This window comes from Sphingobium sp. MP9-4 (assembly GCF_005281675.1).
In the GTDB taxonomy this organism is placed as follows: Bacteria; Pseudomonadota; Alphaproteobacteria; order Sphingomonadales; family Sphingomonadaceae; genus Sphingobium; species Sphingobium yanoikuyae.
Window position 1 is genome coordinate 1 of the sequence record NZ_LUFI01000060.1, and the last position, 55,620, is coordinate 55,620.

The window sequence follows — 55,620 nt, forward strand, 5'->3', positions numbered from 1 at the left end:
CGGCCCCATGCCATCGGGCGGGGGGCCAGGCGGCGGACCGAAGCCGTCCGGCCCGCCAAAGCCGCCGGGCGGCCCCATCGGCGTCGCATCATCGGGCCGATGGCCATCGACCAGGATCGCATCCTGCTCGGCATCGGGACCACCGCCGGGCGCGCCCTCTGCGGGCTGCCCGTCGCCACCCTCCGCCTTTGGCGCCGCCATCTGCGCCTCATCGCCCTGCACCGCCGTCCGCCGCCATGGCGGCACGAAGCCGGCCGGCGGCTCGGGCCGCTTGGGCTTGCGCAATAGCTGCGTGAAATTGAGGCCCCAGCGCAGCTGCTTCACCTCCTCGCGCGCGACATTGACGGAGCGTGTGTCGATCCGCGTCAGCATCCCTTCCTCGTCGCGGCTGTAGCGATCGGGGAAGGCCGCCTCCAATGCGGAAGACACGCCGGTCAGGCTGATGATCGCGTCGCGCGTCTCGCTGCTCACATAATTGGCCGACAGGGTCAGGTTGACCTTGGTGAGCGGCTTCACCGTCGCGCCCAGCTTGAACTGGTGGCGATTGTCGGCGGTCAGCGCCGGATTGCCGCCGCTCACCTGCGTCACCGTCACGCTCTGCCCGCGCACATAGTCATAGACGCGTACATTGCTGGTCGTGATGGTCGGGCTGTTGCGCTGGTCCAGCGTCGGCGCGGTCCGGTCATTATTGACCGCCGTGATGATGGTGATGCCGGTGCGCGGCGTCCAGCTGAGGCCATAGCCCAGCGTGCCGAGCGTGCCATAGTCGGAAACCTGCGTCACCGACGCGTTCATATTGGCGGTCAGCGTCCCCAGCACCGGCAGGAAGCCATTGCGCCGGCTGGCGATCGGCAGGTCGAAACTGATCTGCGCGCCGCCATTGGTGCGGCTCGCGGTCCGCTGCGACATCACCCCATCCAGCATACTGGACGATCGCAGGCTGCTCGTGTCGCCGCTCAGGCGCAGGTTCATGCCGACATTGCCGGCCGGCAGCTTGAACAGCTTGCCATTGACCAGCAGGCTGGCGCTGCCCGTGTCCTGCAACGCGCGCGCCTTCTGCGTGCCCATGCCCCCCAGCAGGCTCGCGGGCAGCACGCCATCGGTCGCTACATCGCCCGCGTCCAGCGCCGCCTGCACATCGTCCAGATCATAGCCGCGATCGCTGTCGGTGCGGCTGTCGCTATGGCTGTAGCTGCCGATCACCGACATGCGCCAGGTCTTGGACAGGTCGACATTCAGGCTGATGCCGCTGCTCAGCGTCAGCGCGCGCGTATCCTGATGCAGCGGATCGAGCGACAGGATGCGGTCGACCGTCTCGTCGCCATCGGTCAGGCTGCCGGTGGGCAGGCCATTCAGCGCCTTGCTGGTCTTGTAGTCCGCCCGCCCGTTCCAGGACAGGTTCGCCGTCTCGCTCAACTGATGCGCGACCGTGGCGTTCAGCATATAGCTGCGGGTGGCAGGCGACAGGGTGCGATAGGCGCGGTCGTCACTGACCCGCCCGGTCGGATCGCCCGCCGCCTCCGGATCGACGATCACATCGCGCTCGCTTTCCAGCAGCGAGGCGGAGGACTTGGCCCGCGCCGTCACACTCACCCGGTCATTGTCGCGAATGCGGGTATAGCCGACGTCGCCGGCCAGATTTTCGCCCTGCCCCGCCGTCGCCATCCCGCCGCCCGCATTGGCGACCTGCGATCGGAAGCGGCGGTGCAGGATGATGTTCACCACCTTGCGCTGCGCATCATAGCCATATTTGAGCGCGACCTCCTCGGGCAGGATGTCGAGCCGCAAGATCGCCTCGGTCGGCAGATCGATGACCTCGTTGACGCCCGAAATCCGCTTGCCATTGACCAGCACCACCGGGCCGTCATCGCTGCGCCCCTGGTTGCTGCTGGTCTGCGACGCGATCTCGTCCAGCAATTCGCTGACCGTGCCGACGCCATAGGCATCGATGTCGGCACGGCCGAGCTGGTTCTGCGCGGGAATGTCGCCGATCACCGCGCCCGGCGGCGCCTGCCCGGTGACGACGATATCGTCGCTCGCCACGCTCTGCGCCGCAGCGGGCGTCGATAGGGCGAACAGGCTGCATCCGGCGAGCAGCAGGGCGCTGCCCGCCCGACGGCAGGACAAGGATAGGCAAGGCATCGGCATCAATCCCGTCAGTTGCGCGGCGGCGGTCCGCCCGCGCCGCCCGGTCCACCCGGACCGCCGGGGCCTCCCCACGGACCACGCCGCGGCATCAGGCTGCGCATCTCCTCGGCCGACAGCACGCCGTCATGATCGGCGTCCGCCGCGTCGAAGCGGGCATGTTCGAACGCCAGCACTTCCTCCAGCGATGCGCCGGCATCATAATTGCTGTTGGCCTGCGCGATCGCGCTGGCATTGAGCGGTTCGATCAGCCGGCCCAGTATCGCATCCTCGGGGTCGTCGCCCAGCTTGGGCATGATCGCCTCGGCCACCGGCCCGCCCTGATCGCCCATCGCGCCCGTTTCCGACAGCGCGACCGATCCCATGCTGCTCTGCCACGCCTGGAACTCGGCCAGGCTCAGCGTGCCGTCATGATTGCTGTCGATCGCGTCGAAACGCGTGCGGATGATCGCTTCGCGCCGCGCCTGCACCACCAGCCGCAATTCGTCGATCGTCACGATGCCGTCGCGATTGCTGTCGGCTTCGGCAAACATGGCGGTCACGATCCTGTCGATCTGGCTACGCTTGATCGGCTTCATCTCGCGCGGCTTTTGCGGCCGGCCTTCGCCGCCACCGGGAGGGCCGCCGCCGCCGGGCGGGCCACCGCCCATGCCACCCATGCCCCCCTGGGCCAGCAACGGCGCCGAACAGAGCAACAGCGCCGCCCCGATCATCATCTTGCGCATCGCGCATCGTCCTTCTTCATGAAAACAGGAACGGGGCGGCGCCGTCCCCCGGCGCCGCCCCGTGTCGATCGCGATCAGAGCGTGCAGCGCACCCGCTTGCCGCGATAGAGATAGCTGTCCAGCCTGGCGTCATAGCTCTTGTAGCGATTGCGGCAGGCCTTCTGGTGCGCCGCGCCGGTCGAACGGCCCTGGGCCTTGGCCGGCTGGGCCTTTGCCGGAGCAGGCTTCTTGGCCGGCGCCTTGCTGCTCACCGGCTGGCTCGCGCCATGATGCGGCGCCTGCGCCATGGCCGGCGCGCCCAGCGTCGCCATCAGCGCGGCGGCGCCCAGGGTCAGGAGCGAGGGATAAGTCATGTCATGGCCTTTCATCTGGGTGGAAAATCTCCGCCCCGTCTGTGGCCACCCGATTTTGCCCCGTCATTTCACGAATATTTCAGAAGCCCGCGCCTTATTGCCCTCCTCTGTCAAAGACTTGGCCCGGCAAGCACGCGCCGCGCCGCGATCACAGCCGCCTTGCCAAATTCCCGATATGCGGTATCCAATCCCGCAAATTGAACTTGAACTGGGAGGATGGGATGCGGTTGAGGCAGGCAATGATCGGGCTGGCCCTTCCCCTGCTCGTCGCAGCGCAAGCACCCGCGCCCGCCAGCTGGACCGACCCGACCACCGGCCACCGCATCGTCCGCGTCGATGACCGGCCCGGCAATTACGGCCTCTATTTCAACTATAATCCCTTCACCCCCGACGGGAAGCGCATGGTCTATCTGACGCCGGAGGGTATCCGGGTCGCCGACACGAGCGACTGGACCACCCGGCTGGTGCTGAAGGAAAAGGTCGACCGGCTGCTGTTCGTCGGCCACCGCGCCAATGTCGCTTATTATACCACCAACCCGACCGGCAGCAGCGAGGGCGAGCCGTCCTTCATCGTCTGGTCGGTCGATCTCGACAGCGGCAAGCGGCGCCGCATTGCCGAAATGCCGGGTGGCCGCATCGAATCCATCAATGCTAACGACACGCTACTCGCCGGCCATCGCGAACTCGCCCCGCCGCCGCCTGCCATCGCCGCCCAGGGCAAGCGCGATCCGAAAACCGGCTCGCCCAGCTATAGCGGCACCGACGATCAGGGCCGCCCCCTCTCCTTCGCCGCCGCCAAGGAAAAATGGATGGAGGCCCGGCTCGCCGCCGGCGTGCCGATGGAAATCTTCGCGATCGACATCGCCACCGGCCAGCAGCGCCGCATCACCGCGTCGAAGGACTGGCTCAACCATGTCCAATTCTCGCCGACCGATCCCGATCTGCTCATGTATTGCCATGAAGGCCCCTGGCAGCAGGTCGATCGTATCTGGACCATCCGCACCGATGGCAGCGCCAGGACCAAGGTGCATCAGCGCATCCTGCAGGGCGAGATTGCCGGCCATGAATATTGGGCGCCCGACGGCCGCACCATCTGGTATGACCTCATCATGCCGCAGGGGATGCGCTGGCTCGCCGGCCATGACGTCGCCAATGGCGCGCGCCGCTGGTATGCGATCCGTCCGGGCCAGGGCTCCTATCATTTCGCCTCATCGCCCGACGGCCGCAGCTTCTCCGGCGACGGCGCCAATGACGGCAAATATATCAGCCTCTTCCACCCCCGCCCCGACGACAATCCCCGCGCCCGCAACACGCTGGACGGCGACACGCTGATCGCCACCGGCACGCTGGAGACGGAACGGCTCGTCGATCTGACAAGCCATGACTATACGCTCGAACCCAACCAGCATTTCACCCCCGACGGCAAATGGCTGGTCTATCGCAGCAATGTCGCCGGCAGCCCCGCCATCTACGCCGTCGAAATCGCGAAACCCCGCTAGACCGCGCGCGCACAAGTCCGACGCCCGCCGAATGGCGAGGATGGGTAGGGTGCGCAATGCCCCTTATCCCGTCACCCCAGCGAAGGCTGGCATCTCAGGCAGGCGACCGCGCGGACAACGGATAGCGCAAGACGGCTGACCTCCTTCTGCCACCGCCTCAAACCCCAGCCTTCGCTTGGGTGACAGAGTTGGGTGGGAACAAGACATAGCCCCTCCCTTCCAGGGAGGGGTTGGGGTGGGTGGCGAGCGTAGCGAGCTTCTGCCCTATCGACCGTAGACCGCCGCTACGCGGCGCACCCACCCCCGGCCCCTCCCTGGAAGGGAGGGGAGTAGGAAACGTCCGCTTCTGGTCGCTTCCAGACCGCCCGAATTTGTCTACATGGCCCAGAACCAAAGAATAGCGCCTGTTTCACGCCATCGGCGAATGCGCGTGACGCTTCCGTCTCGGGCGATCTGGCCCAACAGGGTAAACACTCCCTTCATCCCATCCCCTCATATTCCGGTAACAGCTTCCCCGTCAGGCTGCCGCCGCGGCGCGCCCGCATTCCTTCCTGCCGGATCCTTGCCATGCGCCGCCTCACGACCAGCTTCATCGACAGCGCCTTTGGCCATGGCGCGGACGGCCGCCCGTTGTTCATGCCCTTCGGCCTGATCGGCGGCCAATATGCCATCCCCGACATGGCCACCGCGCAGCGCCTGCGTCGTGGCGTCGCGCGCCTGCTGCCGCTCGCCCTGCTGCCGATGCTCTGCCTGCTCGCGCTGTTCCTGCCGCCACTGCGCCACGCCTACGCCCTGCCGCTGCTCGGCGCCATGGCGGCCAGCTTCGCGCTGTTCAGCATCACCTTTTTCCTCTGGGTCCGCCACGCCACGCGCGGCCTGCACCGCGTCGATCGCGCGCGACAGGGCATGCCCGCCCTGCTCGATCCGGACGAAGCGCTCGCCCGCCGCCTGCTCGACCGGGTCCGTCCGCCGCGCACCCGTTCGGCCGAAGAGACGCTTGGCGCCCTGGCCGGTTTCGCCTGCCAGATGCTGCTGCGCCATCGCGCCGAGCAGGAGGGCACCGCCGCCCCGTTGATCGAGGTCGCGACCCATGACGGGCGGCTGCGCTATTTCGGCGATGCCCTGAATGGCCTGCTCGCCGAATATCCCGGCTCGCTCTGGGCGGGCCTGGGCGATGGCAAGCCGGCGCTGCTACTTGGCCCGATCTTCCGCGAGATGACCGATGCCTGTGTCGGCGACTCCCGCGACTATGCCGACATGATCGGCCTGCTCCAGCGCCACTGGAGCGCCACCGCGCTGATCCTGCGCGGCCAGGGCGTGGATATCGAACGCTGGCCCGACCTGTTCGTCCGCGCGCTGCGGGAACTGGTGCAGGAAAGCGGCGACACATCGCTGCGCCCCGCCCTCCTCTTCATGCGCGCCGCCATCGCCATGTCGAAAATGGACCCGGCGGAAATATTGGTGCCCGACCAGCCCGCCGGCGATCCGCTCAGGCGCTCGCGGCCGACGTCTCGCACAGCGCCTTGAACTGGGCCATCATTTCGTCCCAGCCGGGATGGAATCCCATTTCCTCATGCCGCGCCTTCGCCTCCGCGTCCCAATGGCGCGCTGTCGCGGTGAAGCGGGTGCCATCGCTCTCCGCCGCGAATTCCCAGATCGCGGTCATGAACGGGCTCTGCGGTATCCAGCCGGCGGCATAGGCGTCGGTGGTGACGATCCGCGCACCGGGCACCACCTCCAGGAAAATGCCCTCCATCGGCCCGGTTTCCTCGCCATTCGGCCCGAACATCTGCACCGCGCTGCGGCCGCCGGGGCGCATATCCTCCTCGATCACCTCGGCCCGCCAGGGTCTGGGACAGAACCATTCGTCCTTGAGGTCGGTCCACACCTTCCAGCAAATCTCGCGCGGCGCCTCGATCAGGCAGGTGACCGACAATTCATGCTCCGCCCCGCTCATGCCGCCTCTCCCAGGAACGCCGCGTGCATCGCGCCGCTGTCCAGCTTCTGCATCGTCATCATCGCCTGCATCATGCGGGCAATGCCGGCGCGGTCGCCGCTATGATAATTGTCCATGATCTGGCGCGTCACCAACTGCCAGGAGAGGCCATATTTGTCGGTTACCCAGCCGCACGGCCCGGCCGTGCCGCCATCGCCGGTCAGTCGATCGAAATAGCCGTCCAGCTCGGCCTGGTCCGCGCATGCCACCGACAGCGATATCGCCTCGTCGAAGCTGAATTGCGGCCCGCCGTTCAACGCCTGATAGCTTTGCCCGAACAGGCTGAACTCGACCAGCAGCACGCTCCCGCCCGGCAGCGGCGAAGGCGAGGGATTGACCTCGGGATAATAGCTCACATGGTCGACCGACCCGCCGAACACCGACGCATAATAATGCGCCGCCTCCTCGGCCTGGCCGTCGAACCACAGGCAAGGGGAAATCTTGTCCATCACCCCTCTCCCTTGCTGCCGACCAGCGCGAACATCGCGCCCTGCGGATCGGTCGCCTGGATGATCCAGGCGCCACCCGGCACCTCCATCGGCCCCTGCAGCACCGTGCCGCCACCGGCCGTCACCCGCTCGACCGCCGCATCGATGTCGCCGACGGTGAAGTAGAACAGCCATAGCGGCACCGGCATCATCGGCGGCACCAGCATGATGCCGCCGGTCATGCCGTCAAAGTCCGTCGAGCCGGTCTGCGAGACAAGCTGGTAACTGCCCATCTCGCCCATATCCATGGCCTCGCCTTTCGACCAGCCGAGCTGCCCGGTATAGAAGGCCAGATCCTTGTCGAAATCGCCGGCATATAGCTCGTGCCAGCCGACATGGCCCGGCGCCATGGGCGGCGGCGCATCCATCCCCTCGGGGCTTGATCCCTTGAGCAGCATGAACACCGCGCCGCCCGGATCGGCCATCACCGCAAAGCGGCCGACGCCCGGAATATCCTCGGGCGGACGCTTCACGCTGCCCCCGGCCGCGCTCAGCCGTTCGGCATCGGCATCGACATCGGCAGACCCGACATAGCCGCCCCACCAGGGCGTCATGCCACAATCCTTCGCCTCGGCCGGGATCGCCATCACACCGCCCAACGGCCCGGCGCTGCCGGAAATCACCTGATAAGGGCCGTCGGGCAGATCGCCGCCAAACGGCTCTGCCGTCCAGCCGACGACATCGCCATAAAAGGCCAGCGCCGCCGCGGGATCGCTGGTCATCAGTTCATACCAGAAGAATTTGCCATTGAAGTCGGTCATCGTCCGTCTCCCGAAAACACGAGTTCCAGGATTGATCGTCATTGCGGTCAGGTGGAGCCGAAAAGCGTGATTTTCGAGTAACGGAGCGCAGCGTACTTAAAGTACGTGAGCACCGGAACGCAGAAAAGCGCGCTTTGCAGGCCCGCCTGGGCGGAATGGCGGTCAATCTTACTTGTGGTCGACCAGCACCTCGAACCCGCCATATATCAGCCGCGCGCCGATGAAGGGCATGTCCTCGCCCTCCTTGGGCTGCATCCGCTCATCCTTCATCACCTTCTCGGCGCCGGCATCGCGGGTCGCCTTGTCGGGCCATTCGATCCAGGAGAAGACGACTTCCTCATCCTCTTCGGCGATGACGGCAGTGCGGAAATCATTGACCTTGCCGGGCTTGATGTCGTTGGCCCAGCATTCGACCACGCGCAGCGCGCCATGTTCGATGAAGATCGGCGCGGCGAATGCCGCGACCTCCTTGTAGCGTTCCTTGTTGCCCTTGGGCACCGGGATCACGAACCCGTCCATATAGCTCATCGTCTCTCTCCTTCTGCAAGGTCGTCGACATCAGGTGTCGGCAGTTTCTCCCTGGTTCGCGGCCATTGCGGCGGCGACATCCATCCACATCACTTCCCAGATATGGCCGTCCAGATCGGCAAAATTGCGGCCATACATGAAGCCATGATCCTGCTTGGGGTTCGGCTCGGTCCCGCCCGCCGCCAGCGCCCTGTCCACCGTCACGTCCACCGCGTCCCGGCTCATCTCGCTCAAACACAGCAGTACCTGCGCGGTTTCATGGGCATTGGGGATCTTGCGCGGGGTAAAGCCGGCGAACCGTTCATGGGTTAGCAGCATCGCATGGATCGTCTCGGAAAAACTGATCATCTGCGCGCTGTCATCGGCGAAATCATTGTTCCGCACGGCGCCGACCGCTTCATAGAAGGCGATCGCGGCGGGCAGATCGGTGACGGGCAGGTTGACGAAGATCATCTTCGGCGCGGGCGCATCGGCCATCGTCTCTCTCCTCATGCTTTCCCGGCGGCTCGCACCTTGTCGTGAGTCGCCGACTTGAACTTTGTGCGCCTGAAGATTATATTATGCAACAGACAAGTTAGAAAAGATAACCAATGAGTCCCAACCCGCGCAAACGCGCCTATCAGGATGGCTGTGCCACCGCCCATGCGCTCGATCTGATCGGCGATCGCTGGGCGATGCCGATCATGCGGGAATTGCTGCTCGGCCCCAAGCGCTTCACCGACCTGCGCGCCAGCCTGCCCGGAATCAGCGCCAATGTGCTGACCCAGCGGCTGGAGGAACTGGAAGCGGCCAGCATCCTTGTCCGTCGCCGGCTGCCCCCGCCCGCCGCCAGCCAGATTTACGAGCTGACCGAATGGGGCCGCGAGTCGGAAATATTGTTCATGGTGCTGGGCCGCTGGGCCTGCCGATCGCCGACGATGCAGCCGGGCATGCCGATGAGCCAGGTGTCGGTGGTGATGTCGATGCGCACCATGATCGATCGCGCCGCGATCGGCGATCTGGATGCGACGATCGGCTTCCGCTTCGGTGAGGAGGAATTTCGCGCCACGCTCCATGACGGCGATTTCAGCATCGATCGGGGCGAAGCGGCCGGCGCCGACCTGATCTTCACCGGCGACCAGAATGCACTCGCCGCCATCGTCTATGGCGGCCAGTCCTTCGCCGCGATGGCGCCGGCCCTGCAAATGGAGGGCGACCGGGCGCTGGCGGAACGCTTCGTCCGCCTCTTCCCCCTACCGCCCAAGGCGCCCTCAACCGTCAGCCCGGCGACGCCAGCTTCATCATGACAAGACCGGAGAGGATCAGCGCCGCCGCCGCCAGCCGCGCCGGGCTGATCGCTTCGCCCAGGAAGGCGACGCCGACGGCAAAGGCCCCCAGCGCCCCGATCCCGGTCCAGATCATATAGGCGGTGCCCAGCGGCAGGCTGCGCATCGCCAGCGACAACAGGCCGAAACTGGCAATCATCGCGCCAAGGGTGATGAGGCTCGGCACCAGCCGGGTGAAACCATGCGACTGCTTCATCGCAAAGGCCCAGACGATTTCCAGCAATCCGGCAAAAAACAGGGCAATCCAGGCCATGATGGCGCTCCTTCAAGAGGGGCGCCGGGCCGTCCCGGACTTGAAACCCGCATGGCGGGGGAGGACGTGGCCTCGCTTGACGAAGCCCAGATAGTCCTCCCCCCGGCAGGAGACAAGGGTCAGGGTCTCAATGCGCCCCGTTCAGCATCCCGAACACCTGGTCGAATTCGCCGCGCCGGGTCGCCTCGCTCAGGAACTTGACCCGCTCGACATGGATTTCGGCCGGGGTCGGCTCCTGCCGCAAAAGGCCCATCGTCTCGCTGATGAAATCGGCGAGCGGCATCATCTGCGGATTTTCGGCATGGCCGGGCATCAGGTCGGTCTGCACGCCCGGTGGCACGATCTCCACCACATCGACGCTCGTGTCCTTGAGCTGCTCGCGCATCGAGATCGACCAGCCATGGATCGCCGCCTTGGTCGCGCAATAGGTCGGCGTCGCCGCCAGCGGCACGAAGGCCAGGCCCGACGACACGGTCAGGATGGTCGCGCTCTTCTGCGCCAGCAGATGCGGCAGCAGCGCATGGGTCAGGCGGATCGGGCCGAGCAGATTGGTCGCCACCGTCGCCTCGGCAATGGCGAGGTCGATCTGGTCCTCTGCCACCATGATGCCGGCATTCAGCAGCACCGCGTCGAGTGCCGGGAAGTCGGCGACCAGCTTGTCCGCGAAGGCGGCGATCGCCGCCGGATCTTCCATGTCGATCACCATCGACGCCATGCCGGGGTGCGCCGCGACCACCTCGTCGAGTGCCGCCTGCCGCCGCCCGGCGATGATGACCTGGTTGCCCGCTGCGTGGAATTCATGCGCCAGCGCCGCGCCGATGCCCGAACCGCCGCCGGTGATGAGGATGGTGTTGCCGGAATTTTTCATGGGAAAGCTCCTTAGTTTGGTGGCTTGCCCATCAATTTAGGCCTATACTCTCTTTTGGAAAGAAGGCACCGAAAAGTGCCATAGGCACCCAAAGGTAAGAAATGGCAAATCCTCTAGAATCCCGCTTCGCCACCGCCGAAATAGCGGCCGCAGAGCAGTATCTCGACCATGATCCGCCGACCGATCTCGATCCGCGGGTAGAGCGACTCGTCAACGAACTGATCGGCCGGGTGGCCGACAAATGGACGATGCTGATCCTGGAATTGCTGGAGGAGCGCGGCACGCTGCGCTTTACCGAGGTCGGCCGCGCGGTCGAGGGGATCAGCCAGAAGATGCTGACCCAGACGCTGCGCCAGATGGAGCGCGATGGCCTGCTCACCCGCACCGTCCATCCGGTCGTGCCGCCGCGCGTCGACTATGCCCTCACCCCACTCGGCAACAGCCTCAGCGCCGCCTTCTGCGGCGTATGGGTCTGGGCCGAACGCAATCTCGCCACGGTCGAGGACGCCCGCGCCCGCTTCGACGCGCGCGACGCCTGACCGGCGATCAGCTTTCGGGCGGCGCGGGAACCGGCTGCAACGGCAATTTGGGCGCCTGCACCTGCGGCTGGGTCGGCACCACCGGCGGCGGCGCGCTCGGCGTTGCAGGAACAGACGGGGCCGGCGCAGCCGGAGCCGGAGCAGCAGGCGCGGAAGCCGGTGCATCGGGCAGGATCATGTCCGATGGCCGCTGCATCGGCGTGGCCGGCACCTGCCCCATCGGCGCGGGCGCGGTCGGCGCCGGCGGCTCATGGTCGTTCAGATCATCGCCGCCGACCGGGCCGACCAGCTTCACCGTCGCGCCGAAGCGCTTGCGCCATTCCTCCAGCCGCCGCAGATAATCCTCATATTCCGCCCAGAAATCGCGGAAGGGCTGCTCCAGTTCGTCCAGCGCCTTGGGCGCATAGGCGGCCAGCGCGTCGGGCGTCAGCCCGTTGATGATCGTCATCGTCGCCACCGCCTTCTGGCAGAAGGCCTTCTGCGCCGGCGGCAGGGCGAAGAAATTATAGACCAGCGTGTTCAGCACTTCGCGCATGCGGATCGCGCTGCTGCCGTAACGCTGCTGATAGCTGACCTCCAGCGTATCGTTGGCGCGCTTCAGCGACGCGCCATGCACGGTCAGCATCTGGTTGTACAATATGCGCGTCTGGCCATTGGTCTCGGGACAGCCCAGCGCCGCGACGTTCAGCCCCATGCGCACATGCCACAGCGCCTGGTCCCCCTCGGAATCGCGATTGGGGGTGATGAACTTCCCGGCCTCGTCCTTGTCGGGCGGCACCATGTCGGGCGCGGAATAGCGCGGCGGGGTCGGCATCACCGTCGGCACCACCGCCGGCGGCGGCGTGGGCGGCACTTGCTTCACCGGCGTCGCACAGGCCGCCAGCGCCGTCAGGGCAAGCAGCGACAGACGGGAAGACAGGGAACGTGGCAGGAACATCAACTACTCCGACGATCTGGCCCGGCCAACATGCCGGGCATTTCCACCGGAGGAAATATGCTTAACGCGCAGCCAGGGACGGCCCCGCCTGTGGTTCACCGCTGAACCCCCGCCCGGTTGCTGTTAAAAGCCCGCTATCCCAATTGGTTGCAATGCGGCAAGCCGAGCATCGCGAAAAAGGCCGGAAATAACCGATTTTTCTCAGTCGGCGCGCGCCAGCAGGCGCGGCATCGCTCCCTTCGGCACCGTCACGCCATCATCCGCGATCAGGTCCGCCCGGCTCAGCCGGACCTCCAGCACCACCGGCGCCGCCGCCAGCGTCCGCCCCGAACGCCATGCCGCCAGGTCGGTCTGATAGCGGGCATAGGCATCGAAGAAGTCGGTGAAGGGCTTTTCCAGCGCGGCGAGGCCGGTCGGCGCATAGGCCAGCAACTGGTCCGTCGGCAGACTGTTGACGGCCGCCCCCACCCGCACCGCCTCCGCGCAGAAACCCGCCTGCGCCGGCGGCAGGGCAAAGAAATTATAGACGATAGTATTCAGCCGCTCGCGCTGCGCGATCGCGCCGCCGCCGAACTCCGCCTTATATTCCCCCTCGACCTGCGCATTGGCCCGCGTCAGCGCCGCCCTGTGCCGGGCCAACAGCGCATTATATTGCAGCCGCGCCGCGTCGCCGCTCCCCTGGCAGGACAGGGCGGCCACGTTCAGCGCCATGCGCATATGCCATAGCGTTGCCGCCCCGCTCAGGTCGCGGTTGGGCGTGACGCGCAGGCCATCGGCGCCGATCGGCGGTATCTGCATATTGGCCGTCGCGCCCATCGGCGGCAGCGGCTGGGGCACGGGCTGCGTCCGCACCGGCACAGGCGGCGGCGCAACCGCCACCTCCCGCTGCCCCGCGCAGCCCGACAGCAGCGCAATCCCGCCCAGCGGGCACAATAGCAGGTGACGGATCGAGGCACGCATGGACGGTCTCCGACAAATCTGATGCCGGAAACCATGCCCGATATTGGTTAAAAGCCGATAAAGCCTGTTTTTTAGGCAGCGGGGATCAGGCCGCGCGGCGTTCCAGCGCCGTTGCGGCCTGCGCCATCAGTTCGGCGATGATGTCGGCAACCGGCTCTTCCTTGGTCACCATGCCGACCGACTGGCCCGCCATCAGCGACCCGCCCTCGACATCGCCGTCGATCACCGCCTTGCGCAGCGCGCCGGCCCAATAATGCTCAATCTGCAACTGCGCCTCGCCCATGTCGACCGCGCCGCTGTCCAGCAGGTTGGCGACTTCGCGCTGCTTCGCGGTGAAGGCTTCGGTGCCGGCATTCTTGAGCGCGCGCACCGGGATCACCGGCAGGCGCGGGTCGATCTGCACGCTGGCGATGGCATCGCGCGCCGACGCGCGGAAGAAGGCCTTCTTGAACGCGGGATGGGCGATGCTCTCGCTCGCGCAGGCAAAGCGCGTGCCCAGCTGCACGCCGGCGGCGCCCATTTCCAGATAGGCGGCGATCGCCTCGCCCCGGCCGATGCCGCCGGCCACGAACACCGGAACCTGCTGCGCCATTTCGGGCAGGATTTCCTGCGCCAGCACGCTGGTCGCGACCGGGCCGATATGGCCGCCCGCTTCCATGCCCTCGACCACCAGCGCGTCGACGCCCGATCGCACCAGCTTCTTCGCCAGCGCCAGCGCGGGCGCAAAGCAGATCAGCTTGGCGCCATTGGCCTTGATCGCCTCGATGCTGCCCTTGGGCGGCAGGCCACCGGCCAGCACGACATGGCTCACCTCATGCTTGGCGCACACCGCGATCAGGTCGAACAGCTGCGGATGCATGGTGATCAGGTTCACGCCGAACGGCTTGTCGGTCAGCGCCCTGGTCGCCGCAATTTCCGCGTCCAGCAATTCGGGCGACATCGCGCCACAGGCAATCACACCGAAACCGCCGGCGTTCGAGATCGCCGACACCAGATGCCGCTCACTGACCCAGCTCATCGCCCCGCACAGGATCGCGCTCTCGCAGCCGAGAAATTCGGTGCCGCGGGCCATCAGGGAAGCGAGTTTGGCAGTGGTCATCGTCGGAAAAACTCCAAAGGCAACCAACCCTTCGCATTGCGCTTAGGAGGTTCGATACCTTTTTCTTCAAGTCGTTTCAGGATAATAGGTTCAGGGAATGGTCCCCAACCATCTTCGTTAGCCGAGCAGCATATCGTACACGCCATGATGCCGTAGCCTTGCAGCTTTCGCAAATCGTAGACGTGCGGTCCATAGTCTTTTGGACGACCGCAGACCTCACAGTTGATTTTGATCGCTTCAGACATGAATTGCCTCAAATGGTGATTGCACCATCCGAGGCATAGCCGATATTTGGCTCAGGCCGAGCCGAAAATGGTGCCTTTCGAGACCCTCGGGCCGAGTCACGCGCCTCGGCCCGACGCAGCGGGCTTAAAGCACGTGAGCACCGGAAGCGGAGAAAGGTGCCATTTGCAGGCCGGCCTCAGCCAAATAGCGATTAAGCCGCCGGGGCGTCGAGGCCATAGGCGGTATGCAGCACGCGCACCGCCAGTTCGGTCTCGTCCTCGTCGATCAGCACCGAAACCTTGATCTCGCTGGTGGAGATCGCCTCGATGTTGATGCCGCGCTCGGCCAGCGTCTTGAACATGGTGGCGGCGACGCCGGCATGGCTGCGCATGCCCACGCCCACGACGCTGATCTTGGCGACTTCGGTGTCGGTGATGATGCGGCGGAAGCCGATCGCGTCCTTGTTGGCTTCCAGGATGTCGACGCTGCGGGCGAGGTCCGCGCGCGGGACAGTGAAGGTGACGTCGGTCTCCTCATTGTCCTTGCTGTCATTCTGGATGATCATGTCGACGTTGATCGCCGCATCGGCCAGCGGGGTGAAGATGCTGGCCACCGCGCCCGGCTTGTCGGGCACGCGGGTGACGATGATCTTCGCCTCATTCTTGTCATGGGCGATGCCGGTGATGAGCTGACGTTCCATCTTGGTTTCCTTGAGCTTGGCTTCCAGTTCCTCGTCGCTCACGATCAGCGTGCCGGGGAGGTCGTCCTGGGTGGGATCATCGAAGGAGGAAAGCACCTGCACGACCACGCCTTCCTTCATGGCGAGGCCGACCGAGCGGGTCTGCAGCACCTTGGCGCCGACCGAAGCCAGCTCCAGCATTTCCTCATAGGTGACGAGGTCCAGCTTGCGGGCACGCGCCACGATGCGCGGGTCTGTGGTGTAGACGCCGTCGACGTCGGTGTAGATGTCGCAACGATCGGCCTTGACCGCCGCGGCCACCGCGACCGCCGATGTGTCCGAACCGCCACGGCCCAGCGTCGACACCCGGCCATCGTCCATCATGCCCTGGAAACCGGGGATGACGGCGACCTGGCCGGACTGCATCGCCGCGATCAGCGCATCGGTCTCGATCGTGCTGATGCGCGCCTTGGCATGGGCCTCGATCGTGCGGATCGGCAATTGCCAGCCCAGCCAGCTGCGCGCGTCCACGCCGATCGCCTTCAGCGTCATCGCCAGCAGGCCGCTGGTGACCTGTTCGCCTGCCGCCACGACGACATCATATTCGGCCGGGTCGTAAAGGGCGGAGGCTTCCTTGCAGAAGCCGACCAGGCGATCGGTCTCGCCGGCCATGGCCGACACCACGACCGCCACTTCATGGCCTTGGTCGACGACATGTTTGACGCGCGCGGCCACGTTGCGAATTCGCTCCATCCCCGCCATGGAGGTGCCGCCGAATTTCATCACGATGCGCGCCATTTGCTTGTCGAACCTGTCCTTTAAGCGTTTTCGAAGCAGGTGGAACACCTGCTGACTTCAGAAAACGCGACCAACAAAAGATATGGAGCAGCCGAGCCGATGCAATCGGATCGGACATTGCTCCAATTGTGAAACAAAATGTCCCAAAGGGGCAAAACGGCTGCCCTATTAGCAGCCGCGACGGATATGGCAAGCAATCCCGCCATCCGCTCGCCCTCCTTGCCGCCACCCGCGCTCCTACATGCCCCGCCTTCAAAGACATAGCTATGACAGCATGGCACATTGGCCTTCCCGCCGCCCGCTGCTAGAACGGCGGCACGAGTGCTTCGCCACCCAGCAAGACCCAAGGTGCATGATGACTGAGACGACCGCGACGATCGACCCGAAGGAAGCCGCCCATTTCGGCACCATGGCCGCTGACTGGTGGGATCCCAAGGGGTCGAGCGCGATGCTGCACAAGCTGAACCCGGTCCGCCTCGCCTATATCCGCGCCGCGATCGACCGGCATTGGGACAGCGACGATCATGGCTTCCGTCCGCTCAGCGGCAAGCGCGCGCTCGATGTCGGCTGCGGCGCCGGCCTGCTGGCCGAACCGCTTGCCCGCCTCGGCGCCAGCGTCACCGGCCTCGACGCCGCGCCCGAAAATATCGCCGTCGCTGTCGCCCATGCACAGGGCCAGGGCCTCGCCATCGACTATCGCGCCACCCCGGTCGAGCAGGTCGGCGACAGCGGCTATGATCTCGTCACCTCGATGGAAGTGATCGAACATGTCGCCGATCCCGCCGCCTTCGTTCGCGCCCTCGCGGCCAAGCTCGCGCCGGACGGGCTGATGATCCTCTCCACCCCCAACCGCACGCCGATGTCGCGCCTCGCCATGATCACCATCGGCGAAAGCATCGGCGGCATTCCCAAGGGCACGCATGACTGGGCCAAGTTCATCACCCCCGAAGAACTGACCGCCCTGCTCGAAGACGCGGGCCTGGAAGTCACCGACAGCAGCGGCCTCGCCTTCGATCCGGCACGCGGCTTCACCCTGTCGGCCAACACAGCGATCAACTATCTGCTGACGGCGCGGCACAAGGGCTGACGAAGACTCGGGCGCGCCAGCCTCAAGTCGACCGTCCCGCCATGGTCGAACGCGCCCCCGCCGCTTTGCGCCATGCCGGTCCGCGCACCGGAATAGCGCGCGGTTTTCCGGGACTTCCTCCCTTCCCCTGCCATCCAGCGCCAGAGAGGCCGCCCAAGAAACGCTGTTCTCACGAAAAGCATTTGCAACTAAATTTTAATTTCCAAACATCTTAAGCATCTAAATGGCAAATTCATTTGTGAAATTGTCATTTCATCTTTCGCCTGATAAAAATGCGGGTGCAGACATTGCCGGGTCGCCGTCTGCACCTTCGACCGCATGCGGGCCGACCAACGACGTCCTTCCCGCCCCCGGCCGATCATCCGCTCTCAGGAGATCGAAACATGAAACTGCTTTTTTGCCTCTGCCTTGCCGTGCCGCTGCTGCTGCCGGCCGCATCCCGCGCCCAATCATCCGCCCCCTCGATCGACGTGACGGCGCCCACCACCGCCCCGCCCACGCTCGACCGCTGGGTCGAACGCACCGGCAACATCCTCTCCAACCGGCTGCGCTATCCCACCATCCTGTCCGGGCCGGAGGAAGGCATCGTCCAGGTCAAGTTCGCCTGCAGCGACAGCGGTGCGCCGGCCGGCATCGCCCTGCTCAACTCGTCCGGCTCGCGCCAACTCGACAAGGCGGCGATGCGCGCCATCCAGAGCATCCCGACCCTGCATCCGCTGCCCGCCGGCATCGGCGCCGGGCAGAATTATGTCGCCACCATCCTCTTCGCCACGACCCAGGCCAGCTACAATCGGCAGATCCGCGATCTCCAGCGGCAGGCGCTCGACAATAATGCCCGCTTCGCCCGTCGCGCGGGTGGCCCCGCCATGGCCATCGCCCTGCTCGACACGCCGGACACCCCGCGCGCTGTCAACTGAGCCAGGCTCTGCGGGCGCGTGAAAGGGGCGCGCCCGCAGTCCCTCTCGCTGCGCCCCGTGCGTTGCACTATCCATCGGCTGATGGCATCACCGGCCGATCGGGACAGCCGCTTGAGCCCGCGGCACAGCGAGGGGGATCATCCTATGGCCATGGATCCGCGGATCGACGCCTATATCGCCGCCCAGGCGGACTTCGCCCGCCCCATTCTCGACCATATCCGCGCGCTGATGCACGCCGCGTCGCCGGACATGGGCGAAGCGGTCAAATGGGGCATGCCCTTCTTCACCTACAAGGACCAGAATCTCGCCAACATGGCCGCCTTCAAGGGCCATGCCGCCTTCGGCTTCTGGCATGACAAGGTTGGCAGGGAAGATGCCAGCGACGACGCCATGGGCCAGTTCGGCCGCCTCACCGTCCTTTCCGACCTCCCGTCCGATGCCGCCATCGCCGGCCTGATCGCCCAGGCCATGGCCCTGATCGACGCCGGCGATCGCCCACGCACCGGCCCCAAGCCGCCCAAAGCGCCTTTGCCCGTCCACCCCGCCTTCGCCGACGCCATCGCCGCCAACTCGGTGGCGGCGGCCATCTGGGCCGCCTTCCCGCCCGGCAAGATCCGCGACTATTGCGAGTGGATCAATGAGGCGAAGACCGACGCCACCCGCGACAAGCGCATCGCCCAGGCCGTCGACTGGATTGGCGAGGGCAAGGGCCGCAACTGGAAATATGAGAAGAAATAGGGACTTACTTCCGTCCCTCCCGCGGCTCTGCGGGCCAGCAATTGGTGCAGCGCCGCCAGCAACTGACGCCCGGCATCGCTGCCGCCGGCTTCAGCCCCGGTTCGGGATGCAGCCCTGCCAATATCTCCGGTGAGACGCCCTCTGGCGCGGCGCGACTGTGGCACATCAGGCATCGGGCGCGATAGGCTGCGCGCGTCAGGCCGGAATGATCCTCCTGCGCGCGCGGCCGCTCCGGCATGGCGAGCAGCATGCCCGCCACTCCGATGAAAATGGCCATGCCCCGCGCGCATATCGTGCGGGGCATGGCCATCCTGTTCGGCGACCTGTTTAGAATTTTTGGCCGAACCTTATGCCGAAGAATTGCGGCTTGATCGTGAAGGTGCGCGAGCTGTTGGCGCAGAAGTCGATCGAGCAGAAGGTGTTGCGCGTCAGCTGCCCACGCTTGTCGAAGGCGTTCTGCAGGAACAGAGTGACGCTCCAATTATCCTTCTTGATCCCGCCCGAAAAATCGAAGCTGACAAAGCCCTTGGTATTGCCCAGCAGCTCGTTGCTCTCGACGTTCAGATCCTGCGTCGCGCCGGTCTGGTAGAGCGCCGCGCCCTGGATATAGGCGGCATAGTCGCCCAGGTCGGTGTCATAGCGGATCGATGTCGTCCCCTTGAAGCGCGGCTGGCGCGGCAGGCGGGTGCCGTTGGCGGCCGCGACCTGCGGCGTCGGCGGGCTCGATCCTTCGACGAAATCGCCCAGCGTACAGCTGCTCAGCTGGGCGATCGACTCGGTCTCGGTATTGAGCGCGAAGTTGCAGAAATCGCCCTTCAGCTTGGCATCGTTGAACGCGCCGGAGGTGGAGATCGTCACCTTGCCCAGCCGCAGGTCCGCATCATATTCGATGCCCTTGACCTCGGCCTTGCCGGCATTGCCGGTCATGCCCGCGCCCTGTGCGCCCGACACGACCACGCCATATTGGATATTGTTCCACTTCTCATAATAGACGGCGGCGTTGAAGCGGAAGATATTGTTCCAGGTGGTCTTTACGCCGACTTCGAAATTGGTCAGCGTTTCCGACTTGAACGGCGCGACATTGACGATCTTACCCAGGCTGCGGATGCGCAGCGGCCGGTTGAACCCGCCGGGGCGGAAGCCGGTCGAATAGTTGAAATAGACCATCTTGTCGGGCTGGAACTGCCAGTCGAGCGCGACCTTGTGGGTCTCGCCATCCTCCTTGTAGCGGCCGGTGCCGTCCGCCGCATTGGGGTTGGTGTTGACGCAGGTCAGCCGCTCGTCATCGGGCAGCGGCGTGGTGCAACCCACGCCTGCGGCCGATCCGGCCACGCCGGCAAAGCCCCGAACCTTGTAGTCGGTCCAGAAATAGCGGATGCCGCCGGTCAGCTTCAGCGTCGGCGTGATGTTGTAATGGCCTTCGGCAAAGATCGCCTTGTCATGATAGAGCTGGTCCTGCTCGACATAATAGAAGGCGTCGCCCTTCACCGCCTGGGTGCCCAGGATCATCGTGCCCAGCGGATTGCCGTTGGCGTTGATGACGTCGCTGGTATCGAAATAGGGATTGCCGTCCTCGTCATAGGCGATGCCATACATGGCCGGCACGCCGATCAGCCCGCCCGCCACATCGCCGCCGCCGGTCGCGGTATAGCCGGTGATCGTATCCAGTCCGCGGATCGCATAGCTGGTGTTCAGCTCATTCTTCTGCCGCTGGTAGAAGCCACCGACGGTCACGTCGAACGGCCAGTCCTTGGGCGTCGAGATCCGCAATTCCTGGGTGAATTTGTTGCGGTGCGTGTCGGCATGATAATATTGGGTCGGATTGATCATCTGGCACTGCTGGCTGGCGCCTGAGCCCGTGCAATTGTCGAAGAATTGCAGATAGCTTTCATAGCCCGGCCCGAAGCCGTCATAGGTGACCGTGTAATAGGTATAGTCGTTCAGCGTGCGGGTGCGGCGCTTGAAATAGCCGGTAGCCGAGACGATGTCCCAATCGCCGATATGGCCATGGATCGACAGCGCCGCCTGATACCAGCGATCGTCATTCTTGGTCTGGTCATAGTCATGGACTTCCAGGTCGCCGACCCGCGGATCATAGCCGAAATAGCCGCGCGCCACCTGCTTCTGGGCCGTGATCTCGGGCGTGATGTCCCAGCCCTCGGTCGGCTGCCACAGCAGCTGGAAGCGGCCGCCAAATTCGCGGATGGTGTTGTAATCATCCTTGGCGATGTCGCTATTGTCGAGCGTGTAGGATGTGTTGGGGTTGTTGTCGCCCAGCGTCAGCGTCGACGAACTGCCATCGTTGAACGTGCCATTGTTGGGCGTATTGTCGATATAGCCGCCGTCGCGCCGATAATAGCCCATGGCCCGCACCGCCAGCGTCGGCGCCAGCGGCACGTTGATGTAGGATTCCAGCTGGCCGCCGAAATCGCCCTTGCCATATTTATTGGCTTCCACGTCATAGCCGAACTCGAACGTGTCGAGCTTGGGCTTGTTGGTGATCAGGCGGATGGTGCCGGCCAGCGAGCCCGCGCCATAGAGCGTGCCCTGAGGCCCCGACAGCGCCTCAACCCGCTCCAGGTCATAGGCATGGATATCGGGCACTTCGGTGCCGGTGATCGGCATGTCGTCCAGATAATAGCCGACCGAGGCATAGGCACCGCCGGCGGGCACGATGCCGCGGAAGAAGGCGGTGTTGCGGCCGGGGCCAATGCCCTCGAACGAAACCGACGGCAGCAGGGCGGCGAAATCGCTCAGGCCCTTCACCTGTCGTTCCTGCAATTTCTCCGCGCCCAGCGCCTGCATCGAAATCGGCACCTTCTGGATGCTCTGCGCGCTGCGCGTCGCGGTGACGACGATCTCGCCCAGCCCCTGCTCGGCCTCGGCGGCGGCCGCATCGGCGGCGGCGGCATCGGCTGCCGGGGCCTGCGCCAGTGCCGGCGCGGACAGGATCATCGGTGTGAGGAACGTGCTCGTGCCAAGCGCGCAGAACGTGCGCACTCTTCGCGAGCGGAGACGAATGGCCATACGAATACCCCCTGATACGCGTTGCGACTCGTCCTCTCCTGCGAAATTCGCCCGGTGCTCCGGGTCTCCTTCCCTGACGCGTTCGCATGGCCTCGCGCACCGGCGGCCGACAGGGCGAAGGATGCCCCGCCCGAAAGAGAGACTCTTTCAGGATCGCCGCCAGACGCTGGCCACGCTGTTTATCTGTTCCATAATCCCCGGACTGTTCGCTTTTGCAGCAATCAGAACAACTGTCCTAAATTCGATACTGCCGATCGGACACGCCCTGTCAAGCAGCTGTTCGGCGACTTTTTGAAACTTTTACGACAAGCTGACTCGACGCCTGCCTGCGGCCGACATAAGATTTTGAGCAGTCGCACAAATATGAGGGGCTATGGGGAACGCGTCCGCCGTATCGGCAACCGACAGCATCCAGACGGCGCTGGCAGACGCTGCCGCCCTGCTCGACGCCCGCCCCGATGCGGCCTTGGCGCAGGCCGAGGCTATCCTGCGCCGGGCCGGGCGCCTGCCCCCCGCCGAACTGCTGATCGGACAGGCGCTGCGCCGCCTCGGCAAGCCCAAGGCCGCACTGGCCCGGCTCGCCCCCCTCGCCCGCCAGCATCCCAGCGTCCCGGCGATATTGTGGGAACTGGCCCAGGCCGCGCAGGAAGCCGGCGACCAGCGTCAGGCGATCGGCGCGCTCGAAAGCCTGACCCGCCAGCAACCCGGCGTCCCCGGCGGCTGGTTCATGCTGGCCGGGCTGCTACGCACGATTGGGCGCGATGGCGATGCCTGGCGTGCCGACCTGTCGGGCGTCCACGCCGCCTCGCGCGATCGCGACCTGCTGGCAGCGGCAATGGCGATGAACGAGGGGCGACTGGACGACGCGGCCACGCTGCTGTCGGCGCGCGCCGATCGCCTGCCCGACGATCCCGCCGGCATCCGCCTGATGGGTGAGGTGCAATGGCGGCGCGGCGACATGAATGCCGCCCTCGCTCATGTCGAGCGCGCCGTCGCGCTGGCACCCGGCTTCGACCTCGCCCGCGATTTCCTCATCCGCCTGCTATTGCAGAACAACCGCCTGAGCGAAGCGCTGGCCCATGCCGAAACCCTCGCCCGCTCGCCGATCCATAATCCGGGCTATGACCTCATCCGCGCATCGGTGCTGGTGCGGCTGGGCGATCAGGACGCTGCGCGCTCCATTTATGAAAGCCTGCTGGCCGACCGTCCCGACCAGCCGCAGGTCTGGCAGAATCTGGGCCATGCGCTCAAGACGCTGGGGCGACAGGCCGACGCGGTCCATGCCTATCGCCAGGCGGTGCATCATCGCCCGACCATGGGCGAAGCCTGGTGGAGCCTCGCCAACCTCAAGACCGTGAAGCTCGACGCCGCCGACATCGCGACGATGGAGCGCGCGCTCGAAACCCTGGCCCGCGATGGCCAGACGGAGGGCGAGGATGTCTTCCACCTCCATTTTTCGCTCGGCAAGGCGCAGGAGGATCGCAAGGCGGACGAAGCCGCCTTCCGCCATTATGACGCCGGCAACCGGCTGCGCCGCGCCATGATCCGCCACGATGCCGGCGAATTTTCCGCCGAAGTGGCGGCCACCGCCGCGACCTTCAGCGCGCGCTTCATCGCCGCCATGGGCGATGGCGGCTGCCCCGCGCCCGACCCGATCTTCATCGTCGGCCTGCCGCGCGCGGGATCGACATTGGTCGAACAGATCCTCGCCAGCCACAGCCAGGTCGAAGGCACGATGGAACTGCCCGAGATGATGATGATCGCCAGCCGCCTGCAATCGCGGGTGGACGATGGCGAATTTGCCGATTTCGCGGCCATGGCGGCGTCGCTGACCCCGGCCGACCGCCGGCGTCTGGGCGAGGAATATGTCGAGCAGACCCGCGTCCACCGCCAGAGCGGCAAGCCGCGCTTCATCGACAAGATGCCCAACAACTGGCAGCATGTCGGCCTCATCAAGCTGATCCTGCCCAATGCCAGCATCATCGACGCGCGGCGCCATCCGATGGGCTGCTGCTTTTCCGGCTGGAAACAGCATTTTGCCCGCGGCCAGGCCTTCACCTATGACCTCACCGACATAGGCCTTTATTATCGCGACTATGTCGCGCTGATGGCCGCCTATGACGCGGCCGCGCCGGGCCGGGTCCACCGCGTCATCTACGAACAGATGGTCGCCGACACGCTCGGCGAGGTCGACCGGCTGCTCGCCTATCTCGGCCTCGATTTCGAGGCGGCCTGCCTGTCCTTCTGGCAGACCGACCGGGCGGTGCGCACCGCCAGTTCCGAACAGGTGCGCCAGCCCATCTATACCGGCGGCGTCGATCATTGGCGGCGATTCGAACCCTGGCTGACCCCGCTGGCCGACGCGCTCGGGCCGATCGCGCAAAGCTATCCCGACCTGCCGCCGCGCTGATCATGCGCGCCTTTCATCCCCTCCCTTCCAGGGAGGAGCCGGCGGTGGGTGCTCCGCGAAGCGGCGGCCTGCGCACAAGTGGGCAGAAGCGCGCTAAACCGCGCCACCCTCCCCCCGTCGCGGAAAGCGCACGCGGATATGCGTGCCCGCGCCGCCCTCGACAATCTCCACCTGCGCGCCCATGCGCGACGCGGCGGACTGGACGATGGCAAGGCCCAGCCCCGTCCCCTCCGGCGCGCTGGCGCCGCCCACGCGAAAGAAGCGTTCGAACACCTTGTCGCGATGCTCCACCGCAATGCCGGGGCCGTCGTCGCTGACCGTCATCAGGGTCGCGTCCTCGCCCTGCGCCAGCGCGATCGTCACCGTGCCGCCGGACCGGTTATAGCGGATGCCATTGTCGACCAGATTGGCCAATATCTCGAACACCAGCGTGCGATGCGCCTCGACGCGATAGCTTTCCGCGTCCGACGCTTCCAGATTGAGTTCGACCTGCGCCTGGATCGCCTGGTTGATCAGCCGGTTGACCACCACCGCGCTGACCTCTTTCAGGTCCACCGTCTCCAGTGGCGGCGATGCCCCGGCTTCCTCGGCCCGCGCCAGCGCCAACAACTGCGTCACCAGCCGCTCCAGCCGCTGCGCCGCATCGGCAATCTCGTCGAACGCCTCGCGCGATCCCCGGCGCGCCAGCTCGATCTGCACCTTCAGGACCGAAATCGGCGTGCGCATCTGGTGCGAGGCATCGGCGGTGAAGCGGCGCACGCCCCCCGTGGCCTGGTCCAGCTGGCGCAGCAGCCGGTTGAACGCCCGCGCCAATGGCCGCAATTCGCTCGGCAACGGCCCCGCATCCAGCGCCGAGAAATCCGGCCGCGCGCTGCCATCGCGCACCTCGACCGCGCGCCGCAGCCGCAGCAACGGCCGCAGGCTCCAGCCCAGCGCCGGCCGCAGCAGCAGGATCGCCACCCCCACCAGCGTCAGTTCGCCGATCAGCAGCGCGATCATCAGCCGGTGCATCAGCGCCCGCCGGTTATCCAGCGTCTCGGCCACCTGCACGATCACCGGGTCGGCGATCCGCGGCAGGCTGCGCTTCACCTCGCCGATGCGGATGTCCTGCCCGCGATACCGGGCAAAGCGGAACCGCGGCTGGTCGACCGGCATGGTCCGCGGGTCGGGCGCGGGCAGATCGGCATAGCCGGTCAGCAGCGTGCCGCCCACCGCGATCCGGTAATAGACATTGTCCCGCTCGCTATTCTCCAGCATGCCAAAGGCGGCGGGCGGCAGGTCCAGCGTCACCTCGCCCCGTTCCACCTGCACGGTTTCGGCGATCGCGCCCAGCGCGCCGCCCAGCACCCGGTCGTTGGTCCGGCGGACGACGTCGGAAATCAGCGTCGCGCCGCCCACGCCGATGATCGCCGCCGCGCCCAGCATCGGCCCCAGCATCGCCGCCAGCAGGCGGGTGCGCAGGGCAATGGCCCGCCCCTCGCCCGATGGCCGTCCCTCATTGGGCATCGAGCATATAGCCCACGCCGCGCACCGTGCGGATGCCCGGCCCGTCGGGCGCCAGCTTGCCGCGCAGCCGGGTCACATGCACCTCGATCGCATTGCTGCCGACCGGCTCGTCAAAACCGAACACCTCGCCGATCAGCAATTCGCGCGGCACCACCTGCCCGGCTCTGGTCGCCAGCGACTCGAGCACCGCCAGTTCACGCCGGCGCAGGTCCAGCGCCCGTCCGGCGACATCGGCGGCACCGGTCGATCGATTGATGGTCAGCGGCCCGACCGTGATTTCCGGGGTCGGATCGCCACCGCGCCGCCGCCCCAGCGCCCGCACCCGCGCTTCCAGTTCCTGCGGCTCGAAGGGCTTGCGCAGATAATCGTCGGCGCCCAGGTCCAGCCCCCGCACCCGGTCGTCCAGCGCATCGCGTGCGGTCAGCATCAGCACCGGCACTTTCTCGCCGCGCCGGCGCAATTCCGCCAATACGGTGAAGCCGTCGATATCGGGCAGGCCCACGTCCAGTATCACCAGTGCATAGGGTTCCCCGCCCACCACCGCCAGCGCATCCTCGCCGGTCGCGACATGGTCCACCGCATGGCCGCCCGCCCGCAGCAGGGCTGCAATGCTGCGCGCCAGTGCGGCGTCATCCTCGATCATCAAAATCCGAATAGGGCACCCGATGCTGAAAGGTTGATGACAGCTTGGCTTCGTAACTGCCTCTCCCAATCCGACAGAAGAACGGAACATGTGAGGAGCAGGGTCGATGCGAAGGGTTATTCAGATAGTGGCGGCGCTGGCAAGCCTGTCCGTCACCAGCGCGACAGCGGTAGCGCAAAGGCCAACCGGCTATCCGCGTTCCTATGACGATCTGATCGGCGATGCCCGTGCCGAACGGCAGGTCATCGTCTATGCCAATGCCGACACGTCGGAAATGGCACCGGTCATCCTGGCGTTCCAGCGCCGCTATCCCGGCGTCACCGTCAGCTATTCCGACCTCGGGTCGAACGAGATGTTCCGCCGCTTCTCGACCGAGGCGCGCAGCGGCCGGATGTCAGCCGACCTGGTCTGGTCGTCAGCGATGGACCAGCAGGTCAAGCTCATCAACGACGGCTTTGCCCAGGCCTATGCCAGCCCGGAAAAGCCCGCCCTGCCCGCCAATGCGGTGTGGAAGAATATGGGCTTTGGCGTCACCGCAGAGCCGATCGCCTATGTCTACAACAAGAAGGCGATTGCCAATCCGCCACGCAGCCACGCCGCGCTGGAGGCGATGCTGCGCAAGGATAGCAAGACGCTGACCGGCAAGGTCGCGACCTTCGATCCCGCCCGGTCGAACACCGGCTATCTCTATCTGACGCAGGATTATGCCATCACCCGCGACACCGGTTCGCTGGTGGAGGCGATGGCCGCGACCCGGCCGCAACTGCACATCACCACCGAACCGATGCTGCGCGGCGTGGCCGAAGGCAAATTCTCGATCGCCTATAATGTGATCGGCTCCTACGCGCAGGAACGCGCCCGCCGCGACCCGCGCATCGGCGTCGTCTTTCCCGAAGATTATACCATCGTGATGTCGCGCATCGCCTTCATCGCGCGCGAGGCGCGGCACCCTGCCGCCGCCAAGCTGTTCCTCGACTTCCTCCTCTCGCGCGAAGGGCAATCGCTGCTCGCACAACATAGCCTCTGGCCGGTGCGGACCGACATCAACGGCCGCCGCCTGCCCGCTGCCCAGGCCCGCTCGATCCGCGTCGGCCCGCAGCTTCTCGTCAATCTCGACCGCCTCACGCGCCAGCGCTTCCTGCGCGAATGGCAGGCGGCCCTTATTTCCGGAGCCCGATAAGCATGTCCCATCTGATGTTGCGCGGCGGTTGCGCCGCGCTGGCACTGATCGTCGCCACGCCCGCCCTCGCCCAGACGCCCAGCGCCGATGACCTGGCCGCTCTGGTAAAGGCCCAGGCGGCCGAGATCGCCGCGCTCAAGGCCCGGCTCGACAAGATCGAGGGGCAACAGGCCGCCGCCCAGGCCGCGACGCCCCCCGCCGCTGCGCAGCCCGCGCCGCAAATGGCCCAGCAGGACACGGCCCAGCCGCTGGTCATCGCCCCCTTCGCGCCGCAGATCGTGCCCCCCGGCCCGGCCGATATCGACGTGGCCCAGGCCCGCGCGGTCGCCGCCAATCCGTCCGGCGTCACCACCGAATGGGGCGCGGGCCTGCCCGTCTTCCGCTCGGCCGACGGCGTCTTCACCTACAAGCCGCGCGGTCGCATCCTGGTCGACGTCAGCTCGACCATGGGGTCGAAATATGGCGGCCGCAACACCACGACGACCGGCATGCGCGCGCTGCGCCTGGGTCTGGAAGGCGGCGTCGGCCCGCATTTCTTCTACCAGTTCGAAAGCGATTTTTCGGAGAATGAGGTCGACATCGTCACCGCCTTCCTGGGCTATCGCAACAAGATCAGCAGCAAGGTCGATTATGACGTGCGCGCGGGGCACCTGTTCAACGACCGCGCCTTCGAAGGCAGCACCGGTTCGGACTCCACCCCCTTCCTGGAACGGGGCGTGGTGTCGACCGCCATCATCCCGCAGCGCGGCTTCTACGGCATCGGCATCATGGGCCGCATGTTCGGTCCCAACTGGCATGCCTCGCTCAGCGTGACCGGCGACCGCGTCGATGGCGAACAGGCGACCAATGACAGCCGCACCTTCAGCGGCCGTGCGCACTGGAACCCGATCAGGACCGATCGCTCGCTGCTCCATGTCGGCGGCTGGTTCTTCGACGAAGCCCTGTCGTCCGCCGCGACCACGCTGACCCGCAGCACCGTCATCGGCGGCCGCTTCAACGGCGCGGTCCGCGTCACCACCGGCGAACTGCTCGGCGGCCGCTCGACCACCGGCTATGGCGCGGAACTGGGCGGCTATGTCGGCGGCCTTTGGGTGATGGGTGAGGCCGGTCGCCGCATCGCGCGGCTCGACGGCGGACGCCCCAGCTTCGAAAGCAAGGCCTGGAGCCTGTCGAGCGGCCTGTTCCTGACCGGCGAACTGCCGCCCTACAACCCGCGCCTCGGCAGCTTCGGCCAGCCCAATGTGCTCGACCCCGTGCTCGACGGCGGCCTCGGCGCGATCGAGCTGACCGCCCGCTACGAAAATCTCGATTATACCGACCTGGTGCTGGGCGGCGACGGCTGGGCCGCGACGCTGGGCGTCAACTGGTATCTCAACAGCTTCACCCGGATCCAGCTCAACGGCATCCAGTGGCACACCAACAACCGCGCCGGCACCTACACGGGCGGCGATGACGGCCAGACCGTCAGCGCCCGCGTCGGCGTGACCTTCTGATCCTCCTTCCTCCAGCCCCCTCAAGGACGCAGCGATGAATCTTGCCCTGCTCGGCTTCCTGATGGTCGCCACCTTCATGACGCTGATCATGACCAAGCGGATGACGCCGCTGGTCGCGCTGATCGTCATCCCCTCGCTGTTCGGCGTGATCGCCGGTCAGGCCGCCGGCCTTGGCGACATGATGATCGACGGCATCAAGAATCTGGCGCCGACCGGCGTCATGCTGCTGTTCGCCATCCTCTTCTTCTCGACCATGACCGACACCGGCCTGTTCGACCCGCTGGTCGCCCGGCTGGTGAAGATCGTGCATGGCGATCCGCTGCTGATCCTGCTGGGCACCGTGGTGCTCTGCTCGATCGTCAGCCTCGACGGCGACGGGTCTACCACCTACATCATCACCATCGCCGCGCTGCTCCCCCTCTACAAAAGGTTCGACATGAACCGGCTCTATCTCGTCTGCCTGCTGATGGTGACGAGCGGGATCATGAACCTGACCCCGTGGGGCGGGCCGACCGCCCGCGCCGCGAGCGCGCTGAAGCTGGACCCGGCCACCCTGTTCCTGCCGCTCATCCCCGGCATGATCGCCGGCCTCGCCTTCCTGCTCGGCCTCGCCTTCTGGTTCGGCATCAAGGAACGCCGGCGCCTCGGCAAGGTGCAGGCGCGCCAGTCGGTCGCCCCGTCGGACCTGGGCGTCTCGCAATATCCCGAAGCGCGCCGGCCGCATCTGCGCTGGTTCAACGGCCTGCTGGTGGTGGCGCTGCTCGTCCTGCTGGTCTGGGGCGTGCTGCCGCTCTCGGTGCTGATGATGATCGCCTTCGCCATCGCCATGATCGTCAACTATCCCGGCGTCGCCCAGCAGAAGGAACGGATCGCCGCCCATGCCGGCAATGTCCTGTCGGTCGTGTCGCTGATCTTCGCCGCCGGCATCTTCACCGGCATCCTCGGCGGCACCGGCATGGTGGAGGCGATGAGCAAGGAAGTCGTCGGCGTCATCCCGCCCGCGCTCGGCCCCTATATGGCGCCGATCACCGCCCTGCTCTCCATGCCCTTCACCTTCTTCATCTCCAACGATGCCTTCTATTTCGGCATGCTGCCGATCCTCGCCGAAGCCGGCGCCCATTATGGCGTCGAACCGATGGCGATCGCCCGCGCCTCGCTGATGGGCCAGCCGGTCCACCTGCTCAGCCCGCTGGTCCCCTCCACCTATCTGCTGGTCAGCCTGGCGGGTGTGGACCTGGCCGATCATCAGCGCTTCACCCTGCTGCCCGCCGCGGCGGTCGGCATCGTCATGACTTTGGTCGGCATGATCGCCCTGGCCTTCCCCTTTGTCGCCTAGGGGATTGGACACACTCCTCCGCTTCCTGGCGGCGCTTGCCGTCGGGGCGGCCGGCGGCGCGCTTTTCTGGTCGATCCATGCGCCACTGCCCTGGGTGCTCGGATCGATGGCGGCCTGCGCGGTCGCCAGCGTCGCCGGTTTGCCGATTCAGGCTTCCGCCGCCACCCGCCGCCCGATGGCGGCGGGTGGCGGCGTGGTGCTGGGTAGCAGCTTTGGCCCGCATTTGTTGCCACAGGCGCGCGACTGGATCATCCCGCTCGCCGCCCTGCCCTTCTTCCTCGCCACCGCCGCGCTGCTGTGCGTCACCTATTTCCGCAAGGTCGCGAAGTTCGACCCTGCCACCGCCTATTTCGCCGGCATGCCCGGCGGCATTGCCGAGATGGTGGTGATGGGGGCGGAGCGCGGCGCCGACGAGCGCGCCATCGGCCTGATCCATGGCGCGCGCATCTTCCTCGTCGTCTTCATCCTGCCCTTCCTGATCCGGCTCGACCATGCGCCGGTCGCGGCCAGCGCCATCACCCCGGTGACCGGCGATGTCGCCAGCTGGTCGCTGCTCTTCTGGGGGCTGGGCTGCGCGCTGCTGGGCCTGCTGATCGGCCGGCTGCTGCGCCTGCCCGCCTGGCATCTGGTCGGGCCGCTGGCGGTCAGCGCCGCCGTGCATATGAGCGGCCTCGCCGATTTCCGCATTCCCGGCTGGGCGCTGGCCGCGGCACAGGTCGGCCTTGGCGCCACCATGGGCTGCCGCTTCGTCGGCCTGACATTGAAGGAATTGCTGCGCATCCTGGCGCTGGCGGCGGGGTCGACGGCGATCCTGCTGGCCGTCACCTTTGCCTGGGCGGCGGGGATCGGCACGCTTGCCGGGGTCGATCCGGTACTGCTGACTCTCGCTTATTCGCCGGGCGGTCTCGCCGAAATGAGCATGGTCGCGCTCAGCCTGGCGCTGGAACCGGGCGTCGTCGTCATCCACCATCTGACCCGCGTCATCCTGGTGCTGATCTGCGCGCCGCTCGGCTTTGCTTCCATGGGGCGGAAGAGCGGGGCCGACTGACCGGCCCCGCGCTCTCTTATGCGCCTCTGGCGCATCCGCACCGGCCCGCGCCCCCACCCGACCTCCCATCAGGGTACCATGTCTGGGCGGTCGGGTGGGGGCGCGGGCCGGTGCCGCATCGAAAATGCGCTCTTCCGCGCATTTTCCAAATCAGCTCTCAGAACAGGGTGATGAGGCCCGTGGCCGGGTCGATCGCCCCTTCATAGATCATCTTGCCGGCGACATAGAGGATCACGATCAGGCCGAAATAGGCGATCGCGCGATAGCGTTCGATCACGCGGGCCAGCAGGTTCGCCGCCACGCCCATCAGCGCCACCGACAGGACAAGGCCGATCACCAGGATGCCGGGATGCTCCCGCGCCGCGCCGGCCACCGCTAGCACATTGTCCAGGCTCATGCTGACGTCGGCGATCGCGACCGCCCAGGCCGCCTGGGCAAAGCCCTTGGGCGCAGCCTTGCCGGCAATATCCTCGGCATCTTCCGGTTCGCCATGCGCGCGCAGTTCGCGCCACATCTTCCAGCCGACCCAGACCAGCAGCAGGCCGCCGGCAAAGACCAGGCCGACAAGCTGCATCAGCTGCGTGACCAGCAGGGCAAAGGCGATGCGCAGAACCAGCGCGGCGATCACGCCGATCGCGATCACCTTGCGCCGCGATGCAGGCGGCAGGCCGGCGGCCAGCGCGCCGACGACGATCGCATTATCCGCCGCCAGCATGATGTCGATCAGCACCACCTGGCCAAAGGCGGCCAGCGCGGATGGAGAGCCGAGATTGGAAAAATCGGCGACTATGTGAGTCCAGATATCGTTCATAAATCCTCTCGCCGTCCCGCAAGGCAACGACGTGAAGAACATCACCGCCGCAGCGAACAGCCTATTGGGTGTGAATTGGGCCGCCGCCGATTAGCGAAGCAGCCTGTCATCAACCTTTCAGCCGCGCTGTGCGGACATGGTGCGATGCCGCTGGCGCGGCTTGTTGAAGAAACGGATCGCCAGCCACCCCAGCAGCAGCGGCACCAGGCACAGGCCCAGCGCCATCATCGCGAAATGCTCCGCCTCGAAATCGAAATGGGTCAGCCGGCCGCCAGCCAGATAGCCGGGCAACAGCAGCGCCGGCACCCACAGCAGGGCGGACAGGATATTGGCGATCTGGAACGGGCCATGCGGCATCTTCACCACGCCCGCGACCACCGGCACGGTCGAGCGGACCGGCCCCAGGAAGCGGCCGAGCAGCACCGAGATGAAGCCATAGCGGCGAAAGAAGAGCCGCGCCCGCGCAAAGGCCAGCCGATGCCCGCGCAGCCAGCGATGGCGATAGATGGCCGGCCCGACCGACCGCCCCAGCGTATAGGATACCCAGTCGCCCAGGATCGCGCCGAACACGGCGCAGGCGAACACTGGCGCCGGATCGACCAGCCCCGCCCCGATCAGCCCGCCGACCGCAATCATCGTGGCGATCGCCGGCACGAACAGCCCGATCACCACCAGCGATTCGAAAAAGGCCAGCACGCCGATGATCGGCCCGCTCCACCAGCCATAGCGGGTAATCATGTCCAGGATGAGATCAGACAGGTCAGACATGCTCGATCAACGCACCAACAGGGAAGGAGTCGCAACCTAGGGCGATCCGATGAGCCTTTGGTTAACCGATGGACGAGCTGTTTCCTGTCTGCGGCCGGACGGATGCTGTCAATGATAGTTTCTCAACCGATCCCGCCATGGCTTTGCATTTCCCGACAAACGGCTAGAAACCAGTCGCTTGCCACGAAAGGGCCATGACATATGGAATATCGCACGCTCGGTCGCACCGACCTCTGGGTCAGCCTGATCTGCCTTGGCACCATGACCTGGGGATCGCAAAACAGCGAAGCCGAAGCGCACGCCCAGCTCGACTATGCGATCGGCCAGGGCGTCAATTTCATCGACACCGCCGAAATGTATCCGGTCACCCCGGTCAGCCGCGAGACCCAGGGCCTGACCGAAGCCTATATCGGCAGCTGGATCGCCGGGCGAAAGAAGCGCGACGACATCATCCTGGCGACCAAGGTGGCCGGCCCCGCGCGCGATCCCTCGCGCGGCATCCGCACGGCGGACCGGCTCGATCGCCGGAACATCGAACAGGCAATCGACGACAGCCTGCGCCGGTTGCAGACCGACTATATCGATCTCTACCAGGTCCACTGGCCCGACCGGCCCGTCCCCTCCTTCGGCGTGCGCGGCCTGTCCGCTCTGGCCGACCGGCCCGACACCGTGCCGATCGAGGAAACGCTCGATGCCCTTGCCGATCTGGTGAAGGCGGGCAAGATCCGCCATGTCGGCGTGTCGAACGAAACGCCTTGGGGCGTCAGCGAATATCTGCGCCTGGCGCGGGACCAGGGCCTGCCCCGCATCGCGTCGATCCAGAACGCCTATAATCTGCTTAACCGCGTGTTCGAAATCGGCCTGTCCGAATTTGCCCTGCGTGAAGATGTCGGCCTGCTCGCCTATTCGCCGCTCGCCGGCGGCAATCTGACCGGCAAATATCTGGGCGGGGTGATCGCGCCCGGCACCCGCCGCGACGTCGCGCGCCAGTTCGTCCGCTACGACCTGCCCGGCCAGGCACCGGCCGCCGCCCGCTATGTCGCGATCGCCCATGCCCATGGCCTTGATCCCGCCCAGCTCGCACTCGCCTATGTCAACAGCCGCCCATTCGTCACCGCGACGATCATAGGCGCGACCTCGCTGGACCAGCTCAGGGCTGACATCGACAGCGTCAACCTGACGCTCAGCGCCGACGCCATCGCCGCGATCGAGGCGGTGCATCGCGACCTGCCCGACCCCTGCCCCTGACCGGGGCCGGCCGCCGCGCTACAGCGTCAGCCGGAACAGCGCGCCGCCCGATGGCGCGCTGTCGATCTCGATCGTGCCGTCATGCGCCAGCAGCACCTGCCGACCAAGGCTCAGGCCGATGCCGCTGCCGGTCTTCTTGGTGGTGAAGAAGGGCAGGAAGATGTCGTGGCGCAGCGCCTCGGGCACGCCGGGGCCATTGTCCGCCACCTCGATCCGGGTGCGCCCGGCGCTGATCGCCGCGATGCTCAGCGACACTTCCGGCCGGTCGCGATGGCATTCGGCTGCATCCGCTGCATTGCGCAGCAGGTTGATGACCACCTGCGCCAACAGGTCGGGATCGGCATCGATGCGATGGTCGGCCGGGCTGACCCGCACATCCAGATGCACGCTCGCGCGATCGGCATCGGCCGCGAACAGCTTGGCCAGTTCGTCGGCAAAGGGCCGCGCCGCGAACAACCGGCGATCGACCAGCGGCGGGCGGGTGATGGTGCGATAGGTTTCGACGAAATGCATCACCCCGTCGGCGCGCCGGGCCAGCGAATCGACGGCAGCACGGGCATCGGCGATCAGCGGATCGCCGCCATCGTCCGCCTGCGCCATCAGGTCCGACGCGGTGCGGGCGAGCGAGGTCACCGGCGTCATCGAATTCATGATCTCATGCGTCAGCACGCGGATAAGGTCGCTCTGCGCCGCCACCTCGACCGCGTTCAGGGCCTGCTGGATCACCTGCACCGCAATCACCCGCGTCGCCCCGCCCAGCCGGGTCAGGCTGGCGCAGCGGATCAGCACGCGCTGCGGCCCGATATCGGTCTCGATCAACATGGTCTGACTGCGCCCCGGCTCCAGCGCGGTCAGCGTCGCGGCGAAATGGCCGCCATAGGGGGCATAATCGTCCGGCCGCACCCCGGCATGGCGGTTGAACAGCTTGCGCGCTGCCTTGTTCACCGGCTCGATGCGGCCATCGGGCGCGATCGTCAGCAGCGCGGCGGGCGCATCATCGGCCAGCGCCTCGTAGAAGCGCGACGCCTCCTGCAAGCGCACCCGATCGTCGCGCAGCTTGCGGATGCCGCGGTCGAGCGCCGCGCCCAACTGGTCGAAGCCGCTGTCCGACCCCGGCCGGGCGAAGCGCGCCTGCAGGTCGCCAAACTCGATCGCCTCGACAAAGCGGGCCAGTTCGAAATTGGCGCGGCGCACATGATGCCATAGCGCCATAGCGCTGACTGCCGCCCCGATCGCGCACAGGATGCGCACGGCGCCAAGGTCCGGCGTCATCAACGCCCAGGCGAGCGCCGCCAGGCACGCCATCGCCATGATGAGCCGCAGCGCCAGGCCGATCGAGAAGCGCCGATCAAAGCCCATGTTTTTCCATGCGGCGATAGAGGGAGGCGCGGGTCAGGCCCAGCTCGGCGGCGGCGCTGGATATATTATAGCCATGCTTCATCAGCGCGGTCTCGACCAGCCGCCGCTCGACCCGTTCCAGATTCATGTCGTCGGGTGGTGGCGGCGCCTCCACCACGGCGGCCCGGTCGATCCGGACCGGCTCGGGACTTCCATGGCTGCGCAGCGGGATATCCTCGATGCCAAAGGGCGCGTCGCCGGCCAGGATCACCGCCCGTTCGATCGCATGGCGCAGCGCGCGGACATTGCCCGGCCAGTCATAGGCGACCAGCGCCGCCATCAGCTCGGGCGCGATCGGATGGACCGGCCGGGCATATTTGCGGGCATAGAGCGCATGATAATGGGCGACCAGCGCGGGAATATCCTCGCGCCGTTCGCGCAGCGGCGGCAGCACTATCTCGACCGTATTGAGCCGGAACAGCAGATCCTGGCGGAACCGCCCCTCGTCCGCGATCTGCCCGGCGCTCAGGTTGGTGGCGGCGATCACCCTGATGTCCACCGGCACCGGCTTGTTGGCGCCCACCGGCGTCACCTTGCGCTGCTCCAGTGCGGTCAGCAGCTTGGGCTGCAGGTGCAGCGGCAGATTACCGATCTCGTCCAGGAACAGGGTGCCGCCATCGGCCGCCTGCAACCGCCCGATCCGGTCGGCCCGCGCATCGGTGAAGGCGCCCTTCACATGCCCGAACAATTCGGAATCGATCACGCTCTCGGCCACCGCGCCCAGGTCGACCGGCAGCATGATCCGCTCGGCCCGCCGCGATCGGCGATGCAGTTCGCGCGCGACCAGTTCCTTGCCCGTGCCATTCTCGCCCAGGATCAGCACATTGGCGTCGGTCGGCGCGGCACGGTCGATCAGTTGCTGCACCCGCGCCATCGCCGGTGACGTGCCGAGCAGCGGCGTTTCGCCCGCCGGCGCCGCCGCGATCATCGCCACCTTGTCCTTCTGCGCCACTGCCTTGCGCGACGCGCGCAGCGCTGCGGCCGTGCGCACCGTCGCCAGCAGCCGCTCGTTCGACCAGGGCTTGGTCACGAAGTCGGTGGCCCCGCGCTTCATCGCCTCGATCGCGACCTGCACCCCGGCATGGGCGGTAATCATCACGATCACGGCTTGCGGATCGCGCGCCAGGAAACGGCCCAGCCATTCGAACCCTTCCGCCGCATTGGTCGCCCCGCGCGAGAAATTGGCGTCGAGCAGGAATGCTTCGGGGGTCAGACCGGCGGTCGCGGCAAAGGCGGATTCGGGGTCGCGGAAGGTCAGCACTTCGCCAAAGATCGCGCGCAGCAACAGGCGCGCGGCCAGCAATATGTCGTCATCATCATCGATGACGACGCACAGCTCGAATGGCTTCTCCTGTGTCATCCGCCCCTCTGTCATCCGTTCGCTCCCGTACAGCGCCTGTCCGGAACCGTGCAATCAATATCCGTGCCAGACCCGTCACGGCCCGCATATGCTCGCAAAAAGGCAACTGGCACGCCGCTTGCGAAGCATCGGGCAAAGGGCGTGCGCGCCCATGTCCAGATGGAGACTGACAATGTATCGCCGGCCCGGCTCCTTGCTGTCAAAACCGCTTTCGATCCTGCTCGGCATCGCCGCCACCCTGCTGGTAATGGCGGCGCCGCAGGCCGCTTCCCGGCCGTTCGGCTGCGAAGCGCCGCGCCAGATGGCGGCCGAGGCCGGGCATCTCCGCTGCCCCGCCCGCGCCGGCACCGGCTGCAAGCCCTTCCTCGCCTGATGTTCGCTATCGGACAAGCAATGTTCGGAATCGGACAGTGGAGCCGCCGCGCATGAGCGTCGTCAGCATGCCCAGCGAAACGCCGCGGGCCGCCGCGCCCACCAGCGGCGGCGCGATGGACCGGGTGGTGGCGCGCAAGACCCTGCCGCTGCGCGCAAAGATCGCACTGGGCGCCGCCGGCGCGATCGCGCTGCTCGGCACCGCCTGGTATTATATGCCCAGCAGCAACAGCCAGACCCTGCCGGCCGACCGCATCGTCGTCTCCACCGTCAGCCAGGGCCGGTTCGACGATTTCCTGCCGCTCCGCGCCCGCGTCACCCCGCTCATCACCGTCTATCTCGACGCGATCGAGGGCGGCCGGGTCGAGGAGGTGCTGGTCGAGGATGGCGCCACTGTCCAGAAGGGCCAGTTGCTCGCCCGCCTGTCCAACGCCGAACTGCAACTGTCGGTCCTCGCCCGCCAGACCGAAGTGACACAGCAGCTCAATTCCATGCGCAGCCAGGAACTGGCGCTGTCGCAGAACCGGCTCACCAACAACCGCGCCATGCTGGAGGCCGATCTCGACCTCAAGAAGGCGCAGCGCCAATATGAGCGGGAAGCACCGCTGGCCGCGCGCGGCTTCGTCGCCGGCCGGACCTTTGCCGACACGCGCGACGACCTTACCTATCAGCGCGACCGGCGGGCCGTCCTCGCCCGCACCCAGCAGACCGACGAGCGGCTCCAGACCAGCCAGCTCGCCCAGCTGCGCGCCTCGGCCGAAACCCTCCAGTCCAGCCTCGGCGTCGCCCGCGCCAGCCTGGAAGCGCTGAACCTGCGCGCGCCGGTCGCCGGAACAGTCTCCGCCTTCTCGATCCAGGTCGGCCAGTCGATGGCGCGCGGCGAGCGGCTGGGCCAGATCGACAGCCCCGGCCGCAACAAGCTGGTCGCCGGGATCGACGAATTCTACCTGCCCCGCGTCCAGCTCGGCCAGACCGCGACGGTCGACTGGAACGGCAAGAGCTACCGGATGAAGGTCGCGAAAATCTATCCGACCGTGCGCAACGGCCAGTTCGAGATCGACCTGCAGTTCCTCGACGGCGAACCGCCCCAGATCCAGCGCGGCCAGACGCTCCAGGCCAAGCTGACCCTGGGCGATCCGGTGCGCGCGCGGCTCATCCCCAATGGCAGCTTCTACAATGATACCGGCGGTAGCTGGGTGTTCGTGGTGACGCCCGACGGCGGCGAGGCGGTGAAGCGCGCCGTGCGCCTCGGCCGGCGCAACGCCGACTATATCGAGATTCTCGACGGGCTGGAGCCCGGCGAGCAGGTGCTCACATCCCCCTATACCGGGTTTGCCGACAAGGATCGGCTGGTCCTCGAAAAGAAGTGAAAGGCAAAGACATGACCCAAGCGTTGCTCAGCCTGCGTGAACTCAGCCGCGTCTATCGCACCGACATGGTCGAAACCACCGCGCTCGACGCGATCGACCTCGACATCTTCCAGGGCGAATTTGTCGCGATCATGGGCCCGTCGGGCTGCGGCAAGTCGACCCTGCTGAACATGATCGGCATGCTCGACAGCCCGTCGAGCGGCTCCTACCGCTTTGGCGACACCGAGATTGCGGGCCTGCCCGAACCCAGGCTGGCGGGCATCCGCAAGACGCATCTGGGCTTCATCTTCCAGAGCTTCAACCTGATCGACGAGCTGAGCGTGGCCGAGAATATCGAGCTCGCCCTGCTCTATCACGCCATGCCCGCCGCCGAGCGCAAGGCGAAGGTCGAGGCGGTGATGGACCGGGTCGGCATCGCCCATCGTGCCCGCCACCGGCCCAGCCAGCTGTCGGGCGGCCAGCAGCAGCGCGTTGCCGTCGCCCGCGCGCTGGTGTCCGAACCGCGCCTGATCCTGGCCGACGAACCGACCGGCAATCTCGACACCAGCCATGGCGAGGAGGTGATGAAGATGCTCCAGACGCTCAACGCCGAAGGATCGACCATCGTCATGGTCACCCATTCGCCCGCCCATGCCGATTATGCCAGCCGCGTCGTCCATATGCTGGACGGCCGTATCCTGCAGGAACGGCGCCGCGCTGCCTGACAGCCCAAGACGGAGAGACTTCCCATGTGGCGCAATTATCTGACGGTGGGCCTGCGGTCGCTGCTCAAGAGCCGCACCTATGCGGCGATCAACATATTGGGGCTGGCGACCGGCATGGCGGCCTGCCTCATCATCCTGCTGTTCGTCCGCAATGAACTGACCTTCGACGCCTGGATGCCGCAGGCGGACCGGACCTTCCAGTTCCAGACCTATTATACCGATCCGCATGGCGGCCGCGAAAATAATCTCCAGATGGCGCCCTATGTCGCGCAGGCGGCGCTGCGGAAGGATTTTCCGCAGATCGCGGCGGCCGTCCACCTGCTGTCGGCGGGGCCGGTCGTGCTGCGCAACGGCGTCGCGACCGAAGTCGACGACATGAAATTCGTCGACGGCCCGGTGTTCGATGTGCTCGACCTGCCGCTGGTGAAGGGCGATCCGCGTACCGCGCTCGCAAAGCCCGGCGACATGGTGCTGACCGACAGCGAGGCGAAGCGCCGCTTCGGCAGCGAAGACCCGATGGGCCAGACGCTGACGCTCATCTCGCGCGGCATCTCGACCGACTATCGCGTCAATGGCGTGCTCAAGGATCTGCCCAAGGCCTCGCACCTCAAGCTCACCATGCTCGCCCGCTATGATCCGCCCAGCTACTGGGCGCAGACGCCCGATTTCCTCAGCCAATATGGCTGGCAGTCGGGCTGGATCTATGTCCGGCTGAAGCCCGGCGCCGACGTCAAGGCGATCAATGCCCAGCTGCCGCAATGGGAAAAGCGCAACATCCCCGACCAGTTTTTCGGCGGCCGCCGCTTCAACCAGGGCGACGACATGAACTTCGCCCTCGTCAATGTCCGCGACGTCCATCTTGGTCGGGCTCAGAACGGGTCGATGACGCCGGGCAATGATCGCGGCTCGATCGTCACCTTCGCCATCGTCGCCCTGCTCATCCTCGGCATGGCCTGCGTCAATTTCGTCAACCTCGCCACCGCCCGCGCCAGCCAGCGCGCGCGGGAAGTTGCCCTGCGCAAGGTGCTGGGCGCCAATCGCCGCCAGTTGGTGCTGCAATTCATCGGCGAATCCATCCTGGTCTCGGCGGTGGCGATGCTGGTCGCGCTGGCGCTGACCGAATTGCTGCTGCCGCTGGTCAGCCGCTTCCTCGACGCGGACCTCAGCCTCCATTATTTCGGCAGCGGCGGCCTCATCCTGCCGATCATCGGCCTGGTGCTTCTTGTGGGCGTGGCCGGCGGCGCCTATCCCGCCTTCTACCTGTCCCGCTTCCAGCCCGCCCGCGTGCTCAAGGCCAACAAGTCGGCGGCCGATGCGGAAGGATCGGGCCGGCTGCGCAGTGCGCTGGTCGTCGCCCAGTTCGCGGTGTCGATCGGCCTCATCATCTGCACCGCGGTGGTCTATGCCCAGACCCTCTACGCCCGCAATTCCGATCCCGGCTACAAGCGCGAGGGGCTGATCCAGATTTCCGGCATCAGCCGCCGCCAGCTTGATCCGGTGCTCGACACGATGGTGCGGGAAATCGAGAAGGTCGACGGCGTGACCTCGGTCGGCCGCACCAATATCGGCATCAGCACCACCAACAACACCAACAGCGGCATCCTGGTGCCCGGCCGTGAAGAGCCGATCAGCATGGGCATCTATCAGGTCGACACCAAATTCTTCGACACGATGGGCATCAAGCTGCTCGCCGGGCGGAGCTTCGACATCAACCGGCCGATCGACGACATCACCCGTCCCTTCCCGGAAGTCCCGGAGGCCGAGCGGGCCTTTGCCGCGCGCGGCGCCAATACCGTGGTCAACGAACTGGCGGTCAAGCGGCTGGGCTTTACCTCACCGCAGGATGCGATCGGCAAGCAGGTCCGTGGCGGCCTGGTGCGCGACGAATTTGGCGGCAGCGTGCCCATCACCATCATCGGCGTCGTCCAGGATTCGCGCTTCCGCTCGATCCGCGATCCGATGGACCCGATCTTCTTCCTCTTCGATCGCGACAATCATAACGAAATGCTGATCCGCTATCATGGCAATCCGGCGACGGTGCTGGCGCGGATCGAAAGCGTGTGGAAGCGGCTCGCTCCCGAAGTGCCCTTCACCGCCCGCTTCAGCGACGACATCGTGCGCGAAGTCTATCATGCCGAGGAAGCACGGGCCCAGGCCTTCGCCGCCTTCGCCCTGCTGGCGGTGATCGTCGGCTGCCTCGGCCTGTTCGGCCTGTCCGCCTTCACCGCGCAGCGCCGGACCAAGGAAATCGGCATCCGCAAGGTGCTGGGCGCCAGCACGGGCAAGATCGTGCAACTGCTGGTCTGGCAGTTCACCCGCCCGGTGCTGATCGCCAACCTGATCGCCTGGCCGGTCGCCTGGTGGGTGATGCGCGACTGGCTCAACGGCTTTGACTCCCGCATCGCGCTGACGCCCCTGCCCTTCCTGCTGGCAGGCGGGCTGGCGCTGCTGATCGCGATCCTCACGATCGGCGCGCACAGCTTCCGCGTCGCGCGCACCAACCCGATCCACGCGCTGCGCTACGAATGACAGGAAACAGGCCGGCTATCCTGGTGGATGACCGGCCTGCCTGTTCGCGGGACTGGCCCGCGCCTATTTCACCTGGGCGAGCGCCGCATTCATCCGCTTGGCGGCGAAGGGCGGCAGCTTGACCGCCTTGGCCGCCGTCACATCGGCCGCCGTCGGCTTGCCCACCTGCACCAGCGCCACCATGCCCATCGAATAATGGGGCATGCACTTGATGCCATAGAGGCCCGGCTTGCTGACGGTCAGCACCGCTTCCTTGTTCATCGCGCCCTTCATCGGGGTCGCGCCGGCCGGCAACATGGTGGAGATGGTCTCGGCATTATGGCTGGGGTCGGTCGGCTGGAAATGGATCACGTCGCCCGGCGCCGCCTTCACGAAGGACGGCTCGAACACCATCGCGCCATCGGCGCCCTTGTTCTTCATATGGACGGTGATATCCTTGGCCGCGGCCGGCATCGCACTGGCCATGGCCAGGCCGCCGATGATCGCCAGCGCCGAACGATGAAGCATTTACTCTCTCCCGAAAATCAATGGTTTGAACTACCCCGTTAGCGTGCAACATGCCCAAAAACGGGGGCCAGACAATTGACCTTTGGTCCTATCGGCGCGCGGGTTGGACGGGCGTCAGGTCGCGTCCCAGATCGCGCCAGCCGTCCGTTCCCTCGGCCAGCCACCAGATATTGCGATAGCCCATCGCCCGCAGCCGTCGCGCCGCATTCCAGCCCATCCAGCAATCCGCGCGGCAGAAGGTGACGATCATCCGGTCGCGCTTCCCCCCGGTCAGCCGCGCAACCCCGCGCGCGAACCAGTCGGCGATATCCGGCATCGGCGCGCCCCGCCCGCTTTCGGGAAACCAGTGGGCACCGGGAATGCTCTCATGCGGCTGCGCCAGTTGCCAGCGTCCGTCCGCCTCGCGATGGCCGCCCTCGGCCGGCAGCACGTCGATCAGGATCATGTCGACATCCGGCCGCAGCCCGGCGATCGCGGCCGGCGCGATCCGGCCCACGCCCTCGGGCGGGCGATGCACGGGACTGCGATAATGAGCGATGCGATAGCCCTCCGCATCGAACAGCCCCGCCTCCTGCGCCTGCGTCACGCCAGGCACCAGCAGCAGCACCGCCATCAGCCCTATCCTCGCCCGCATCCCCATCCCTCCCAGGCTCCACGACCCAAGGTGCAATGGTAGCCGGTTTTTCCCGGCGCTAGGCATGGACTTTGGGAGAAGAGGATGAACAGGCGCAAGACCCTGACAGCCATGGCCATGTCCTGCCTGCTGGCAGCCGGCAGCATCGCGCCTGCCCGCGCGCCCTATCCCGCCGATCCGCTGCACTCGCCGATGTGGACCGCCCATGCGCAGACCATCTTCGGCGACGATCCGGTCCGCTTCGATCCGCGCGTGAAGGTCAGCTATCCCGAAATCGCGGAAAATCAGCGCAGCTTCCCGGTCGCGCTCGACGCGCGCGGCCTCGGTCCGGTCAGGCGCATGCTGATCCTGGCCGATCTCAATCCCATCCCGATCGCCATCGACTATCGCCCCGCCGGCGCGCAGCCCTATGTCGCCACCCGCATCAAGCTCGACCAGCGCACCCCGGTGCGCGGCGCGGTGCAACTGGCGGACGGCCAATGGCTGGTCAGCGGCGGCTGGGTCGATGCGGCGGGCGGCGGCTGTTCGGCCCCGCCGGTCAGCCGGGTGAAGGGCGACTGGGCCCAGCATCTGGGCGAAATGCGGGGCGAAGCCTGGCCGATGGCCGACGGCGCCAGTCGGCTGCGCGTCACCTTCCGCCATCCGATGGACACCGGCTTCGTCGCCAATATCCCGACCTATCATATCGAACAGATGCGCGTGACCGGCCCTGACGGCCGGCTGCTCGGTCAGATGGAGATATGGGCCGCCGTCGCCGAAGACCCCGCCATCACGCTGATGCCCCGCGCCCATCCCGGCGACACGCTCTCCATCGCCGCGCGCGACACCAATGGCCGCGCCTATCTCGCCAAGGTGACGGTCGCTCGCCAATCGCCCCTGCCCGCTGCCACCGGCGCGACCGGCCGATGATGCTCAGCCGCCGACAGGCGCTGGCCGGCATGACCGGCGCCCTCCCGCTGCTGGCCGGCGCCGCGACGGACGAGTATCGCATCGATCCGCAGCCGGTCGCCGATGGCCTGTGGATGATCCATGGCGCCGACGAACCGATGCTCTTCGCCAATGGCGGCGCGATCGCCAATATTACGATCATCGCCACCCCGGCCGGCACATTGCTGGTCGATGCCGGCCCGTCGATCCGCTATGGCCACATGCTCAGGAAAGTGGCGGAGACGCTGACCGGCCAGCCGGTCATACGGGTCTATGTCACCCATCTCCATCCCGACCATGGCATGGGCATCGCCGCCTTCGATCCCGCCACCGTCGCCGCCCTGCCCGGCACCATCACCGACATGGAACGGGACGGACGCGGCTTTTCCGATGCGCTCTATCGCCTGCTGGGCGACTGGATGCACGGCACCGACCTCGCCCTGCCGGGGCGGCGGATCGACCAGCCGGCGGAGGATTTCGGCGGCCGCCGCCTGCAACTACTGCCGCTCGCCGGCCACAGCAATGCCGATCTCGCCTTATTGGACGAACGCACCGGCACGCTGGTCGCAGGCGACCTGCTCTTCCTCGACCGCGCGCCCAGCACCCCGACCGCGAACCTTGGCCGCTGGCGCGAAAGCCTGGATGCGCTCGCAAAGCTGCCGCACAAGGCGGCGATCCCCGGCCATGGCCCGTTCGATCCCGCCGGCACCCGCGCCATCGCCCAGACCCGCGACTGGCTCGACTGGCTCGACATGACGCTGCGCGCCGCCGTGCAGTCAGGACTCGACATGGTGGAGGCCGGCACTCTCCCCATCCCCGCCCGCTTCGCCACCATCGCCGCCGCCCGCTACGAGCTGCAACGCAGCGTCGCCCACCTCTATCCCGCCCTGGAGGCGGAACTGCTGCCCAGGGTGGACCTGCCGGAGGGATGATCGCCGGCGATTTTCAATGGGATTCCAGCCCGTCCATGATGCCCTGCAACACCGCTGCCGACGCCCGCAGCGCCGCCCGTTCCTCCGCATCCAGGTCCGGCGCCAGCACCCGGCTCACCCCCAGCGCCCCGATCACGCAGGGCAGGCTCAGATAGACGCCCGCCACGCCGCATTCTCCATGGGCCAGGGTCGACACCGGCAGCACCACCTGCTCGTCGCGCCGCACCGCCTCGCACAGCCGCACGATCGCCGTCGCCACGCCATAGCTTGTATGGCCCTTGCCATAGTTGATCGCATAGCCCGCCCGCATCGTCTCATGCGCCAGTTCCGCCCGGTCCAGCACCGCGCCGCCGCGAAACTGGTCCAGTGTCACCCCGCCGATCCGCACGCCCGAAAAGACCGCCACCTCGCTGTCGCCATGTTCGCCCAGCACCTGTCCCTCGACCGACACCGGCGCCACCCCCAGCCGGTCGGCCAGCCGCCGGCGAAAGCGCGCACTGTCGAGCAGCGTCCCCGTGCCGATCACCTGCCCCACCGGCAGCCCCGACGCGCGCTGCGCCACCTGCGCCATCGCGTCGACCGGGTTGGACGCGACGATCATCACCCCGCCAAAGCCTGCTTCCACCACCCGCCGCGCACAGTCCGCCACGATGGCGGCGCTGCGTCCGGCGACTGACAGCCGGCTTTCCTCGCCATGGGTGGTCGCGCCGGCCGTGATGACGACGATCGCCGCGTCGCCCGCATCCCGATAGTCGCCGCGCAGGACATGGGCCGGCCGCGCCAGCGCATTGGCGTCGGCAATGTCCAGCGCCTCGGCCTGCGCGCGCGGCCCGTCCGCATCGATCAGCAATATCTGCGTGAACAGCCCGCGCAGCATCATCGCATAGGCGGCCGTGGCACCGACATGACCGGTCCCGATGATCGCAACCTTGTCGAACCGTACCGCCATGCCTTGTCGCCTTTCGCTATTGCCCGACCGCCTCCGCCCGCGCCACCAGCGCCCGCGCCTCGTCGACATGCATCGCCTCGATCATCCGCCCCTCGAAGCGCTCGGCCCCGCCGGTCGCCGCCTCGATCAGCCGGCGCGCATCCGCCACCGCCTGCGCGTCCGGGCCGAACGCCTGGTTCGCCACCGGCACCTGTCCGGGGTGGATCAGCGTCTTGCCGTCAAAGCCGAAGCCATGCCCCTCGGCGCATTCCGCCTCCAGCCCCGCCTCGTCATCCAGCCGGTTGAACACCCCGTCGAACACCGCGATCCCCGCCGCCCGCGCCGCCAGCACCACGCTCTGCAGCACATGGACCAGCCCCGCCCGCCCGGCCGAGGGCGGAATGGCCAGATCCTTGCGCAAATCATTGGTGCCCACGAACAGCGCCGCGCAGCCCTCGCCCGCCGCGATTCCCGGCGCCGCCAGCACGCCCTTCGCGCTCTCGATCATCGCGATCACCGGCTTCTGCGCGACGGAATAGACATCCTTCACCTGCTTGGCATTCTCGACCTTGGGCAGCACCACATAGTCGACCGCGGTGCGCTTCAATGCCACCATCTCGGGGCCATGCGACGGCATCCCCTCGACATTGATCCGCACCGCCATCAGCCGCCCGCCAAAGCCCTCGCCCACGGCCTCCACCGCCGCGTCCAGCGCCGCCGCCTTGTCCGCGTCGGGCACCGCATCCTCCAGGTCGAGGATCACCATGTCGCACGGCAGCGTGCGTGCCTTGGCCACCGCGCGCGGGTTGGACGCGGGCAGGAACAGCAGGGATCGGGCGTGGCGCAACTGCATCTTATGTCTCTCCATCACTTTGCCTTTTCCCGTTAACGAATAGCCGCCATAGTGCGCTCCCACATTGGGGAGGACATATGGTGACGACCTTCGCACTCACGGTCACGTTTCTGGTGCTCTTCTACCTGGCGGTCAGCGTCAAGGTGGTGCGGCAGGGCTATCAATATACCATCGAGCGTTTCGGCCGCTTTACCGAGGTGGCGAAGCCCGGCCTCAATTTCTATCCCGCCTTCTTCTACGCCGTCGGTCGCAAGATCAACATGATGGAGCAGGTCGTCGACATTCCGGGGCAGGAAATCATCACCAAGGACAATGCCATGGTGTCGGTCGACGGTGTGGTCTTCTTCCAGGTGCTCGACGCCGCCAAGGCCGCCTATGAAGTGTCCGAACTCTATGTCGCCATCATGCAGCTCGCCACCACCAATTTGCGCACCGTGATGGGCTCGATGGACCTCGACGAGACCCTGTCGAAGCGCGACGAGATCAACGCCCGCCTCCTCTCCGTGGTCGATCATGCCACCAACGCCTGGGGCATCAAGATCACCCGCGTCGAGCTCAAGGACATCCGCCCGCCCGCCGACATCGTCAACGCCATGGGCCGGCAGATGAAGGCGGAGCGCGAGAAGCGCGCCAACATCCTGGAGGCCGAGGGCCTGAAAAGCAGCGAGATCCTGCGCGCCGAGGGCCAGAAACAGTCGCAGATCCTGGAAGCCGAAGGCCGCCGCGAAGCCGCCTTCCGCGATGCCGAGGCGCGCGAACGCGAGGCGGAAGCCGAAGCCAAGGCGACGCAGATGGTGTCGGACGCGATCGCCGCGGGCAATCCGCAGGCGCTCAATTACTTCATCGCCCAGAAATATACCGACGCGGTGCAGCAATTCGCCACCTCGCCCAATGCCAAGACCATCCTCTTCCCGGTCGAGGCGACCCAGCTCATCGGCACGCTCGGCGGCATCGGCCAGCTCGCCAAGGAAGCGCTAGGCGACACCCCCACCCCACCAGCGCCACCCGCCGCGCCACGCCGAGGCCCGTTCGGCCAGACCCAGGGCTGAGGGGGAGAGCGATGGCGCCCCTGCGCAACCGGTCCGCTCTGTCAGGCCATAGCGGCCAAGCCACCGCGCGCTACGCACCCATCCCGCTTGCCGAAAACGCCACCACCACCCCGAACCGCCCACCACATCCGTTCGCTTCGAGCGAAGTCGAGAAGCCTATAGCGCAACGCATCCTCCTAAAACCGTTCGCCCTGAGCCTGTCGAAGGGTCTCTCTTTTTTTAAAGGCAAAGGGCTTCGACAAGCTCAGCCCGAACGGACGAAAGCTGGCCCCACCCACCCCCGTCATTCCCGCGAAAGCGGGAACCCATCTCCCGCACTTTCCGCTATCCGCGACGCCAGAGCGATAGCGCCCCGCCGCCACCGAAACGACACAAAACCACCCCACCCCACCAACCACAGGACCACCCCATGAACGACTGGCTCAGCATGCTCCAGGATCATTGGGCCTGGCTGGTCTTCGCCGCGCTGCTGGCCATTGCGGAAGTGCTGATCCCCGGCGTCTTCCTGATCTGGATCGCGATCGCCGCCGCCATCACCGGCCTCGCCGCGCTGGCGCTGCCGATCGGCATTCCGCTCCAGCTGCTGATCTTCGCCGCGCTCTGCGTCGTCTCGGTCTGGGCCGGGCGGCGCTGGTATGTGGACAATCAGGTGCCCTCGACCGACCCCAATCTCAACGACCGCACCGCCCGCCTGATCGGCGAACTGGTGACAGTCGTAGAGCCGATCCGCGGCGGCGAAGGCCGGGTCAAGGTCGGCGACAGCGTCTGGACCGCCCGCGGCCCGGACAGCGAAGCCGGCGCGCGGGTCCGCGTGACGGGTGCGGAAGGCGCGGTGCTGTGGGTGGAAGGGGTTTAGGGGCTACGACCGGCTAGCGCCATTTTCGGTCGTTCGAGGGCCCACATGTGGTGCTTACGAGCTGCCATTTGCGCTTCCAAAAACTTGACGGCTACAGCGAGGGCCTCTTCGCGTATTCCCGCTAGATTCGACGCTCATGAAGGTTATGACTTAGCTAATTGGGGAGCGGTGGGGCAGGCATGGCTAAAGTGATTCTCTCTGATCAGGAAATCGGACTGATAAAAGGACTGATCCAGCACCGGGCGTTGAACGATCAGCAAGTGCTAGCAATTTTCAGTTTTCTTGACCGTAACTTCAACCACCGCGAAATTGGAGCCATTCGCAAAGGGACGAAGGCACGTTATGCAGGCATTGCAGCAGCCACGGCTCCCGAAGTAGATGCATTGCTCTATCAGTATTCCAAGCTGGCGGCATTGGCAGAGCAGCTCGGATTTTATGCGACGACGTATGCTGAGGCTCAGGTTCGCAAGGCCGTAGAAATCTTCAAGACCGCCGTCCTCGTCTATAACAACAATATACTTTTCACACGGTCAGAGACCTTTATCGTTCTCTCAATCATCGCGTGGACCTATGTTCTTCACGCCCGTTTGATCGGAGAGGGCATCTGCCCGGTTTACAAGAACGCGGACGGGACATCTGTTCTGATCGATGGGCAGGAAAAGCTTTGGGAATTGAGCTACTGTATCGAGCGGCCGGAAGCAGGCCTTTCAGCAGGTGAGATAGCTAATCTCAAATACCTTATCGCTATCCGTAACGCGATCGAGCATCGGTCATCGGAGGACATCAATGATGCTCTTCAGGCCAAGATACAAGCCAACGCACTTAATTTCCTCAAATACGCTAAAGAGAAATTTGGCGCAAAGTATGATTTCTCTCATGACTTGGCCTTCGCCATCCAGCTTCAGGCGCTAACTCTCAAGTCGCCAAACGTCCTTAAAGGCATAGCTCCCGTCGCCAAAGCAGTAGCGGCTGTAAATGCGCTTCTCGAAGGGCCAATGACGCAGGCGGAGTTCAATGATCCTGCCTATTCGTTCCGCGTATATGTCGTTCCCAAGGTCACTAACAACGCTAAGAAGGCTGACCAAGCCGTGACCTATAGCCCTGTTGGCTCGGATGTGGAGGTAGCTATCAAGCTTGTTGAGCGTCCAAAATATAGGATGACGGATGCCATTAAAAAGCTTTTGGATGATGATGGTCTTACCGTTTCTAGCTACGAGTTTCAGCAGGCGTGGAAGCTCAACGACCTCAAAAACCCGGCAAAGGGGCTAGCGGTTCAGCTCGGCGGGCAGTGGTTCTGGTATCAAGAGGGCATCGACAAGATCAGAGAGATTATAACGGCGTGATCGGCAGTGGAAGAGCACTTCCAATGATTCAATCAATTTACGATGTGTTCCGGCCAAATCAAAGAGATGAACGAATGGCGGTTCCGTGGATCAATTGACTTGATAACGGTCATTCCGAAATGATCCGACCCTGTCCTACACCTCCCGCCCCATGATAGCCTCGCCGGCATGACCGACATGCCCCTTCTCCATTTCACCTCCGTCCCGATGTTGCGCCGGCGCGCGTCGGGTTGGTCGCCGGCCGCGCAGCGGGCCTTCATCGACATGCTGGCGCGCTGCGGCGTGGTGGCGCAGGCGGCGCGCAGCGTCGGCTGTTCGCCACGATCGGCCTATCAGTTGCGGCAGAAACAGGGGGCACAGAGTTTTGCCGCCGCCTGGGACTGGGCGCTGGAGATGGGGCTGGACGCCGCCCGTGCCCAGGCGATCGCGCTGACCCGCTGCGCGCAGGTCCGCCCCATCGTCCGGCGCGGCGTGGTGGTCGGCCATCGCCGCGCGCCCGACAATCGGGTGATGCTGGCGGCGATGCGCACCATCTGTGCCGAGCGCAGCGGCGCCCGCGCCGCCATGCCCCATCGCCAGCGCATCGCCCTGCGCGATCTGGTCGCGGAACTCTCGATCAGCGCGCCGGAGATCGACCTAGGCAGCCTCGCCCAATTATTATGATCTGTCGCGGGTAGGAAATAAGATGTCGAAATGTGCGGGAAATATGCGAAGTTAAGAGAGCGAATTCCTACGGAGACCCAATTCCCATGACGACCTCCCGCCGCGATTTCCTCGTCGCCGGCTCCTCCGCCCTCGCCCTGTCCGCCCTCCCCGGCCGCACCCTGGCGCAAGCAACGACAGCCGACGCCCGCGCCGAAGCCCTGCTCGCCGGCATGGCCGAAGCGATGCTGGCCGATGCGCCCGAAACCGCGAGCGGCCTTGGCCTCGACACCGGCGCCCGCGCGCCGCTCAAAGCGCGCCTGGGCGACAAGAGCCCGGCCGGCCAGGCGCGGATCGCCGCCCATGTGAAGGATCGCCTGACCCAGCTCCGCGCCGTCGATCTCGACGCCCTGTCGCCGGCTACCCGCACCGATGTGGAGGTGGTGCGCGCCGCCCATGAACTGGCCGATGCCGGCTTCGCCTTCCCCTTTGGCGACATGGCGATGATGAACAGCAACTGGTCCTATCGCAACGCGCCCTATGCCGTCGCCCAGAATACCGGCGCCTTCATCGAGACGCCCGATTTCCTCGACGCCAATCATGGCATCGCCACCCCGGCCGACGCCGACGCCTATCTCGAACGCCTCAGCCAATATGCCGCCAATCTCGACGGCGAGACCGAGCGGTTGAAGCATGACGCCGGCATCGGCGTCGTCGCCCCCGCCTTCCTGCTCGACAAGACGCTGGGCCAGATGAAGGCGGTGCAGGGCCAGCCGCTCGACCAATGGGTGCCGGTCGCCTCGATCGCGCGCCGCACGAAGGATATGAACGGCGACTATGCCGCGAAGGCGCAGCAGATCACCCGCACCGCCATCGCCCCCGCCCTCGCCCGCCAGGCCGCCGAACTCACCCGCCAGCGCGCCACCGCCACCATGGATGCGGGCGTGTGGAAGCTGCCGCAGGGGGAGGCCTATTATGGCTGGGCGCTGCAGGCGGGCACCACCACCACCCTGTCGTCCGACGAAGTCCATGCGCTGGGCCAGGAACAGCTCAAGGCCCTCCAGTCGGAAATGGACCGGCTGCTCAAATCCCTCGGCATGACGAAGGGGACCGTGGGCGAGCGGATGACGGCGATGGGCAAGGATCCGCGCTATCTCTTTCCCAATGACGACAAGGGTCGCCAGCAGATCCTCTCCTATATCGACGGGCGCCTCGCCGATATCCGCACCCGCTTGCCCCGCGCCTTCGCGACCCTGGTGCCGGCCAGGCTGGTGGTGAAGCGGGTGCCGGTGGAGATCGAGGCCGGGGCGCCGGGCGCCTATGCCGGCGCGGGCACGATCGACGGCAGCGTGCCGGGCAATTATTATATCAACCTGCGCGATACCAGCATCTGGCCGCGCTATTCGCTGCCGACGCTTTGCTATCATGAGGGGATTCCGGGCCATATCTGGCAGGGCGAATATACCTACAAGCTCCCCCTGATCCGCTCCATGCTCGCCTTCAACGCCTATTCGGAGGGCTGGGCGCTCTATGCCGAGCAGCTGGGCGACGAGCTGGGCGCCTATGATGGCGATGTCGCCGGGCGGCTGGGCTATCTCCAGTCGATCGCCTATCGCTGCTGCCGCCTGGTGGTCGACACCGGCCTTCATGCCAAGCGCTGGACCCGCGAACAGGCAATCCACTGGTTCGCCACCACCAACGGCTCCACGGTCGAGGATGTGCAGGGCGAGGTCGACCGTTATTGCGCCTGGCCGGGCCAGGCCTGCGGCTACAAGGTCGGCCATGGCGAAATCGTCCGCCTGCGCGGAATGGCGCAACAGGCGCTGGGCGACAAGTTCGACTTCCGCCTGTTCAACGACGCCGTGGTCAAGGGCGGCGGCGTGCCGATGACCGTGCTGGCGAAAAATGTCGACGCCTATGTCGCCCAGAGGAAGGGGGCGTAACGGCCACGTCCGTCAGTGGACATGACATCCTCCCCTGCAAGGGGAGGGGGACCGGCGAAGCCGGTGGAGGGGTGTCACGCTAACGACGGCACGACACCCCTCCGTCAGCACTTCGTGCTGCCACCTCCCCTTGCAGGGGAGGATGAAAGAGCAGCCGGCCTGCTGAACATCCACTGCGCGATCACAAAGAAAAAAGGGCCGGAGGATCGCTCCCCGGCCCTTCCCTATTCTCGCTGCCGAGCGCTTAGCCGACGAACGCGCGCTCGATCACGAACTGCCCCGGCGCCGCATTGGACCCTTCGGTGAAGCCCTGTTCCTCGAAGAACGCCGCGAACTGCTTGATCATTTCCATGCTGCCGCACATCATGATCCGGTCGGTCTCGGGGTCGAACTTGGCCGCGCCCGGAATCCCCTCGAACAGCTTGCCGCTCTCGACCAGCTTGTCGATGCGCTCATTGTTGGGGAATTCTTCGCGCGTCACGGTCGGCACATAATGGAACTGGCCCGCAGCCTGTTCCGATACCAGCGGGTCTTCGGCCCACTTGCCTTCCATCTCGTCGCGGAAGGCCAGGTCGCTCACCCGGCGCACCGAATGCACCACCACGACCTGCTCGTAGAATTCATACACATCCGGGTCGCGCGGCAGGCTCAGGAACGGCGCCAGGCCGGTGCCGGTCGACAGCATGAACAGCCGCTTGCCCGGCAGCAGCGCGTCGGTCACCAGCGTGCCGGTCGGCTTGCGGCCGAGATAGATCTGGTCGCCCGGCTCGATCTTCTGCAGCTTGCTGGTCAGCGGACCGTCCTGCACCTTGATCGACAGGAATTCGATTTCCTCGTCCCAGGCGGGGCTGGCGATGGAGTAGGCGCGCAGCAGCGGCTTGCCGTTGTCGCCCTTCAAGCCGATCATGATGAACTCGCCCGAACGGAAGCGGAAGCTTGCCGGGCGGGTGATGCGGAAGCTGAACAGATGCTCGTTCCAGTGCTTCACCGACAGCACGGTTTCCACGGAAAGCGCGCCGGTGGGTTCCAGAACCGGCTTTTCGATCGTCACGTCGGTCAAGACCTTATCCTTGCATTTCGTCGGCACCGCCATGATCGGGCGGCGCTAGTTGCGGATCATTCGCAATAATGGTGTAGTCCGCAAATGGCCCCACCGCATCGTGAAGGCAAGGCCAAAAAAACTTGGGGGGCACCAAGGGCCGGCTTTTGCCGGCCCGCCCCTCGCCGTCTGTTAGCCGAACAGCCCCTTGGCCAGGCCGCTCAGCTCGTTGAGCGGATTGCCGTCGCCATCGCGGTCCAGGAAGCCGCCGAGCTGGCCCAATATCGCCTCCGGCCCGCCAAACTGGCCCAGCAGCTGCTGCAGCGCATCGGCCGACACGCCATGTTCGGCCGCCGTCTCGGCCAGTGCCGACACGCTGGTTTCGCCGCTGCCGATCTTGGCGCCGATCTCGTTCAGCAGGCCCTGCATCTGTTCCGGCTCCAGCCCGACCTTCTGCGCGATCGCTTCCAGCCCGCCCAGATTGCCCATCAGATTGTCGAACACGCCCATGCTAATCTCCGCTGCCATGATAGGCGGACAACATAGCACCGCCGCGCCCGCGCCAAAAGCAAAAGAGCCGGAGCGTTTCCGCCCCGGCCCCTTCACTAGAATGCTGCGTCCGATCAGGCGCCCATTCAGGCCGCCGTCAGCGCCGCGCTGCGCACGCCATCGTCGACATGCTCCTCGAACTGGGCGAAATTGTCGACAAAGGCCTTCACCAGCGTCGCCGCCGTCGCGTCATAGCCGTCCTTGTCCGCCCACATAGCGCGCGGGTCGAGGATCTGGCTGTCGACGCCATTCACCGCCACCGGCACCTCGAACCCGAAATTGGGATCGGTGCGGAATTCGGCGCTGTTCAGGCTGCCGTCGAGCGCCGCGTTGAGCAGCGCGCGCGTTACCTTGATCGGCATGCGCTTGATCCCCGGCATGGTCGCCTTGCCACCGGCCCAGCCGGTGTTGACCAGCCAGCAGGTGACGCCGCCCTTGTTGATCCGCTCTTTCAGCAGATTGCCATAGACGCTGGGGTGGCGCGGCATGAAGGGTGCGCCGAAGCAGGTCGAGAAGGTGGCGGTCGGCTCGGTCACGCCGATCTCGGTGCCCGCGACGCGCGCGGTATAGCCGGACAGGAAGTGATACATCGCCTGTTCCGGGGTCAGCCGCGCGATCGGCGGCAGAACGCCATAGGCATCGGCGGTCAGGAAGATGATGTTCTTGGGCACCGGCCCCAGATTCTTCTCCGACGTGTTCGGGATGAAGTCGATCGGGTAGGAACCCCGGCTATTCTCGGCCAGGCTATTGTCGTCCAGGTCGATGACGCGCGTATCCTCGTCGATCACGACATTTTCCAGCACCGTGCCGAACCGCTTGGTGGTGGCGAAGATTTCCGGCTCGGCCTCGGCCGACAGGTTGATCATCTTGGCATAGCAGCCGCCCTCGAAATTGAAGACCGCCTGGTCCGACCAGCCATGCTCGTCATCGCCGATCAGGGTGCGGCTGGCATCCGCCGACAGCGTCGTCTTGCCGGTGCCGCTCAGGCCGAAGAAGACCGCGGTGTCGCCATTCGGGCCGATATTGGCCGAACAGTGCATCGGCATCACGCCCTTGGTCGGCAGCAGATAATTGAGGATGCCGAACACCGACTTCTTCATCTCGCCGGCATAGCGGGTGCCGCCGATCAGGATCAGCTTCTCGGTGAAGTTGACCGCGATCACCGTCTCGCTGCGGCAGCCATGGCGCGCCGGATCGGCGACGAAGGTCGGCAGGTCGATGATGGTATATTCGGGCGCGAAGTCGGCCAGCGCCTGCGCCTCGGGCCGCACCAGCAGGGTGCGGATGAACAGATT

General features: G+C 66.0%; 54 protein-coding genes (1 of these 54 only partly in view). 24 read left to right on the forward strand and 30 right to left on the reverse strand.

The genetic code is table 11. The features are described 5' to 3' along the window. The 3 genes from A0U87_RS18505 to A0U87_RS18515 all read right to left on the reverse strand — a co-directional run. A partial coding sequence (locus A0U87_RS18505; RefSeq protein ID WP_137405871.1) for a TonB-dependent receptor occupies positions 1-2,142 on the reverse strand: 2,142 nt, incomplete at its 3' end. Positions 2,143-2,156: 14 nt separating this feature from the next. Then, on the reverse strand, positions 2,157-2,870 hold the full coding sequence (locus A0U87_RS18510; protein ID WP_137405872.1) for an EF-hand domain-containing protein: 714 nt from the start codon (positions 2,868-2,870) through the stop codon (positions 2,157-2,159). A 74-nt stretch (positions 2,871-2,944) separates the two neighbouring features. Then, positions 2,945-3,223 (reverse strand): BA14K family protein, encoded by a 279-nt coding sequence (locus tag A0U87_RS18515; RefSeq protein ID WP_234415627.1) that lies wholly within the window; start codon positions 3,221-3,223, stop codon positions 2,945-2,947. Between the two features lie 239 nt (positions 3,224-3,462). On the opposite strand from A0U87_RS18515, the gene A0U87_RS18520 reads away from it, so the two are divergent. Further along, a complete protein-coding gene (locus A0U87_RS18520; RefSeq protein ID WP_048937681.1) occupies positions 3,463-4,722 on the forward strand; it encodes an oligogalacturonate lyase family protein in 1,260 nt (419 codons plus the stop codon). 567 nt (positions 4,723-5,289) lie between these two features. Further along, a complete protein-coding gene (locus tag A0U87_RS18525) occupies positions 5,290-6,249 on the forward strand; it encodes a hypothetical protein (protein WP_048937682.1) in 960 nt (319 codons plus the stop codon). Here the strand turns inward: A0U87_RS18525 and A0U87_RS18530 are convergent. The 5 genes from A0U87_RS18530 to A0U87_RS18550 form a co-directional block, all read right to left on the reverse strand. After that, a complete protein-coding gene (locus A0U87_RS18530; protein ID WP_122927881.1) occupies positions 6,212-6,679 on the reverse strand; it encodes an SRPBCC domain-containing protein in 468 nt (155 codons plus the stop codon). The two genes, A0U87_RS18525 and A0U87_RS18530, sit on opposite strands and share 38 nt — an antisense overlap. Beyond that, entirely contained in the window at positions 6,676-7,167 is a 492-nt protein-coding gene (locus A0U87_RS18535; protein ID WP_048937684.1) for a VOC family protein, read from the reverse strand. The genes A0U87_RS18530 and A0U87_RS18535 overlap by 4 nt, the downstream gene beginning before the upstream one ends. Further along, complete coding sequence (locus A0U87_RS18540) at positions 7,167-7,967, reverse strand: VOC family protein (RefSeq protein WP_048937685.1); 801 nt, start codon at positions 7,965-7,967, stop codon at positions 7,167-7,169. Before A0U87_RS18540 ends, A0U87_RS18535 begins: the two co-directional genes overlap by 1 nt. A 168-nt stretch (positions 7,968-8,135) precedes the next feature. Continuing rightward, positions 8,136-8,495: a DUF1428 domain-containing protein gene (locus A0U87_RS18545; RefSeq protein WP_048937686.1), complete on the reverse strand. Its 360-nt coding sequence runs from the start codon at positions 8,493-8,495 to the stop codon at positions 8,136-8,138. A gap of 30 nt (positions 8,496-8,525) precedes the next feature. Beyond that, on the reverse strand, positions 8,526-8,972 hold the full coding sequence (locus tag A0U87_RS18550) for a VOC family protein (RefSeq protein WP_048937687.1): 447 nt from the start codon (positions 8,970-8,972) through the stop codon (positions 8,526-8,528). Positions 8,973-9,085: 113 nt separating this feature from the next. On the opposite strand from A0U87_RS18550, the gene A0U87_RS18555 reads away from it, so the two are divergent. Continuing rightward, a complete protein-coding gene (locus tag A0U87_RS18555) occupies positions 9,086-9,781 on the forward strand; it encodes a helix-turn-helix domain-containing protein (RefSeq protein WP_048937688.1) in 696 nt (231 codons plus the stop codon). Here A0U87_RS18555 and sugE read toward each other — a convergent pair. Both sugE and A0U87_RS18565 read right to left on the reverse strand, forming a co-directional pair. Then, positions 9,753-10,073 carry a quaternary ammonium compound efflux SMR transporter SugE gene (sugE, locus tag A0U87_RS18560; RefSeq protein WP_010337553.1) on the reverse strand — a complete coding sequence of 107 codons (321 nt, stop codon included), beginning with the start codon at positions 10,071-10,073 and terminating at the stop codon, positions 9,753-9,755. The genes A0U87_RS18555 and sugE overlap by 29 nt on opposite strands. Before the next feature lie 127 nt (positions 10,074-10,200). Then, positions 10,201-10,941 (reverse strand): SDR family oxidoreductase, encoded by a 741-nt coding sequence (locus A0U87_RS18565; RefSeq protein WP_048937689.1) that lies wholly within the window; start codon positions 10,939-10,941, stop codon positions 10,201-10,203. Positions 10,942-11,042: 101 nt separating this feature from the next. On the opposite strand from A0U87_RS18565, the gene A0U87_RS18570 reads away from it, so the two are divergent. Then, complete coding sequence (locus A0U87_RS18570) at positions 11,043-11,480, forward strand: helix-turn-helix domain-containing protein (RefSeq protein ID WP_048937690.1); 438 nt, start codon at positions 11,043-11,045, stop codon at positions 11,478-11,480. Positions 11,481-11,487: 7 nt separating this feature from the next. On the opposite strand, the gene A0U87_RS18575 is transcribed toward A0U87_RS18570, so the two are convergent. From A0U87_RS18575 to A0U87_RS18595, 5 genes are all read right to left on the reverse strand, one after another. Beyond that, positions 11,488-12,417: a hypothetical protein gene (locus A0U87_RS18575; protein ID WP_048937691.1), complete on the reverse strand. Its 930-nt coding sequence runs from the start codon at positions 12,415-12,417 to the stop codon at positions 11,488-11,490. Between the two features lie 201 nt (positions 12,418-12,618). Further along, positions 12,619-13,377, reverse strand: a complete 759-nt coding sequence (locus A0U87_RS18580; protein WP_048937692.1) for a hypothetical protein — start codon at positions 13,375-13,377, stop codon at positions 12,619-12,621. Positions 13,378-13,462: 85 nt separating this feature from the next. Beyond that, positions 13,463-14,476 (reverse strand): nitronate monooxygenase, encoded by a 1,014-nt coding sequence (locus A0U87_RS18585; RefSeq protein WP_017501365.1) that lies wholly within the window; start codon positions 14,474-14,476, stop codon positions 13,463-13,465. Next, the gene (locus A0U87_RS18590; protein ID WP_137405873.1) at positions 14,473-14,721 is read right to left on the reverse strand and encodes a hypothetical protein; all 249 of its coding nucleotides are present in this window, start codon (positions 14,719-14,721) and stop codon (positions 14,473-14,475) included. The genes A0U87_RS18585 and A0U87_RS18590 overlap by 4 nt, the downstream gene beginning before the upstream one ends. Before the next feature lie 191 nt (positions 14,722-14,912). Beyond that, a complete protein-coding gene (locus A0U87_RS18595; RefSeq protein ID WP_004208043.1) occupies positions 14,913-16,178 on the reverse strand; it encodes an aspartate kinase in 1,266 nt (421 codons plus the stop codon). 352 nt (positions 16,179-16,530) lie between these two features. Between A0U87_RS18595 and ubiG the strand changes: the two genes are divergently transcribed. The 3 genes from ubiG (at position 16,531) to A0U87_RS18610 (ending at position 18,920) form a co-directional block, all read left to right on the forward strand. Further along, complete coding sequence (gene ubiG / locus A0U87_RS18600) at positions 16,531-17,265, forward strand: bifunctional 2-polyprenyl-6-hydroxyphenol methylase/3-demethylubiquinol 3-O-methyltransferase UbiG (RefSeq protein WP_048937693.1); 735 nt, start codon at positions 16,531-16,533, stop codon at positions 17,263-17,265. Positions 17,266-17,648: 383 nt separating this feature from the next. Further along, on the forward strand, positions 17,649-18,182 hold the full coding sequence (locus A0U87_RS18605; RefSeq protein ID WP_048937694.1) for an energy transducer TonB: 534 nt from the start codon (positions 17,649-17,651) through the stop codon (positions 18,180-18,182). Between the two features lie 144 nt (positions 18,183-18,326). Beyond that, a complete protein-coding gene (locus tag A0U87_RS18610; protein ID WP_048937695.1) occupies positions 18,327-18,920 on the forward strand; it encodes a YdeI/OmpD-associated family protein in 594 nt (197 codons plus the stop codon). A 4-nt stretch (positions 18,921-18,924) separates the two neighbouring features. On the opposite strand, the gene A0U87_RS18615 is transcribed toward A0U87_RS18610, so the two are convergent. Beyond that, positions 18,925-19,197 carry a hypothetical protein gene (locus A0U87_RS18615; protein WP_107917693.1) on the reverse strand — a complete coding sequence of 91 codons (273 nt, stop codon included), beginning with the start codon at positions 19,195-19,197 and terminating at the stop codon, positions 18,925-18,927. 50 nt (positions 19,198-19,247) lie between these two features. Then, positions 19,248-21,875 carry a TonB-dependent receptor gene (locus tag A0U87_RS18620; protein WP_048937696.1) on the reverse strand — a complete coding sequence of 876 codons (2,628 nt, stop codon included), beginning with the start codon at positions 21,873-21,875 and terminating at the stop codon, positions 19,248-19,250. A gap of 445 nt (positions 21,876-22,320) precedes the next feature. Here A0U87_RS18620 and A0U87_RS18625 point away from each other — a divergent pair, with 445 nt between their 5' ends. Further along, positions 22,321-24,357: a tetratricopeptide repeat-containing sulfotransferase family protein gene (locus tag A0U87_RS18625; RefSeq protein ID WP_137405874.1), complete on the forward strand. Its 2,037-nt coding sequence runs from the start codon at positions 22,321-22,323 to the stop codon at positions 24,355-24,357. 93 nt (positions 24,358-24,450) lie between these two features. Here the strand turns inward: A0U87_RS18625 and A0U87_RS18630 are convergent, their stop codons facing one another. Then, on the reverse strand, positions 24,451-25,863 hold the full coding sequence (locus A0U87_RS18630) for a sensor histidine kinase (RefSeq protein ID WP_048937698.1): 1,413 nt from the start codon (positions 25,861-25,863) through the stop codon (positions 24,451-24,453). Next, positions 25,853-26,506 (reverse strand): response regulator transcription factor, encoded by a 654-nt coding sequence (locus tag A0U87_RS18635; protein WP_004208051.1) that lies wholly within the window; start codon positions 26,504-26,506, stop codon positions 25,853-25,855. The genes A0U87_RS18630 and A0U87_RS18635 overlap by 11 nt, the downstream gene beginning before the upstream one ends. Positions 26,507-26,612: 106 nt before the next feature. On the opposite strand from A0U87_RS18635, the gene A0U87_RS18640 reads away from it, so the two are divergent. The 4 genes from A0U87_RS18640 to A0U87_RS18655 are packed head-to-tail and all read left to right on the forward strand — an operon-like array spanning position 26,613 to position 31,563. Beyond that, a complete protein-coding gene (locus tag A0U87_RS18640) occupies positions 26,613-27,686 on the forward strand; it encodes an ABC transporter substrate-binding protein (protein WP_048937699.1) in 1,074 nt (357 codons plus the stop codon). A gap of 2 nt (positions 27,687-27,688) precedes the next feature. After that, positions 27,689-29,179, forward strand: coding sequence for a porin (locus A0U87_RS18645; RefSeq protein ID WP_048937700.1), 1,491 nt, complete (start codon positions 27,689-27,691; stop codon positions 29,177-29,179). 34 nt (positions 29,180-29,213) lie between these two features. Continuing rightward, positions 29,214-30,515, forward strand: coding sequence for a CitMHS family transporter (locus tag A0U87_RS18650; protein WP_004208055.1), 1,302 nt, complete (start codon positions 29,214-29,216; stop codon positions 30,513-30,515). Between the two features lie 4 nt (positions 30,516-30,519). Then, positions 30,520-31,563, forward strand: coding sequence for an AbrB family transcriptional regulator (locus A0U87_RS18655; RefSeq protein WP_137405875.1), 1,044 nt, complete (start codon positions 30,520-30,522; stop codon positions 31,561-31,563). Between the two features lie 157 nt (positions 31,564-31,720). On the opposite strand, the gene A0U87_RS18660 is transcribed toward A0U87_RS18655, so the two are convergent. Together A0U87_RS18660 and A0U87_RS18665 are read right to left on the reverse strand one after the other, a co-directional pair. Then, the gene (locus tag A0U87_RS18660; protein ID WP_048937702.1) at positions 31,721-32,374 is read right to left on the reverse strand and encodes a YjbE family putative metal transport protein; all 654 of its coding nucleotides are present in this window, start codon (positions 32,372-32,374) and stop codon (positions 31,721-31,723) included. 117 nt (positions 32,375-32,491) lie between these two features. Further along, positions 32,492-33,142 carry a DedA family protein gene (locus A0U87_RS18665; RefSeq protein WP_004208058.1) on the reverse strand — a complete coding sequence of 217 codons (651 nt, stop codon included), beginning with the start codon at positions 33,140-33,142 and terminating at the stop codon, positions 32,492-32,494. A 201-nt stretch (positions 33,143-33,343) separates the two neighbouring features. Here A0U87_RS18665 and A0U87_RS18670 point away from each other — a divergent pair, with 201 nt between their 5' ends. Beyond that, entirely contained in the window at positions 33,344-34,390 is a 1,047-nt protein-coding gene (locus A0U87_RS18670) for an NADP(H)-dependent aldo-keto reductase (RefSeq protein WP_010335553.1), read from the forward strand. Between the two features lie 18 nt (positions 34,391-34,408). Here A0U87_RS18670 and A0U87_RS18675 read toward each other — a convergent pair whose 3' ends face one another. Beyond that, positions 34,409-35,749 carry a HAMP domain-containing sensor histidine kinase gene (locus tag A0U87_RS18675; RefSeq protein WP_137405876.1) on the reverse strand — a complete coding sequence of 447 codons (1,341 nt, stop codon included), beginning with the start codon at positions 35,747-35,749 and terminating at the stop codon, positions 34,409-34,411. Then, positions 35,739-37,148 (reverse strand): sigma-54 dependent transcriptional regulator, encoded by a 1,410-nt coding sequence (locus A0U87_RS18680; protein ID WP_170978427.1) that lies wholly within the window; start codon positions 37,146-37,148, stop codon positions 35,739-35,741. The genes A0U87_RS18675 and A0U87_RS18680 overlap by 11 nt, the downstream gene beginning before the upstream one ends. A 172-nt stretch (positions 37,149-37,320) precedes the next feature. Here A0U87_RS18680 and A0U87_RS18685 point away from each other — a divergent pair, with 172 nt between their 5' ends. From A0U87_RS18685 to A0U87_RS18700, 4 genes are read left to right on the forward strand one after another with little or no spacing between them, the layout of a single operon-like run. Next, a complete protein-coding gene (locus tag A0U87_RS18685; protein ID WP_048937705.1) occupies positions 37,321-37,521 on the forward strand; it encodes a hypothetical protein in 201 nt (66 codons plus the stop codon). A 52-nt stretch (positions 37,522-37,573) separates the two neighbouring features. Continuing rightward, the gene (locus A0U87_RS18690) at positions 37,574-38,890 is read left to right on the forward strand and encodes an efflux RND transporter periplasmic adaptor subunit (RefSeq protein WP_048937706.1); all 1,317 of its coding nucleotides are present in this window, start codon (positions 37,574-37,576) and stop codon (positions 38,888-38,890) included. An 11-nt stretch (positions 38,891-38,901) separates the two neighbouring features. Beyond that, positions 38,902-39,594, forward strand: a complete 693-nt coding sequence (locus A0U87_RS18695; RefSeq protein WP_004208064.1) for an ABC transporter ATP-binding protein — start codon at positions 38,902-38,904, stop codon at positions 39,592-39,594. Positions 39,595-39,618: 24 nt separating this feature from the next. Further along, complete coding sequence (locus A0U87_RS18700) at positions 39,619-42,123, forward strand: FtsX-like permease family protein (protein WP_048937707.1); 2,505 nt, start codon at positions 39,619-39,621, stop codon at positions 42,121-42,123. Positions 42,124-42,186: 63 nt separating this feature from the next. Here A0U87_RS18700 and A0U87_RS18705 read toward each other — a convergent pair whose 3' ends face one another. Both A0U87_RS18705 and A0U87_RS18710 read right to left on the reverse strand, forming a co-directional pair. Then, complete coding sequence (locus tag A0U87_RS18705) at positions 42,187-42,630, reverse strand: pseudoazurin (RefSeq protein ID WP_017501382.1); 444 nt, start codon at positions 42,628-42,630, stop codon at positions 42,187-42,189. 88 nt (positions 42,631-42,718) lie between these two features. Continuing rightward, positions 42,719-43,264: a rhodanese-like domain-containing protein gene (locus tag A0U87_RS18710; RefSeq protein ID WP_048937708.1), complete on the reverse strand. Its 546-nt coding sequence runs from the start codon at positions 43,262-43,264 to the stop codon at positions 42,719-42,721. Positions 43,265-43,348: 84 nt separating this feature from the next. Between A0U87_RS18710 and A0U87_RS18715 the strand changes: the two genes are divergently transcribed. Beyond that, entirely contained in the window at positions 43,349-44,173 is an 825-nt protein-coding gene (locus A0U87_RS18715; RefSeq protein ID WP_048937709.1) for a quinoprotein dehydrogenase-associated SoxYZ-like carrier, read from the forward strand. Then, positions 44,170-45,123 carry a quinoprotein relay system zinc metallohydrolase 1 gene (locus A0U87_RS18720; protein ID WP_048937710.1) on the forward strand — a complete coding sequence of 318 codons (954 nt, stop codon included), beginning with the start codon at positions 44,170-44,172 and terminating at the stop codon, positions 45,121-45,123. The genes A0U87_RS18715 and A0U87_RS18720 overlap by 4 nt, the downstream gene beginning before the upstream one ends. A gap of 13 nt (positions 45,124-45,136) precedes the next feature. Here the strand turns inward: A0U87_RS18720 and A0U87_RS18725 are convergent, their stop codons facing one another. Then, positions 45,137-46,072: a lactate dehydrogenase gene (locus A0U87_RS18725; protein ID WP_010335543.1), complete on the reverse strand. Its 936-nt coding sequence runs from the start codon at positions 46,070-46,072 to the stop codon at positions 45,137-45,139. A gap of 16 nt (positions 46,073-46,088) precedes the next feature. After that, entirely contained in the window at positions 46,089-46,904 is an 816-nt protein-coding gene (locus A0U87_RS18730; RefSeq protein WP_048937711.1) for a CoA ester lyase, read from the reverse strand. 77 nt (positions 46,905-46,981) lie between these two features. Here A0U87_RS18730 and A0U87_RS18735 point away from each other — a divergent pair, with 77 nt between their 5' ends. From A0U87_RS18735 to A0U87_RS18755, 5 genes are all read left to right on the forward strand, one after another. Next, positions 46,982-47,953, forward strand: coding sequence for an SPFH domain-containing protein (locus A0U87_RS18735; RefSeq protein WP_017501387.1), 972 nt, complete (start codon positions 46,982-46,984; stop codon positions 47,951-47,953). Between the two features lie 409 nt (positions 47,954-48,362). Next, positions 48,363-48,809, forward strand: coding sequence for an NfeD family protein (locus A0U87_RS18740; RefSeq protein ID WP_048937712.1), 447 nt, complete (start codon positions 48,363-48,365; stop codon positions 48,807-48,809). 179 nt (positions 48,810-48,988) lie between these two features. Further along, positions 48,989-50,152 (forward strand): DUF3644 domain-containing protein, encoded by a 1,164-nt coding sequence (locus tag A0U87_RS18745; RefSeq protein ID WP_048937713.1) that lies wholly within the window; start codon positions 48,989-48,991, stop codon positions 50,150-50,152. 168 nt (positions 50,153-50,320) lie between these two features. Further along, positions 50,321-50,815: a hypothetical protein gene (locus A0U87_RS18750; RefSeq protein ID WP_048937714.1), complete on the forward strand. Its 495-nt coding sequence runs from the start codon at positions 50,321-50,323 to the stop codon at positions 50,813-50,815. Between the two features lie 86 nt (positions 50,816-50,901). Beyond that, positions 50,902-52,737 (forward strand): DUF885 family protein, encoded by a 1,836-nt coding sequence (locus tag A0U87_RS18755; protein ID WP_137405877.1) that lies wholly within the window; start codon positions 50,902-50,904, stop codon positions 52,735-52,737. A 244-nt stretch (positions 52,738-52,981) separates the two neighbouring features. Here A0U87_RS18755 and A0U87_RS18760 read toward each other — a convergent pair whose 3' ends face one another. From A0U87_RS18760 to A0U87_RS18770, 3 genes are all read right to left on the reverse strand, one after another. Then, positions 52,982-53,830 carry a ferredoxin--NADP reductase gene (locus A0U87_RS18760; protein WP_048937716.1) on the reverse strand — a complete coding sequence of 283 codons (849 nt, stop codon included), beginning with the start codon at positions 53,828-53,830 and terminating at the stop codon, positions 52,982-52,984. 138 nt (positions 53,831-53,968) lie between these two features. Then, complete coding sequence (locus A0U87_RS18765; RefSeq protein ID WP_048937717.1) at positions 53,969-54,286, reverse strand: hypothetical protein; 318 nt, start codon at positions 54,284-54,286, stop codon at positions 53,969-53,971. A 125-nt stretch (positions 54,287-54,411) separates the two neighbouring features. Continuing rightward, on the reverse strand, positions 54,412-55,620 hold the 3' portion of the coding sequence (locus tag A0U87_RS18770; protein WP_048937718.1) for a phosphoenolpyruvate carboxykinase. Its footprint extends 393 nt past the window's final position; the window shows 1,209 of its 1,602 coding nt (coding positions 394-1,602); the start codon falls outside the window, past its right edge; its stop codon occupies positions 54,412-54,414.

Excerpts from the sequence above, each read along its gene's own strand:
- A0U87_RS18585 (WP_017501365.1), bottom strand. The coding sequence starts at position 14,476 with ATGACCACTGCCAAACTCGCTTCCCTGATGGCCCGCGGCACCGAATTT.
- A0U87_RS18720 (WP_048937710.1), top strand. The coding sequence starts at position 44,170 with ATGATGCTCAGCCGCCGACAGGCGCTGGCCGGCATGACCGGCGCCCTC.
- A0U87_RS18575 (WP_048937691.1), bottom strand. The coding sequence starts at position 12,417 with ATGTTCCTGCCACGTTCCCTGTCTTCCCGTCTGTCGCTGCTTGCCCTG.
- A0U87_RS18680 (WP_170978427.1), bottom strand. The coding sequence starts at position 37,148 with ATGACACAGGAGAAGCCATTCGAGCTGTGCGTCGTCATCGATGATGAT.
- A0U87_RS18635 (WP_004208051.1), bottom strand. The coding sequence starts at position 26,506 with ATGATCGAGGATGACGCCGCACTGGCGCGCAGCATTGCAGCCCTGCTG.
- A0U87_RS18725 (WP_010335543.1), bottom strand. The coding sequence starts at position 46,072 with ATGGCGGTACGGTTCGACAAGGTTGCGATCATCGGGACCGGTCATGTC.
- A0U87_RS18555 (WP_048937688.1), top strand. The coding sequence starts at position 9,086 with ATGAGTCCCAACCCGCGCAAACGCGCCTATCAGGATGGCTGTGCCACC.
- A0U87_RS18765 (WP_048937717.1), bottom strand. The coding sequence starts at position 54,286 with ATGGGCGTGTTCGACAATCTGATGGGCAATCTGGGCGGGCTGGAAGCG.
- A0U87_RS18620 (WP_048937696.1), bottom strand. The coding sequence starts at position 21,875 with ATGATCCTGTCCGCGCCGGCACTGGCGCAGGCCCCGGCAGCCGATGCC.
- A0U87_RS18510 (WP_137405872.1), bottom strand. The coding sequence starts at position 2,870 with ATGCGCAAGATGATGATCGGGGCGGCGCTGTTGCTCTGTTCGGCGCCG.
- A0U87_RS18535 (WP_048937684.1), bottom strand. The coding sequence starts at position 7,167 with ATGGACAAGATTTCCCCTTGCCTGTGGTTCGACGGCCAGGCCGAGGAG.
- A0U87_RS18700 (WP_048937707.1), top strand. The coding sequence starts at position 39,619 with ATGTGGCGCAATTATCTGACGGTGGGCCTGCGGTCGCTGCTCAAGAGC.
- A0U87_RS18525 (WP_048937682.1), top strand. The coding sequence starts at position 5,290 with ATGCGCCGCCTCACGACCAGCTTCATCGACAGCGCCTTTGGCCATGGC.
- A0U87_RS18590 (WP_137405873.1), bottom strand. The coding sequence starts at position 14,721 with ATGTCTGAAGCGATCAAAATCAACTGTGAGGTCTGCGGTCGTCCAAAA.
- A0U87_RS18570 (WP_048937690.1), top strand. The coding sequence starts at position 11,043 with ATGGCAAATCCTCTAGAATCCCGCTTCGCCACCGCCGAAATAGCGGCC.
- A0U87_RS18730 (WP_048937711.1), bottom strand. The coding sequence starts at position 46,904 with ATGCAGTTGCGCCACGCCCGATCCCTGCTGTTCCTGCCCGCGTCCAAC.
- A0U87_RS18705 (WP_017501382.1), bottom strand. The coding sequence starts at position 42,630 with ATGCTTCATCGTTCGGCGCTGGCGATCATCGGCGGCCTGGCCATGGCC.
- A0U87_RS18650 (WP_004208055.1), top strand. The coding sequence starts at position 29,214 with ATGAATCTTGCCCTGCTCGGCTTCCTGATGGTCGCCACCTTCATGACG.
- ubiG (WP_048937693.1), top strand. The coding sequence starts at position 16,531 with ATGATGACTGAGACGACCGCGACGATCGACCCGAAGGAAGCCGCCCAT.
- A0U87_RS18755 (WP_137405877.1), top strand. The coding sequence starts at position 50,902 with ATGACGACCTCCCGCCGCGATTTCCTCGTCGCCGGCTCCTCCGCCCTC.
- A0U87_RS18605 (WP_048937694.1), top strand. The coding sequence starts at position 17,649 with ATGAAACTGCTTTTTTGCCTCTGCCTTGCCGTGCCGCTGCTGCTGCCG.
- A0U87_RS18615 (WP_107917693.1), bottom strand. The coding sequence starts at position 19,197 with ATGGCCATTTTCATCGGAGTGGCGGGCATGCTGCTCGCCATGCCGGAG.
- A0U87_RS18530 (WP_122927881.1), bottom strand. The coding sequence starts at position 6,679 with ATGAGCGGGGCGGAGCATGAATTGTCGGTCACCTGCCTGATCGAGGCG.
- A0U87_RS18735 (WP_017501387.1), top strand. The coding sequence starts at position 46,982 with ATGGTGACGACCTTCGCACTCACGGTCACGTTTCTGGTGCTCTTCTAC.
- A0U87_RS18695 (WP_004208064.1), top strand. The coding sequence starts at position 38,902 with ATGACCCAAGCGTTGCTCAGCCTGCGTGAACTCAGCCGCGTCTATCGC.
- A0U87_RS18580 (WP_048937692.1), bottom strand. The coding sequence starts at position 13,377 with ATGCGTGCCTCGATCCGTCACCTGCTATTGTGCCCGCTGGGCGGGATT.
- A0U87_RS18515 (WP_234415627.1), bottom strand. The coding sequence starts at position 3,223 with ATGACTTATCCCTCGCTCCTGACCCTGGGCGCCGCCGCGCTGATGGCG.
- A0U87_RS18675 (WP_137405876.1), bottom strand. The coding sequence starts at position 35,749 with ATGGGCTTTGATCGGCGCTTCTCGATCGGCCTGGCGCTGCGGCTCATC.
- A0U87_RS18690 (WP_048937706.1), top strand. The coding sequence starts at position 37,574 with ATGAGCGTCGTCAGCATGCCCAGCGAAACGCCGCGGGCCGCCGCGCCC.
- A0U87_RS18645 (WP_048937700.1), top strand. The coding sequence starts at position 27,689 with ATGTCCCATCTGATGTTGCGCGGCGGTTGCGCCGCGCTGGCACTGATC.
- A0U87_RS18540 (WP_048937685.1), bottom strand. The coding sequence starts at position 7,967 with ATGACCGACTTCAATGGCAAATTCTTCTGGTATGAACTGATGACCAGC.
- A0U87_RS18665 (WP_004208058.1), bottom strand. The coding sequence starts at position 33,142 with ATGTCTGACCTGTCTGATCTCATCCTGGACATGATTACCCGCTATGGC.
- A0U87_RS18550 (WP_048937687.1), bottom strand. The coding sequence starts at position 8,972 with ATGGCCGATGCGCCCGCGCCGAAGATGATCTTCGTCAACCTGCCCGTC.
- A0U87_RS18660 (WP_048937702.1), bottom strand. The coding sequence starts at position 32,374 with ATGAACGATATCTGGACTCACATAGTCGCCGATTTTTCCAATCTCGGC.
- A0U87_RS18595 (WP_004208043.1), bottom strand. The coding sequence starts at position 16,178 with ATGGCGCGCATCGTGATGAAATTCGGCGGCACCTCCATGGCGGGGATG.
- A0U87_RS18630 (WP_048937698.1), bottom strand. The coding sequence starts at position 25,863 with ATGCCCAATGAGGGACGGCCATCGGGCGAGGGGCGGGCCATTGCCCTG.
- A0U87_RS18745 (WP_048937713.1), top strand. The coding sequence starts at position 48,989 with ATGGCTAAAGTGATTCTCTCTGATCAGGAAATCGGACTGATAAAAGGA.
- A0U87_RS18760 (WP_048937716.1), bottom strand. The coding sequence starts at position 53,830 with ATGGCGGTGCCGACGAAATGCAAGGATAAGGTCTTGACCGACGTGACG.
- A0U87_RS18545 (WP_048937686.1), bottom strand. The coding sequence starts at position 8,495 with ATGAGCTATATGGACGGGTTCGTGATCCCGGTGCCCAAGGGCAACAAG.
- A0U87_RS18750 (WP_048937714.1), top strand. The coding sequence starts at position 50,321 with ATGACCGACATGCCCCTTCTCCATTTCACCTCCGTCCCGATGTTGCGC.
- A0U87_RS18625 (WP_137405874.1), top strand. The coding sequence starts at position 22,321 with ATGGGGAACGCGTCCGCCGTATCGGCAACCGACAGCATCCAGACGGCG.
- A0U87_RS18565 (WP_048937689.1), bottom strand. The coding sequence starts at position 10,941 with ATGAAAAATTCCGGCAACACCATCCTCATCACCGGCGGCGGTTCGGGC.
- A0U87_RS18685 (WP_048937705.1), top strand. The coding sequence starts at position 37,321 with ATGTATCGCCGGCCCGGCTCCTTGCTGTCAAAACCGCTTTCGATCCTG.
- A0U87_RS18670 (WP_010335553.1), top strand. The coding sequence starts at position 33,344 with ATGGAATATCGCACGCTCGGTCGCACCGACCTCTGGGTCAGCCTGATC.
- A0U87_RS18740 (WP_048937712.1), top strand. The coding sequence starts at position 48,363 with ATGAACGACTGGCTCAGCATGCTCCAGGATCATTGGGCCTGGCTGGTC.
- A0U87_RS18610 (WP_048937695.1), top strand. The coding sequence starts at position 18,327 with ATGGCCATGGATCCGCGGATCGACGCCTATATCGCCGCCCAGGCGGAC.
- A0U87_RS18715 (WP_048937709.1), top strand. The coding sequence starts at position 43,349 with ATGAACAGGCGCAAGACCCTGACAGCCATGGCCATGTCCTGCCTGCTG.
- A0U87_RS18710 (WP_048937708.1), bottom strand. The coding sequence starts at position 43,264 with ATGCGGGCGAGGATAGGGCTGATGGCGGTGCTGCTGCTGGTGCCTGGC.
- A0U87_RS18520 (WP_048937681.1), top strand. The coding sequence starts at position 3,463 with ATGATCGGGCTGGCCCTTCCCCTGCTCGTCGCAGCGCAAGCACCCGCG.
- A0U87_RS18640 (WP_048937699.1), top strand. The coding sequence starts at position 26,613 with ATGCGAAGGGTTATTCAGATAGTGGCGGCGCTGGCAAGCCTGTCCGTC.
- sugE (WP_010337553.1), bottom strand. The coding sequence starts at position 10,073 with ATGGCCTGGATTGCCCTGTTTTTTGCCGGATTGCTGGAAATCGTCTGG.